The 57,671-nt window shown below is 35.8% G+C and carries 44 protein-coding genes and 1 pseudogene (2 of these 45 cut by a window edge); 30 read left to right on the top strand and 15 right to left on the bottom strand.

Annotated features, from left to right (window positions below; genetic code table 11):
- Nucleotides 1-414: the 5' portion of a ThiF family adenylyltransferase gene (locus AC3B7A_RS04040; protein ID WP_489756442.1), read on the bottom strand. Its footprint begins 39 nt before the window's first position; the window shows 414 of its 453 coding nt (coding positions 1-414); the start codon lies at nucleotides 412-414; its stop codon lies beyond the left edge, outside the window.
- Between the two features lie 258 nt (nucleotides 415-672).
- On the opposite strand from AC3B7A_RS04040, the gene AC3B7A_RS04035 reads away from it, so the two are divergent.
- The 3 genes from AC3B7A_RS04035 (at nucleotide 673) to AC3B7A_RS04025 (ending at nucleotide 2,172) form a co-directional block, all read left to right on the top strand.
- A complete protein-coding gene (locus tag AC3B7A_RS04035; RefSeq protein ID WP_489756441.1) occupies nucleotides 673-1,068 on the top strand; it encodes a hypothetical protein in 396 nt (131 codons plus the stop codon).
- A 590-nt stretch (nucleotides 1,069-1,658) separates the two neighbouring features.
- Nucleotides 1,659-1,922 (top strand): type II toxin-antitoxin system Phd/YefM family antitoxin, encoded by a 264-nt coding sequence (locus AC3B7A_RS04030; protein ID WP_489756440.1) that lies wholly within the window; start codon nucleotides 1,659-1,661, stop codon nucleotides 1,920-1,922.
- Nucleotides 1,915-2,172 carry a Txe/YoeB family addiction module toxin gene (locus tag AC3B7A_RS04025; protein ID WP_489756439.1) on the top strand — a complete coding sequence of 86 codons (258 nt, stop codon included), beginning with the start codon at nucleotides 1,915-1,917 and terminating at the stop codon, nucleotides 2,170-2,172. Before AC3B7A_RS04030 ends, AC3B7A_RS04025 begins: the two co-directional genes overlap by 8 nt.
- A 185-nt stretch (nucleotides 2,173-2,357) precedes the next feature.
- Here AC3B7A_RS04025 and AC3B7A_RS04020 read toward each other — a convergent pair whose 3' ends face one another.
- Both AC3B7A_RS04020 and AC3B7A_RS04015 read right to left on the bottom strand, forming a co-directional pair.
- Complete coding sequence (locus tag AC3B7A_RS04020) at nucleotides 2,358-3,197, bottom strand: IS3 family transposase (RefSeq protein ID WP_489756542.1); 840 nt, start codon at nucleotides 3,195-3,197, stop codon at nucleotides 2,358-2,360.
- 99 nt (nucleotides 3,198-3,296) lie between these two features.
- Nucleotides 3,297-3,434: a helix-turn-helix domain-containing protein gene (locus AC3B7A_RS04015; protein ID WP_489756541.1), complete on the bottom strand. Its 138-nt coding sequence runs from the start codon at nucleotides 3,432-3,434 to the stop codon at nucleotides 3,297-3,299.
- A gap of 392 nt (nucleotides 3,435-3,826) precedes the next feature.
- On the opposite strand from AC3B7A_RS04015, the gene AC3B7A_RS04010 reads away from it, so the two are divergent.
- Nucleotides 3,827-4,807, top strand: a complete 981-nt coding sequence (locus tag AC3B7A_RS04010; protein WP_489756438.1) for an Abi family protein — start codon at nucleotides 3,827-3,829, stop codon at nucleotides 4,805-4,807.
- Between the two features lie 24 nt (nucleotides 4,808-4,831).
- On the opposite strand, the gene lplA is transcribed toward AC3B7A_RS04010, so the two are convergent.
- Nucleotides 4,832-5,863 carry a lipoate--protein ligase gene (gene lplA / locus AC3B7A_RS04005; protein ID WP_489756437.1) on the bottom strand — a complete coding sequence of 344 codons (1,032 nt, stop codon included), beginning with the start codon at nucleotides 5,861-5,863 and terminating at the stop codon, nucleotides 4,832-4,834.
- 369 nt (nucleotides 5,864-6,232) lie between these two features.
- On the opposite strand from lplA, the gene AC3B7A_RS04000 reads away from it, so the two are divergent.
- Entirely contained in the window at nucleotides 6,233-7,018 is a 786-nt protein-coding gene (locus AC3B7A_RS04000) for a 2-keto-4-pentenoate hydratase (protein WP_489756436.1), read from the top strand.
- 327 nt (nucleotides 7,019-7,345) lie between these two features.
- On the opposite strand, the gene AC3B7A_RS03995 is transcribed toward AC3B7A_RS04000, so the two are convergent.
- From AC3B7A_RS03995 to AC3B7A_RS03975, 5 genes are all read right to left on the bottom strand, one after another.
- Nucleotides 7,346-7,474 carry a hypothetical protein gene (locus AC3B7A_RS03995; protein ID WP_489756435.1) on the bottom strand — a complete coding sequence of 43 codons (129 nt, stop codon included), beginning with the start codon at nucleotides 7,472-7,474 and terminating at the stop codon, nucleotides 7,346-7,348.
- Between the two features lie 55 nt (nucleotides 7,475-7,529).
- Nucleotides 7,530-8,882, bottom strand: a complete 1,353-nt coding sequence (locus AC3B7A_RS03990; protein ID WP_489756434.1) for a hemolysin family protein — start codon at nucleotides 8,880-8,882, stop codon at nucleotides 7,530-7,532.
- Nucleotides 8,883-9,102: 220 nt separating this feature from the next.
- On the bottom strand, nucleotides 9,103-10,257 hold the full coding sequence (locus tag AC3B7A_RS03985) for a cation:proton antiporter (protein WP_489756433.1): 1,155 nt from the start codon (nucleotides 10,255-10,257) through the stop codon (nucleotides 9,103-9,105).
- A gap of 166 nt (nucleotides 10,258-10,423) precedes the next feature.
- Nucleotides 10,424-11,947 carry a ClC family H(+)/Cl(-) exchange transporter gene (locus AC3B7A_RS03980; RefSeq protein ID WP_489756540.1) on the bottom strand — a complete coding sequence of 508 codons (1,524 nt, stop codon included), beginning with the start codon at nucleotides 11,945-11,947 and terminating at the stop codon, nucleotides 10,424-10,426.
- A 200-nt stretch (nucleotides 11,948-12,147) separates the two neighbouring features.
- Complete coding sequence (locus AC3B7A_RS03975; protein ID WP_489756432.1) at nucleotides 12,148-12,321, bottom strand: hypothetical protein; 174 nt, start codon at nucleotides 12,319-12,321, stop codon at nucleotides 12,148-12,150.
- Between the two features lie 280 nt (nucleotides 12,322-12,601).
- Between AC3B7A_RS03975 and AC3B7A_RS03970 the strand changes: the two genes are divergently transcribed.
- Together AC3B7A_RS03970 and AC3B7A_RS03965 are read left to right on the top strand one after the other, a co-directional pair.
- Nucleotides 12,602-13,735 carry an NADH-dependent flavin oxidoreductase gene (locus tag AC3B7A_RS03970; RefSeq protein ID WP_489756431.1) on the top strand — a complete coding sequence of 378 codons (1,134 nt, stop codon included), beginning with the start codon at nucleotides 12,602-12,604 and terminating at the stop codon, nucleotides 13,733-13,735.
- A 38-nt stretch (nucleotides 13,736-13,773) separates the two neighbouring features.
- The gene (locus tag AC3B7A_RS03965) at nucleotides 13,774-14,676 is read left to right on the top strand and encodes a TIM barrel protein (protein ID WP_489756430.1); all 903 of its coding nucleotides are present in this window, start codon (nucleotides 13,774-13,776) and stop codon (nucleotides 14,674-14,676) included.
- Here the strand turns inward: AC3B7A_RS03965 and AC3B7A_RS03960 are convergent.
- A complete protein-coding gene (locus AC3B7A_RS03960) occupies nucleotides 14,673-15,011 on the bottom strand; it encodes a winged helix-turn-helix transcriptional regulator (protein ID WP_489756429.1) in 339 nt (112 codons plus the stop codon). The genes AC3B7A_RS03965 and AC3B7A_RS03960 overlap by 4 nt on opposite strands.
- Nucleotides 15,012-15,073: 62 nt before the next feature.
- Between AC3B7A_RS03960 and budC the strand changes: the two genes are divergently transcribed.
- Complete coding sequence (gene budC, locus AC3B7A_RS03955; RefSeq protein WP_489756428.1) at nucleotides 15,074-15,847, top strand: meso-2,3-butanediol dehydrogenase; 774 nt, start codon at nucleotides 15,074-15,076, stop codon at nucleotides 15,845-15,847.
- 63 nt (nucleotides 15,848-15,910) lie between these two features.
- On the opposite strand, the gene AC3B7A_RS03950 is transcribed toward budC, so the two are convergent.
- The gene (locus AC3B7A_RS03950) at nucleotides 15,911-16,444 is read right to left on the bottom strand and encodes an endonuclease III domain-containing protein (protein WP_489756539.1); all 534 of its coding nucleotides are present in this window, start codon (nucleotides 16,442-16,444) and stop codon (nucleotides 15,911-15,913) included.
- Between the two features lie 165 nt (nucleotides 16,445-16,609).
- Complete coding sequence (locus AC3B7A_RS03945; RefSeq protein ID WP_489756427.1) at nucleotides 16,610-16,945, bottom strand: winged helix-turn-helix transcriptional regulator; 336 nt, start codon at nucleotides 16,943-16,945, stop codon at nucleotides 16,610-16,612.
- 172 nt (nucleotides 16,946-17,117) lie between these two features.
- Here AC3B7A_RS03945 and AC3B7A_RS03940 point away from each other — a divergent pair, with 172 nt between their 5' ends.
- Both AC3B7A_RS03940 and AC3B7A_RS03935 read left to right on the top strand, forming a co-directional pair.
- Entirely contained in the window at nucleotides 17,118-18,134 is a 1,017-nt protein-coding gene (locus tag AC3B7A_RS03940) for a zinc-binding alcohol dehydrogenase family protein (protein WP_489756538.1), read from the top strand.
- Between the two features lie 188 nt (nucleotides 18,135-18,322).
- Nucleotides 18,323-19,963 carry a mannitol dehydrogenase family protein gene (locus tag AC3B7A_RS03935; RefSeq protein ID WP_489756426.1) on the top strand — a complete coding sequence of 547 codons (1,641 nt, stop codon included), beginning with the start codon at nucleotides 18,323-18,325 and terminating at the stop codon, nucleotides 19,961-19,963.
- A 178-nt stretch (nucleotides 19,964-20,141) separates the two neighbouring features.
- On the opposite strand, the gene AC3B7A_RS03930 is transcribed toward AC3B7A_RS03935, so the two are convergent.
- The gene (locus AC3B7A_RS03930; protein ID WP_489756425.1) at nucleotides 20,142-21,134 is read right to left on the bottom strand and encodes an Abi family protein; all 993 of its coding nucleotides are present in this window, start codon (nucleotides 21,132-21,134) and stop codon (nucleotides 20,142-20,144) included.
- A gap of 509 nt (nucleotides 21,135-21,643) precedes the next feature.
- On the opposite strand from AC3B7A_RS03930, the gene AC3B7A_RS03925 reads away from it, so the two are divergent.
- From AC3B7A_RS03925 to AC3B7A_RS03910, 4 genes are all read left to right on the top strand, one after another.
- On the top strand, nucleotides 21,644-22,369 hold the full coding sequence (locus AC3B7A_RS03925) for a GntR family transcriptional regulator (RefSeq protein WP_489756424.1): 726 nt from the start codon (nucleotides 21,644-21,646) through the stop codon (nucleotides 22,367-22,369).
- Between the two features lie 119 nt (nucleotides 22,370-22,488).
- Nucleotides 22,489-24,855 carry a phosphoketolase family protein gene (locus AC3B7A_RS03920; protein WP_489756423.1) on the top strand — a complete coding sequence of 789 codons (2,367 nt, stop codon included), beginning with the start codon at nucleotides 22,489-22,491 and terminating at the stop codon, nucleotides 24,853-24,855.
- Nucleotides 24,856-25,374: 519 nt separating this feature from the next.
- Complete coding sequence (locus AC3B7A_RS03915; protein WP_489756422.1) at nucleotides 25,375-35,457, top strand: SLAP domain-containing protein; 10,083 nt, start codon at nucleotides 25,375-25,377, stop codon at nucleotides 35,455-35,457.
- 1,026 nt (nucleotides 35,458-36,483) lie between these two features.
- Nucleotides 36,484-36,657, top strand: coding sequence for a hypothetical protein (locus AC3B7A_RS03910; protein ID WP_489756421.1), 174 nt, complete (start codon nucleotides 36,484-36,486; stop codon nucleotides 36,655-36,657).
- A 787-nt stretch (nucleotides 36,658-37,444) separates the two neighbouring features.
- On the opposite strand, the gene AC3B7A_RS03905 is transcribed toward AC3B7A_RS03910, so the two are convergent.
- A complete protein-coding gene (locus AC3B7A_RS03905; protein ID WP_489756420.1) occupies nucleotides 37,445-38,254 on the bottom strand; it encodes a tyrosine-protein phosphatase in 810 nt (269 codons plus the stop codon).
- 329 nt (nucleotides 38,255-38,583) lie between these two features.
- On the opposite strand from AC3B7A_RS03905, the gene AC3B7A_RS03900 reads away from it, so the two are divergent.
- The 7 genes from AC3B7A_RS03900 (at nucleotide 38,584) to AC3B7A_RS03870 (ending at nucleotide 44,175) form a co-directional block, all read left to right on the top strand.
- The gene (locus AC3B7A_RS03900) at nucleotides 38,584-40,209 is read left to right on the top strand and encodes a DUF3114 domain-containing protein (protein WP_489756419.1); all 1,626 of its coding nucleotides are present in this window, start codon (nucleotides 38,584-38,586) and stop codon (nucleotides 40,207-40,209) included.
- Between the two features lie 5 nt (nucleotides 40,210-40,214).
- On the top strand, nucleotides 40,215-41,090 hold the full coding sequence (locus AC3B7A_RS03895) for a hypothetical protein (protein WP_489756418.1): 876 nt from the start codon (nucleotides 40,215-40,217) through the stop codon (nucleotides 41,088-41,090).
- A 17-nt stretch (nucleotides 41,091-41,107) separates the two neighbouring features.
- On the top strand, nucleotides 41,108-41,947 hold the full coding sequence (locus AC3B7A_RS03890) for a hypothetical protein (protein ID WP_489756417.1): 840 nt from the start codon (nucleotides 41,108-41,110) through the stop codon (nucleotides 41,945-41,947).
- Between the two features lie 17 nt (nucleotides 41,948-41,964).
- The gene (locus tag AC3B7A_RS03885; RefSeq protein WP_489756416.1) at nucleotides 41,965-42,822 is read left to right on the top strand and encodes a hypothetical protein; all 858 of its coding nucleotides are present in this window, start codon (nucleotides 41,965-41,967) and stop codon (nucleotides 42,820-42,822) included.
- Nucleotides 42,823-42,859: 37 nt separating this feature from the next.
- A complete protein-coding gene (locus AC3B7A_RS03880) occupies nucleotides 42,860-43,195 on the top strand; it encodes a hypothetical protein (protein ID WP_489756415.1) in 336 nt (111 codons plus the stop codon).
- Nucleotides 43,195-43,467: a DUF5344 family protein gene (locus AC3B7A_RS03875; RefSeq protein WP_489756414.1), complete on the top strand. Its 273-nt coding sequence runs from the start codon at nucleotides 43,195-43,197 to the stop codon at nucleotides 43,465-43,467. Before AC3B7A_RS03880 ends, AC3B7A_RS03875 begins: the two co-directional genes overlap by 1 nt.
- A gap of 225 nt (nucleotides 43,468-43,692) precedes the next feature.
- On the top strand, nucleotides 43,693-44,175 hold the full coding sequence (locus tag AC3B7A_RS03870; RefSeq protein ID WP_489756413.1) for a universal stress protein: 483 nt from the start codon (nucleotides 43,693-43,695) through the stop codon (nucleotides 44,173-44,175).
- A 71-nt stretch (nucleotides 44,176-44,246) separates the two neighbouring features.
- Here AC3B7A_RS03870 and AC3B7A_RS03865 read toward each other — a convergent pair whose 3' ends face one another.
- Nucleotides 44,247-46,127 (bottom strand): beta-glucoside-specific PTS transporter subunit IIABC, encoded by a 1,881-nt coding sequence (locus AC3B7A_RS03865; RefSeq protein ID WP_489756412.1) that lies wholly within the window; start codon nucleotides 46,125-46,127, stop codon nucleotides 44,247-44,249.
- Between the two features lie 520 nt (nucleotides 46,128-46,647).
- Here AC3B7A_RS03865 and AC3B7A_RS03860 point away from each other — a divergent pair.
- The 9 genes and pseudogenes from AC3B7A_RS03860 to AC3B7A_RS03820 form a co-directional block, all read left to right on the top strand.
- Nucleotides 46,648-47,139 carry a hypothetical protein gene (locus tag AC3B7A_RS03860; RefSeq protein ID WP_489756411.1) on the top strand — a complete coding sequence of 164 codons (492 nt, stop codon included), beginning with the start codon at nucleotides 46,648-46,650 and terminating at the stop codon, nucleotides 47,137-47,139.
- A gap of 212 nt (nucleotides 47,140-47,351) precedes the next feature.
- Complete coding sequence (locus AC3B7A_RS03855; protein ID WP_489756410.1) at nucleotides 47,352-47,870, top strand: GNAT family N-acetyltransferase; 519 nt, start codon at nucleotides 47,352-47,354, stop codon at nucleotides 47,868-47,870.
- A 199-nt stretch (nucleotides 47,871-48,069) separates the two neighbouring features.
- Nucleotides 48,070-49,233 carry an RNA-guided endonuclease TnpB family protein gene (locus AC3B7A_RS03850; protein ID WP_489756409.1) on the top strand — a complete coding sequence of 388 codons (1,164 nt, stop codon included), beginning with the start codon at nucleotides 48,070-48,072 and terminating at the stop codon, nucleotides 49,231-49,233.
- 145 nt (nucleotides 49,234-49,378) lie between these two features.
- A complete protein-coding gene (locus tag AC3B7A_RS03845) occupies nucleotides 49,379-50,623 on the top strand; it encodes a metallophosphoesterase family protein (protein ID WP_489756408.1) in 1,245 nt (414 codons plus the stop codon).
- A gap of 140 nt (nucleotides 50,624-50,763) precedes the next feature.
- The gene (locus AC3B7A_RS03840) at nucleotides 50,764-52,035 is read left to right on the top strand and encodes a carboxylate--amine ligase (protein ID WP_489756537.1); all 1,272 of its coding nucleotides are present in this window, start codon (nucleotides 50,764-50,766) and stop codon (nucleotides 52,033-52,035) included.
- Nucleotides 52,036-52,055: 20 nt separating this feature from the next.
- On the top strand, nucleotides 52,056-52,526 hold the full coding sequence (locus AC3B7A_RS03835; protein WP_489756407.1) for a universal stress protein: 471 nt from the start codon (nucleotides 52,056-52,058) through the stop codon (nucleotides 52,524-52,526).
- A gap of 183 nt (nucleotides 52,527-52,709) precedes the next feature.
- Nucleotides 52,710-52,871 carry a hypothetical protein gene (locus tag AC3B7A_RS03830; protein WP_489756406.1) on the top strand — a complete coding sequence of 54 codons (162 nt, stop codon included), beginning with the start codon at nucleotides 52,710-52,712 and terminating at the stop codon, nucleotides 52,869-52,871.
- A 44-nt stretch (nucleotides 52,872-52,915) separates the two neighbouring features.
- A pseudogene (locus tag AC3B7A_RS03825) lies at nucleotides 52,916-53,100 on the top strand (IS3 family transposase); the annotation flags it as partial.
- Between the two features lie 443 nt (nucleotides 53,101-53,543).
- Nucleotides 53,544-57,671: the 5' portion of an SLAP domain-containing protein gene (locus AC3B7A_RS03820; protein WP_489756405.1), read on the top strand. 6,216 nt of this gene lie beyond the right edge of the window; the window shows 4,128 of its 10,344 coding nt (coding positions 1-4,128); it begins with the start codon at nucleotides 53,544-53,546; its stop codon lies beyond the right edge, outside the window.

Genomic DNA, 57,671 nt, shown 5'->3' with positions numbered 1-57,671 from the left:
GAAATCCTTGATTCCTAATCTAGTCAAAATATCTAATAAGTAGCTGCCACCGGTGCCTAAACCAAGAATTAAAATGGAAACCTGATTTATTTTCTCAATATAATCACTGTAAGTTAATTGAGGGTAGCAATCTACAAAATTTTTGAGACGTTGATCTAATGGATCAAAATGGGGCGTGATTGGACAAATCCATTTTTGGGATTCAAAATAATTCCAAATATCGTAAAAATCCTGATCAGTTAAAATTTGTAATTTTTGACGCAAATCCGTTTGAGTCATGTCACGATTAAAAGCCCTGATGAATTGGAAAATTTTTTGATTACTTTGGGAATTAATTTCTTGCTCTAAGTAAGGATTTCCTTTATAAACAAATAGTCGTTTTTGGGAATCTAAATACCAACCAATTTTTTTCAAAGTATATATAATCTGTTTTTCCTTTTCTGATTAACCTTTGGGGTAAACTTTATTATTTATTTAAAATAATTCCAAAAAATATATTTAATAATTTGACAATAGTCTTTCTATTAATTACCTACTAATGATAATCGTATTTGAAACTAATGAAATAGTATGAATTTGACCGATAAAGTTTGAAATTAACCGTTTAGGAATTTTTTTCTATTGATTAAAAAAATCAATTATTATTGGTTTATGCCAAGGGAGGTGCAATGAATGAATTCCAAGACTAAAAAAACTATTTGGGGAACTGTGATTTTATTCATGATAATTTTAATTATTTTAGCAATGAATTTGATCTTACAGCGACCGTATCAAAGTTTTCAACAGAAAGTGACTTTAAAACAGCCAGTGAAAACTTTAGTAGTTAAAACTGGAGGCGCTGATTTACAAATTAATGTTCAGTCACGACCATTAAAAACGATTGGATTATCAGGCTATTTGCCAAAAAACACAATCCGTAATCAGAATTATTTATTGAATCAAGATGATAAGAATTTAACCTTTAATTTTGACAAAAACGCTCATAGTGTAGGCTTGATTGCAAATAAAAAATCCGGAAATCAAATTGACTTTATCAACGGAGCAATTAAATCAATTATCTTCTTTTAAAGTTAAAAGTGATGGTGGCAAAATCAAACTTCATAATCATTCGCAACAGCAGTTGCAATATCAAGCTAGTCTAAATGTTGGCCAGTGACATCAGCGTAATATCAAGTCTTATCAATTAGGATAACACCTGTTACTTTAAAGTAACGGCGGAGATTTATGTATTGATTAATGACTAATTAGTAATTTATTGATAAAAGTGGGGAAAAAGATGGATATTCAAATAAATAATACAAAGATTGAACCGGAATTAACACCATTATGGTGGTGTCTAATTAACCATTAATATTTCAATATTAATAAAAAATTATTTTGACGTGAAATGACCTTCGAAGTTAGGAAAAATTCGGAGGCCATTTTTTTGAGCTGGGCTTTACTAATTGGATGTTGGGATAATTAAGATTAATGCTATATTTTGTAATGAACAAAAAGATTAAGAAGCGTATTCAATCAAGAATTACACTAACATTAATTCCTTATTACGCCAAAGATAGTCGGTCACAATAATACTTGATTAAAAATAAGAAACTGACTTCTTGCTTAATTGTACATTAAATTGTACAATTAAATCATAAAAGAGAGGGGCTGAGTCTATGGAAGCTGTATCTTATTCTGGACTGCGTAAAAACTTAAAACATTATTTACAACAGGTCAATGATGACGCAACGACTTTATTAGTCACCAATCGTGATAATGATAATACGGCCGTTATAATGTCCAAAAGGGATTATGATAGTATGACGGAAACACTAAGAATTATGAGCAATCCAGAATTAATGGATAAAATTCGGCGTGGAAAAATGCAAATTGCCACGGGAAAGACTAAACAGCATGAGTTGATAGAGCCAAATGATTAAAGCATGGACCGATGATGCTTGGTCTGATTATATGTCTTGGTATAAACAAAATGATAAAAGAACCATTAAGCGCATCAACAAAATAATTGACGACATTGACCGCCATCCTTTTGAAGGATTAGGTAAGCCGGAACCATTAAAATATGAACTCGCTAACACTTGGTCTAGAAGAATTACAAGAGAACACAGGTTAGTCTACCAAATAGAAAGCGATACAATGTATATTTTATCTGCACGTGATCACTATTAATAAAAATAGATCCTGGCATGTTATTTAAACACTCTTGTACACTTAATAAAAAATGGATCTAGGTCAAACATTTGGACACATTTTTGTAGAATTTTTTAGTGCTTTGAGACCTTTTGCTTGCCTCAGTTTGAATTGAAAACTAAAACTTTCTAATTCAAACTTAGGCAAGTAAATTGAAAGCCTGATTACATTGATTCAACTTGATTAGGTGTTAAATAATTGAGACTACTATGAATTCTCTGGTTATTATAAAATCCTTCAATGTATTTAAATAAAGCAATTTTGGCTTCCTCAAAAGTTTGATAATTATGCAGATACACCTCTTCTTTTTTTAATGAAGCATGAAATGATTCAATCGTAGCGTTGTCATAGGGATATCTCTTTTGACTATATGAATGTTTAATACCTAGTCTGCTTAATTCTTGATTGTAAAAATTGCTGGTATATTGTGAACCCATATCTGAATGTAAAATCAACCCAGACTTGGGAATCTTTTGAGTTTCACAAGCATTATTTAAAGTCTTTACGCATAAATCAACAGTCATTCTTTTGGAAAAAACCTCGGCAATAATCTTTTTTGAATATAGGTCTTGAATCGTTGATAAATAGCACCAACCATCTTGTTTGGTGTAAATATAAGTAATGTCTGTTACCCATTTTTCATTACAATGTTGGACTGTAAAATCTTGCTTTAATATATTTGGTAATTGAACTATTTTACGTTTTTTACCAACGCTGTGACGCCATTTCTTAACTGTTTTAGAATGAACTCCTAATTCTTGCATGATTCTTTGCACCAACTTCAAACTAATTTTTAGACCTTCTTTTAGCAGGATCTGGTAAATTTTTGGTGCACCATAGATGCCCTTAAACTGATCATAAATTTCTTTAATACGTTTTTTCAAATCTAAATGACGTTGTTTTCGTTGAGAAACCTTATATTGCAAAACACTATAATACGTTGATCTTGGACTATCTAATACCTGACAGATTTCAATAATGGAATGCTGCTTTTGATTGACCAGCAGCGCATCTTGCCAATCATTAACACTTAATTTTTGGCGAATATGGTTAAGACTTTTTTAAATATCATTTTCACTTTCTAGTTTGGTTACTTGTTTTTTTTAGGCTAAAAAATTAGCCTGAGAAATACCTGTTTCTGAATATTTTTGATAAATCTGAATCCATTGATAAATTGTTGCCACTGCCAAACCATATTCACGTTGTAAGTCAGTTACCGAAGAATTATTTTCATATAAAATAAACCGACAATTGTCTTCTTAAAGTCTATAGAATATTTTTTTCTATTCTTGTTTGGTACATTCCTTTCCTTAATGGAATTCTACCAAATTCTGTCCATGAATTTATACTAGCACCATTTATATTATTACCAAAGATTATACGAATTAAAAAAATAAGTAGAAATTAATGCTATGCCAGATCATATTCACATGTTGGTATATTGCCTAAGATTAGTGTGGCTAGTTTTTATGGCTCATATCAATTACTACGAGCAGTGACTTTTAATTGAAAAGGAATATAATTATTGACATAGTTCATTCACTGAGTATAAAATGAAGTTCAGAAAGAGCGATGGTATCTCTACGGGGACCTTCGCGGAATCTCCTTCATTTTTATAGATGGGGGAGATTTTTTGTTGCAAAATAAGCCATTTCAAACTATTGAAAAACAAATTGAAATTTTACAACAGCGGGGATTATTGATTAATGATATTGATAAAGCTAAGCAGTATCTATTAACTAATAATTACTACAATATCATTAATGGATATAGCAAATATTTTCAGTTTGTTTCTTCAGATAGCTATATTGACAAGGCATCTTTTGATGAAGTTTGTCATTTATACTTTTTTGATAAAGAAATTAAGCAAATATTGTTTAATGCTATCTTGAGTGTTGAACATCATTTGAAGTCAATTTTTGCATATAATTTTGCTAATGAATATCCTAATAAAAGGTACGCTTACTTGGATGTTAACTGTTATTCAAATGATAGAATTTTGGATGTTGGCTATATCATTTCAAGGTTGTCAAAAATTATTAATAAAAACAAGTCCAAGACTAATAACTCCATTCATCACTATGTTAATGAATACGATGATGTTCCTATTTGGGTTTTGGTTGATTTCTTAGATTTCGGTCTACTTAAGACAATGATTCAAAGTGTCCCTACAACATTACAAAATAAATTTGCGTTAGATTTGATTAGTTTTGTTGAAAACAATATTACTAATTTTAATAATCAGTATCCATTTCCACCTGAAGTTATGATTTCATTTATTAAAAATATTCATGAAACCAGAAATGTTTGTGCTCATAATAATAGGTTATTAGATTTTAGTTGTAATTCGAATTCCATGTATTGGCGACCTCTTCATTCAGTTAATAGAATTCCTATCAATGTTGAACATGGTGAACGTAGAACGGTATTTTCTACATTTATTAGTTTACAGTGTTTTTTAAGTAAAACTGAATATGCAATTTTGAATAATACTTTACGTAAAAAATTTCGCAACTTAACTAATAAAATTGAATCCATTGATGTGAATACTATTTTTTGTTCATTGGGATTTCCTAATGAGTGGGAAAAAAGAGATAAGATTAGTCAGTGTTAATCTTATCTCCATCAATTATTTATCTTAATTTACTGGTTTCATCAGCATTTTAACCAAATCTTCCACATTAATACCTGGTAAAATAGTTTCATAATTTCCCTTTTCAAAGGCTTGAACTAAGCTATCATGCTCAAACTTGGTCTTTATCAGGGCAGCATCTAATTGTTCCACGTTAGGATAATTGAAATCGCCGTAAGTTTTGAATTCAGAAATGTTTTGATCTTGAAGACTAAAATTAAATGCCACGGTTCCCACATTCGTAAAATACTTGGAGACATAGTATTCAAAACCAGGATTATGACCATAATTCCAGTTTGTTTGGCCATATTTATCGGCAATACGCTGATCAATGATTTGCCAGTCTTGGTCAGTCAAAGTATATTTTTCAATTTGGTCAAAGCGTTGAACGTGAAAGATTTTTAGTAAAAGTTGCTCTTTAAATTCTTCGGTTGATAAATTTTGGTATTGCTGGGGCAACAAGTCTTTGATATTTAAAATTCGTTTTTCTACGGATTTGACACCTTTGACGCGTAATTTGTCAGCATTAGGCGTCAAAACTTGATTAGCTTGCTGGTGATCTAAGTTATAGAGTAAAGTACCGCCAGCGGCAATCGAATTTTTGGCGGCAACCATCGACATGCCCGAAATTTTGTGACCAGCGATAGAAATATCATTTTTACCTTGCATGGTTACATCAGCTAATCCCATTTCCTGCAGAGCTTGAATGATGGGCTGGGCATAATAATTAAAATCACCAAAGCGTGTTGGTTCGTCGACTACAATATTTTCAAAAATAATATTGCCGTAGTCATGATAAACAGCGCCACCGCCACCAGTACGGCGCACTAGCTTAATGTTATTTTGTTCTAAGTAATTTAAATCAACTTCGGCGTAAGCATTTTGATTAATGCCAATAATCACGCAAGGACTGTTAATATACATCATCAAGCCATGTCCTTTTAAACGTAAGTCATTAATCAAATAATTATCTAATGATTGATTAACGATGGGATCATAAACCGGTTTGTTGTTTCGAGAAGTATCAATAAGAAACATTATCTTAGCCTACCTTTTATTTTTTTGGTAAAATCGTTTCCATTAATGATTATAACCGATTTTTAAAGAAATATTTTGAAAAAATAAATTTTTTATTTTTTCAAAAGTAAACGTTGACATCGTTAAATTAAAATAATATAATCAAATTATAAAATAATTAAAGAGGGATAAAAATGACATCACTAGTTCAAAAATCAACACGAATTATTATCAGCATTATCATTATTTCCTGAAATGATAGGTGCTGATATTTGGTGTCGTGCCTATCAAAGTAGAATTTGATAGGCAGCTGATGATGACATTGAAAGGTATGCTGCTTATAAAATTAAGCAGTGTACCTTTTTTATTTCTCAAAAAGGAGAGCAAATTATGACATTAACTACACAACAAGAGCAATTAGCCAAAGATTTATACCAAGCTTTTAAGGACAATGTGCCTTTAAATCGGGAAGATTACAGTAATGTGGTACAGGATTTTGCAACAGCTTATGAAGTTCAACAAAAAGTGATGGCTTTAAAAGGCAAGCCAACAGCCGGTTATAAGGTATCTTTAACCTCAGAACAAACACAAAAGATGTTTGATTCTGATTCGCCATTATACGGGTCACAAGTAGCGGATAAGTTTTTAGATTCAGGAACTTCATTAAGCTTGCAGGAATACAATGAACCCTTGGTGGAAGTGGAGTTAGAATTTACTGCTAAAGTAGCATTAACACCGGCAATGTCAGAGGAAGAATTACTCGCCAATTGTTATGTGGCACCAGATATGGAAGTGCCAGATGCCCGCTTTAAAGATTGGTTTCCTGATTTGAATAAGTATTTAGTTTTGAGTGATACTGCGGTGGGTGGTGCAGTCGTTGCTGGTAAACAAAAAGATGGTGCGACCTTAAAACTAGCTGATTTAGCAGAAGTTTCCACGGTTTTGACTCATGATGGTCAAGATCAAGCTCATGGTAAAGGTAGCGAAGTTTTGGGTAATCCAGTGACATCACTCAAATGGTTAGTCGCTAAATTAGCTGAACAAGGTTTTGATTTTTTGAGCGGTACCCACGCTTCAACGGGAACTTTTGTTTTACCGCCACATTTGACAAAAGGGACCTGGAAAGCAGATTTTTCACATGATTTTGGCACCGTAACACTCAACGTAGTGGATTAAGGTACTAAAATAATTGAATGCATAATAAAAGGTTGAAACCAATCATGAAGTTAAGACTCGTTGCGTAGACGAGCGTTAATCTGATTGCTTCAACCTTTTATTGGCATCAGAGATAAACGACTAAATTTTACTTTAAGACTGATTAGAAATAGCACTTTAGTCATCAACAAGTAAGTGTTCTAAAAAAATTGGGGTATTACTTTGGGGCTCATGATGGTCGATTTTGATATTAGATAAATTGTATTGCAATATGGAACCACCAAAATTCATTAAAATTAAGTTTAAAACTTCACCCGCAATATCAATGTGCTGCTTAATCAGTCCTTGCTATTGTAATTTTTGAAAAAATTCAACCAGTAATTGGTAGCGGCTATCAAAAAAATGTTGACTAGCAGCTATTAATTCGGGAAATTCTTTGCCTTCGCGCACGGCAAATAAAAAAGCTAGGGTCATCATCAAAGGTTAGTTATGAAAACTAACAACCCCAGATGCTGATCCTAGTTTTTGGGTTTTAATCTAATTGCTTGAGTGGTTCTTTTTCCGTAGCTTTATCAAAAGTTACTAAGAATTTATTAACGTAAGAATGCTCAAAGTCGATAACTTTAAAAGTAAACTTGTCTAACTTAACGACACTGTTTAAATGCAAATTAGGATTTTGATCAAGCATGTATCCCGATAAGGTGACGGAATCAACGTCTTCAAATTCGGCTAAATCAACTTTAAAATAACGTTCAAAATCATATAAAGTTGTCTGCCCACTAATGGTATAAGAACCATCATGATTATTGATAATGTATTCTTCAGAAACATTATCCACTTCATCTTTAACGGTACCAAATAATTCTTCATAAATGTCTTTATCAGTAACAATCCCACTGGTGCCACCATACTCATCAACGACCACAACAATTGGCGTTTGCTTAGCAATCATTTGGGTCAAAATATTATGAATTGGCATATTTTCCGGAACAGTGACAATGGAACGGAGCATTCGACTAATGGGAATTTGACCGTTAACCTGTTTTTGGCGAACTAAATCATAAATATAAACATAACCTAAAATTTTATCTTTGTTATTATCAGCAACTACTGGAAAGCGTGAGAAACCTTGTTGCAAATAATCTTTGATAACTTCATTGACCGTATCAGTAACGTCAACAACATATAGGCGCGTGCGATCAATCATGATATCTTTGGCAACTTTGTCATTGAGATCAAAGGCTCGCTGCATATAAATTAAATCATTTTTGTCTAATTGGCCGCTGCTGACCGATTCGCGTGATAAGCGTAAAATTTCAGACTGCGTAAAGACTTCACTTTCAGCGTCAGCAGGTTTCATCCCGATCATTTTGACAATACCGGTTGCTGAAATATTTAGGAGCCAAACGAAAGGATAGGCCAACGTGTGAAAAGCTTGTAACGGTGTGACCGTTAATAATAACATTTTCATTGGTAAATCAATACTAATATTTTTCGGAACAATTTCAGTAATCACAACTTGTAAGTAAGTTAGTAACAATAAAGCAATCACAGAACCTACGGCATGAATAGTTGCTGATGATTTTAAAGAAATGCCCAAAAATAAATCAAAGAAAGATTGCAGGGTATCTTCACCAATCCAACCTAAAATTAAACTGGTAACCGTCGTGCCCACTTGTGTGGTTGATAAGTACTCGTTTAAGTTATTAACCATATGAAGCGCACGCTTTAATTTTTTTTGATTTCCTTGCTTGTTTTCAATTGCATCTTCAATTTGACTGACGCGAGTAGTTACTAAAGCAAACTCTGCCAAAATAAAAAAGAAAGCAATTGCAAAGATGACAATAATCCAGATAAGGTTGATAAATATCTGAGCATCTGACAAAACAAATATTCCCCATTTCAAAGTGAATTTTGAGATTAATTATACCAGTGATAGGCGGATTATTCTATGCGCGAGGTATAGGAATTAGTTTCGACTAACGATCTCATGATTATTATATAATATTGCCGGGCACTTGAGGTAATGTTGTCGAGTGTTCAACAACTTAAATTTGATTGATGATTTGGTGCGCTGATTATACCTGATTTGTCGGCTAAAATAATTAAAATTGGGGGCGCGAAAGAGTTGATTTTAAAAGCAGTGGTGCGACTAATGTTGTAACGATAATGGCACCAATGACTGCTGCGTAACGACTGCTGGAGAATAAATGGTTTTGTAAAGCTAACTGAGCAATAATTAGCGCCATTTCTCCCCGAGAAATCATCCCAGCACCAATAATCAAAGAACTATGTCTAGAAAAATGAGTCAGACGTGCACCAAAACCAGCACCCAACATTTTTGCCCCGATACCACCAATAGCTAACATTAAAAATAAGCCGAAATCTTGTGTAATTTCGGATAAGGAAATATTTAAACCAATGCTGACAAAAAAGACTGGAATAAAGATGGTATAGCCGATTGGTTGAAGTTCTTGGTTGATGCTAGTTTGATAATTAGTTTGACTGATAGCTAATCCAGCAAAAAAAGCCCCGATAACATCACTTAAACCAACTGTATCTGCGAAACTAGCTAAGCTGAAACAAATAACTAAAGCCATAATGAGTTCAGAGTTTGGAAGCAGTAGTTTGGAACTGAGTTTCATCAAATACGGGATAAAATAGCGACTTATAACTAATAAAATAATGAAGTAGCCAACTTGAAAAGTTAACTTCAGCAGTAAATTTTGATGATGGCTAGTGTGAATTTGATTGTCACCAAAACTAAGCAGAATGCTAAAAACAATGACTGCTAAAATATCATCTACTACAGCCGCACCAAGAATAGTAGCACCTTCAGAACTATTTAATTGTTTCATTTCTTGTAAAACGACGATGGAGATAGAAACAGAAGTGGCAGCAAATGTCACACCTAAAAAAAGACTATCTAACTGTGAAAAATGAAAATAGCGCCCCGTTAAGTAAGCCGTCAAAATTGGCAAAACCATCCCCAGTACTGCGACTGAAATGCTTGGGCGCCAAAAGCGGCGTAGTGTTGATAAGTCACTTTCTAATCCGGCCATAAATATTAACAATACGACGCCAATCTCCGAAAAAGTTTGGAGTAAATTGTTTGGCTGGACCCAATGCAAAAATGCCGGACCTAAAATTACACCACTCAGCAATTCACCGATAACAGTCGGGAGATGCAATCGACTACTAAGATGACCTAAAATAGTGGTAGCGACTAAGATTAAACATAATGAACTCATAAATTTCATTAGCGAACAAACTCCTTCAAATCATAAAAAAAGACTTTCAAAAAAGTCTTTGGCAACCCAAATCAAAGCAAATTCTTGAAAGTCGAAACTCCAACCAATACTTATTAAAAAATTGATACTCATTGATATCTTAACAGAAATAGTAAAATGTGCAAAAATACTCAGATTATTCCAATTGATGCAAGAGGTTTTTAACTGTGGCAGCTTGACTAGCATCGGTCAGAATAATTAAGGTCTCACCCGCCATGATGAGTGTGTCACCATGAGCGATCAGGGTTTTGGCGCCTTGGCGAATACTGATTAACAAACAATCATGCGGCCACTGAATGTCGCGCACTTGTTGGCCATTGAATGAACTATCCGTCGAGACGGGTAACTCAAATTGTATTGGGTGACCACTGATATGATGCAGTGTTTGAGGGATCGTCATTTTGGCTAACAATGATTCGTAAATGGGGGCACCACCGAGTAAATCATCAACTATATAAGTCACAAGCGCTAACATGGCTAGTGGTACTAAATGCTGCAAGGAACCAACCATTTCGGTGATTAATAAGATGGCAGTAAAGGGTGCTTTACCGATGCCAGCAAAGTAAGCCGCCATGGCAAATACTAAGAGATTGACGACATATTTGGGAGCCATTAAACCTAGGTGGACAACAATAGTGCCGTATAAAGCTCCAGCAATTGCGCCTAAGGTCAAAATCGGTAAAAAGATACCACCAGCTAATCCCGAACCGTAAGAAATCATCGAAAAAATAAATCTTAATAAGAATAATAATAGTAAAGCTTTCAGTCCTAAATTTAATTTACTTAAGTCCAGAATAATACTGTTACCACCACCCAATGTTTGTGGTAACCAGTAACCAATCGGAATTACTAATAACAAAGGAATTAAACCGTGAAAAATGCGGGGTAACCAGCCAAAATATTTGGCATAAAGGTGGGGCATAATCAGTAAGATTCTTTGATAAAGCAGGCTTAGCCCGCCTAGAATAACACCTAAAATTAATAAATGATAATAAAAATGCAATGGAAAGACAGGTAACTTTGCCATATATAATACGGGCTTTAGACCGAAAATGTTCATGGAAACAACATCAGCACTAATGGCGGCAGCTAGTGAAGTCATCCAAATCAGTGGGGAAAAATCGTGATAAATTTCTTCCAAAACAAATAAGGTGCCAGCGATCGGTGCATTAAAAGCAGCTGATAAACCCGCTGCCGCACCACTAGCCAACAAAATTCGTTGATTTGGAGCAGATTGTTCAAAATATTGACCCACACCTTGTCCGACAGCGGCACCTAATTGAATGGACGGTCCTTCACGCCCTAAATATAGTCCGGAACCAATTGCCAGTACACCGGCAATGAATTTACGCCAAAGAATGGGCCACCATGGTAAACTCAAGCGTTTGGTCAATTGTCCTTTGACTTCAGGAATGCCTGAACCCATGATGTGCGGCTGTGGTTTGGCTAAGAAACCAATGATGATGGCAATTACGACATTAATAAGTAAAATAACTAATAAGAATAAATGCTGAATGTGAGCTAAGTGGTAAATTTTTAGCCAAGTAGTTAAAGATTTAACAATTAATAAGCGAAAATTGCCAACGACGAGTCCTGTTAAAATGCCAATTAGGATGCCTTTGAGAATAAATTTAAAATGGGTTGTATCCAATCGTTTGATATTGATTGCAAATCATCTTCCTTACTTATATTTTGTAGTCCTGCTTCGAACGGTTTAGTTTGGTTTGTGATTTAAATAGTCAAATAAATGATCATCAATTAAAGCGTGAAACTCTTGAAAATCTTTGACAGTCATCTGTGGCAGTAGTGGTGGTTCCAAGTAATTTTTAATTTGTTGATGCCTGTAATCTTTAAAAGTTGCTAACGCAATTTAGGTTGAGAAAATTCATCGGCTACGGTTTGAAAATTGAACTGATATGGTTGTAAGAAATGAAACGCAGCTTGAATGATGTGGGCTTTAGCATTGTAAAAATCACTCACTGTAATTAAAATTTTCAGCTGTTCTAATAATAAATTACATAGCAATTTTTCCAATTAATATTATGCACCAAAATAGCACCGATTAAGGTTTCGCAATCGGATTTTGATGGTCACTAAAATTGGGTTCCAAATAATTGATACACATCTAAGTATACTTGGTAATAGTCGATGGTACTCACCTCTAACTCTTAGCTTAGCTTAATCATAAAATAAGGGTCAATTTCTGACAAGTTGAAGTGAATAGTATCAAAAAAGTCAGTACTGTTATTGACTAATTTTATGAATTATACTACTGGCACAGCTCAAACTGAAGCTAGGGAGGCCGATTATAAATATGACTGAATACAAGTTTTTACAACCATATTATTTTAAAAATAAAGCTGTGCAGTTAAAAAATCGCATTGTGATTCCACCCATGACAGAACAGATGTCCTTTGAAGATGGAACGGTCACGAGTGATGAAATTGCTTATTATGCTCAGCATACAGGTGGCGCGGGTTTATTTATTACAGCCACAGCGAACGTCAATGCTTTAGGCAAAGGCTTTGAAGGTGAATTGAGTATTGCTGATGACAAGTTTATTCCTGGTTTAAGTCGTTTAGCAGCTGCGATGAAGCAAAATGGTACTAAAGCTGTCATTCAAATTTTTAGTGCGGGACGCATGTCCAATAATAAAATTTTGCGAGGTGAACAACCAGTCAGTGCCAGTGCTGTAGCGGCAGAACGTCCGGACGCGCAAGTGCCTCGTGAATTAACGCCTGCTGAGATTGAACAAACTATTAAAGACTTTGGCTTGGCTACGAAAAGAGCGATTCAAGCTGGCTTTGATGGCGTGGAAGTACACGGCGCTAACACCTTTTTATTACAACAATTTTTCTCTCCACATTCTAATCGGCGCACGGATGCTTGGGGCGGATCACTAGAAAAGCGAATGAAATTCCCATTAGCCGTTGTGCAAGAAGTTGCTCAGGTAATCGAACAATATGCGCCGAAGTCTTTTTTGCTGGGTTATCGGTTGTCGCCGGAAGAGTTAGAAAATCCGGGGATCACTTTAGATGATACGTTGCAATTAATTGATGAATTAAAGCAATATCCAATTGACTATCTACATGTTTCGCAAGGCGATGTTTGGAAAACACCCAGTCGTGATCCTGAATCGACGGTCATTGTTAATGAAGCTATACAAAAACGAGTTGCTGGGGCGATGCCTTTAATTGTAGTTGGTGGCATCAAAACGCCGCAACAAGCTCAAACAGCCAGTGCAAAATTTGACCTGGTAGCATTAGGGCACGAGTCAATTTGGGAGCCCAAATGGGTGCAAAAAGTGCAAAGCAATGAGGAACAAGCGATTAGATACCGGTTGGTGCAAGCTGACATGGAAGATTTAGGTATTAAGCCCAGCTTTTTAGAGCAAATTGCTGAAACTATGGGCGGTTACGACCAAGTGTTTGCGAAAGATAATAATTAAATTTTGTTTGCTTAGTTGGTTGAAAAGAAGTGAAGCTGATGAATTCTGAAAGTAAGTATCAAGTGCAATTGGGGATTTCACCAATTAGCTGGCGGAATGAAGATGACCCTAAAATTGGGCAAAAGACAGATTACCGGCAAATTCTGGATGAAGTTGCTTTAGCGGGTTATCAGGGAACCGAAGGAGCGGGCTATTTTCCCAGTGCACAACAAGTGAAAGCACAAGCAGATCTTAGAACTATCAAAATTGCTGGTCAGTGGTTTAGTAGTTTTATTTTACGGGACGGCATCACACAGGCTTGTCTTGATTTTGAACGGCATTGTCAAGAATTAGCCATTATGCAAGCTCATTTTACAGTCTTATCAGAACAAACTAATTCCATTCAACGCCGAACAGACCAGAATATTTTTACTGATAAACCGATTTTTACTGATGATCAGTGGCAACAATTGTGTGCAGGATTAAATGAATTTGGCAAAATAGCGCAAAAATACGATGTTCAAATTGCCTATCATCATCACTTAGGAACTGGTGTCCAAACCATAGCGGAAGTGTCTCGCTTGATGGACCATACTGATCCTCATTTGGTTGGATTATTGCTAGATACGGGGCATGCTTTTGTTTCGGATGGTTCCTATCAACCGTTTTTAGAGCAATACGCTGCCCGGATCGTGTACCTGCATTTAAAGGATGTTCATTTAAGTCAGCTAAAGAAGTTTCAAAAAACTGGTTCGGCTTTTGGGAAGACGATTTTAAATGATACTTTTACGGTTCCCGGACAAGGAGATTTGGACTTTCAACCAGTGTTTGATTTTATTCGGCAGGGTTACCACGGTTGGGTCATGGTAGATGTGGAACTGAACCCAGATCACGTTGATTCACTAGCTTTAGCAATTAAAGCGCACGATTTCTTGAAAGCAAAGTTAATCGAACTAGATTAATTCAGACTTAAAGCAGGATACTCTTCACCAAACTTAGTAATTTCACTTAAAAGGGGTTTGAGTTCTTGCCCTGTTTTGGAAAGGGAATATTGAGTTTTGGGCGGATTAGTTTGAAAATCGGTGCGCACGATGAGTTGGTCTGCCACTAATTCTTTTAAAGTTTGGGTCAGTGTATGCGCGGTAATGCCGTATAGAGAACGCTGCAATTCGTTAAAACCGTAGCTTCTTTCGGCTAAGTGATTCAGGATTAAAACTTTCCACTTACCACCAATTAAAGATAAGGTTTGTGCTGTGGCACAATTGCATTTGAGTAACTGTTCGTAGGTTTTTTTCATGAGTGAAACACCCTTTCTTGTAGTACGAAATAATAATTCATTATAACAATTGGAGATTGAAAATGACTAATAAATACGCTTTAAATGATCAAGTAGTTTTAATAACTGGTGGTGGTAGCGGCATTGGCCGCGCCATTGCGCAAGGATTTTTAGATAATGGTGCTAAAGTGGCTGTGTTAGGTCGGCGCCAAAAGGTACTGGAAGAAACTGTTCAAGGCTATGATGCTGCCAAAACTTTAGTAATTGTCGGCGATATTTCCCAGCCGGATACAGCACAAATGGCGGTAACCAAAACAATTTCCCAGTTTGGTCAGTTAGATGTTGTGGTTAGTGATGCGGCCGCCTTTGCTGCCGATGAAATTGCTAATTTAACACAAGCTGACTGGGAAAAAGTTCGAGCAACTAATATTGATGGATTTTTCTATTTGGCGAAAGCCTCCTATTCAGCTTTAAAAGCAACCAAAGGAACATTAATTGCGGTATCATCAGTGTCTGGCAGCAATGGTGATTGGCAACAATCCATTTACAATGCCAGCAAACATGCCGTGAATGGCTTTGTCAAATCATTAGCGTTAGATTGGGGTAAAGATGGCATTCGAGTGAATGCGGTGGCGCCGGCCTTTACACTGACGGATATGACGAAGGGGATGGCACAATCTGATGAACAATTAAAACCGTTCATTAATCGGATTGCTTTGCAACGTCCGGGACATCCAGCAGATATTGCTCCCGCCGTTTTATTTTTAGCATCCAGTGATGCTGCTTACATTACGGGCACAATTTTAACTGTTGACGGTGGCACAACAGCTTCCACGGGACAACCCCATCTTGAATAAAAATTTTTAGATGTTGAGTACTAACGGCGTTCAACGTAAACTTTTGATTTTTGTCTCAACTTTTTATTTTTCTGAATTCTCCAGTTCTTTCTTTGTTTTTACGTATTGTAGCAAATGATCATCAATTAAAGCGTGAAATTCTTGAAAATCTTTGACAGTCATCTGTGGCAGTAGTGGTGGTTCTAAGTAATTTTTAATTTGTTGATAACTTTGAGTCTGAACATTTTTATTCTCTAGGTAGAAAATCATCTTTTTAGAATAAGCATCGGCAATCAATACCGGATAGTTGAAAATATATAACAAGAGTACATCGGCAGTTTCATTGCCAATACCTTTGATTTTCAATAATTCCGTTCGCAATTCGGATTGCGAAAATTTTTCAGCGACTGCTTTTAAATCAAATTGAAATTTTTCAAAATAGGCAAATGCGGCTTTAATGGTCTGAGCTTTAGCGTTATAGAAGCCACTGGGTTGAATTAATTGTTTTAATTCTGTTAAATCCAATTGACTAATTAATTGGGGAGCAAAGTTGGTTTTCGTGCGTAAGTTGGCGAGTGATTTTTCAACATTTTTCCAATTAGTATTTTGTACTAAAATAGCTCCGACTAAAGTTTCATAATCGGATTTGGAAGGTCACCAATGTTGAGGCCCAAAAGCGCGGTACATTTCTAAGTAAACTTGATAGTAGTCGATACAATCATCTTCTTTGTGTTAATCGCTAACATGGATAATTATAGCAGTGAATTAGGCTATTTAATCTGATTAATTAGGCAATTTTTTCTGATAGGTTTCGCCCCAAGTTGCCATGGCATTGATAATCGGCACAAAAGTTTGACCGAAAGCAGTCACTGAATATTCGGTCTTGACTGGAATAACCGGATAGATTTTTTTCTGGATCAAACCGTCTTGTTCTAGTTCCAATAATTGCTTCGCTAACATCCTTTTAGTAACATAAGGTAACTTTTTTTGTAATTCAGAAAAGCGCAATGGCTCACTAGTAAATAAATGATACAAAATTACCGTTTTCCATTTGCCAGCAATGAACTGTAGTGTAGTTTGCACGGGACATCCAGGAGCACAATTATAAATTTTGACCAATTTTTTCTTCCTTTAATGGTTTTATTTCTTTTAGTTTAGCATTTCTGAAATATTAGTCAGGAAGTGAATTTTTTGGCACCTAGTGCGTTTAAATTCACGTCTTCACAAGAATTGTTTCTTTTTGTATGATGATTAAAAATTATGAAGGAACAGAGATATGACAATAAATCAAATTAAAGCAGTGGGTTTTATCCGACATTTGCCCATTACAGATCACAATAGTTTACAAGATGTGTATCTTAAAAAGCCAATTTTAAAGGAACATGACTTATTAGTTAAAGTGGTCGGTGTTTCGGTGAATCCGGTGTATACATTAGTTCGCAGAAATGGATCTCAAAAACAACTAAAGCAACCGCGTATTTTGGGCTGGGATGCTGTTGGTGAAGTCGTGGCAACCGGTGCTAAAGTTTCGACATTTAAAAAGCAAGATCGTGTTTGGTATGCGGGAGATTTTCGCCGTCCAGGTTCTAATATGCAGTTGCAGGCAGTGGATGAGCGAATTGTGGGTTTTGCACCCCGAAATTTAACTGCTGAGTCCGCTGCAGCAGTGCCCTTGGTCGGTTTAACAGCGTTTGAATCATTATTTGAGAAAATGCCCTTAAATATTAACCAAACTAATCACCACCAAACGCTTTTAATTATTAATGGTGCTGGCGGTGTAGGTTCCATGGCCATTCAACTAGCCAAACTGGCGGGCTTAAAAGTGATTGCCACTGCCGCTAAGGAAACTTCTGTTGCTTGGGTCAAACAATTAGGTGCTGACTATATCGTTAATCATCACCAAGATTTAGTGGAGCAAATTAGACAACTAGGTTTACAAGAGGTGGATCTAATTTTAAATTTAAGTCATTTAGATGAACATTGGAATGAAATTGCTGCGATTATTCGTCCTGATGGCTACGTGGTAGCAACAACGGAAAACCGCCATTTGATTGATTTGCAAAAGTTGATACAAAAAAGAGTGACTTTTAGTTGGGAATGGATGTACAGTAAGTCCTATTTTCAAACGGCACAAATGATTACCCAACAACAAATTTTAAATCAATTAGCTAACTTATATGAACACAAAAAGTTATTACCGATTAATAAAAAATCTTATTCTCCAATTAATGCTACTAACTTGCGGCAAGCGCATGCTGATGTGGAGACGAATCAGATGGTAGGCAAGGTTACTTTGACGCAGTGGTAACAGTCTATAGGGCTTGGCAAAATTTTAATAAAAATTTTTTTGACAAAATCGACAATTTAAGATGATTATTCCTTAACAATGAATAAATTTAGTTAAATTAAAAATAAATGATACAATTAATGTTGTCTTGTGAAGACGATTACTTGATTTTCATTTGGTAACTAATACTAAGTTTGAGGAGTAGTGACATGGTTAAATTAACAGCTGATTATCAACAACAAAAGCAGGATTTTATTAAAGCGGGCATCGTGGTGCCAGAATATGATCAGGAAGAAATGCGCCAACAGACCCTTGAAAATCCAATGTGGATTCACTTTGGTGGCGGCAATTTATTTCGGTGTTTTCATGCTAAAATTGCGCAAGATTTATTGAATCAAGGTGAAATGTCCCGTGGAATTATTGTGGCAGAGACTTTTGATGAAGACGTTATTGATCAGATTTATCATCCGGCTAATGACCGCATGTTAAGCGTAGTTTTAAAAGAAGATGGCACTTTAGACAAAGAATTATTAGCAAGTGTGGCAGCTTCACTTTATGTTAATCATCAAAATTCAGAACAATGGGAACAATTAACACGTTACTTTGTAGCTCCTACATTACAATTGGTTACGCTTTCGATTACTGAAAAGGGTTACGCTTTAGTTGATGTTAATGGTCAGTTGACTGCTGCGGCTCAGGCAGATATTACTGGTGGTCCGACAGCGCCCATTACCAATATGGGGATTATTGCTCACTTATTGTACGAACGTTTTCAAGCTGGTCAATTGCCCTTGGCACTCGTTAGTACGGATAATTTTTCCCAAAATGGTTTGAAATTACACAATGAAGTTTTGCGGATTGCCCAAGGTTGGTTGCAAAATGGTTTTGTTCCCGCAGACTTTATTGACTATCTCAACAATCCGCAGCAAATATCATTCCCATGTAGCATGATTGATCGGATTACGCCCAGCCCCAGTGCTGATGTTGCTCAACAATTACAGGCTAGTGGTTTTGAAGATACGCAGATTCAAACGACCGCTAAAACGACCGTCATTGCGCCCTTTGCCAATACTGAGGAAATTCATTACTTAGTGATTGAAGATAGTTTTCCGAATGGTCGTCCTGATTTGTCCAAAGCTGGGGTTATTTTGACAGATCGTGCCACGGTTAATGATGCCGATCAAATGAAAGTTACGGCTTGTTTGAATCCGTTGCATACTGCCTTGGCAATCTTTGGCTCACTACTTAATTTTACCTCTATTGCTACGGAAGTTAGCGATCCCGATTTATTAGGTTTGATCAAAAATTTGGGTTATGGTGAAGCTTTACCAGTTGTCAAAGATCCCAAAATTATTAATCCCAAGCAATTTATTGATGAATTAATTGAAAAACGGTTACCAAATAAAAGTATTCCAGATACTCCTTATCGCATTGCAACGGATACTTCGCAATTATTGGCCATTCGTTACGGTGTGACGTTAAAACATTATGTCGATGATCCTAATCGAGATCCACAAACGTTAGAATTTATTCCGTTAGTGTTGGCTGGCTGGTGTCGTTACCTAATGGGCATTGATGATCAAGGTCGAGATTTTGCCCAAAGTCCTGATCCACAATTGGCAACCTTAAAGTCTTATGTAGCAGATGTTAAACTAGGTGATTCGACTCAAGATATACACCAAATTTTACAACCGATTTTAAGTAACCAAAGTAGTTTTTGCAATGATTTATATGCCATTGGTGTTGGGACAAAGGTTGAAAATTACTTTAGTCGTTTGATTGCTGGTAAGGGTGCTGTGCGGCAAACTTTGCATGAGACGGTAACTAATAAAGGTTATAATTTAAATTAAAATTGATATAAGTTTTAAACAAAAGTGGCTATTTTAGGGAGCGCAATTATAAAAAATTTTGCTTCTATAAATATTGAGTGTTGATGAATTGTTTCATCGGCGCTTTTTTTATGTAGACCAATTTATTTTTGTACACAAAAATAGGCCACATCCTTTGACAGAGATAAGCCTACTTTAGTTAATTTTCACTGGATAAATCTTTATCCGTTAGTTCCATTTCTCTTAATAGCATTGCTTTATCTTTGGGGTACTTTGTTAGATAGTTGTTTAAACACGCGGTCATCCCTTTTTTAATAGAAATATGGGAATCCTTATTTTCAAATAAATCCAACACTTTTAACAGTGCTCCAATGCTACTACGAAGTTTTCCACTCAGAAATTTTCTGTGACTAATATCAATGTTATGTTCATTATAGATATATTTAGACCACTTTAAAGCATGTTTACTTGAGCTATGATTATACATTCTACCACCATGGGCTGAAAAATTTCTATAATCTAGACACAATGATAAAATATCTCCAAAAGCCTGCTTTATTTTAAGATTTTGATCTACAGTTTCTATAACAACTACTTCTATGCCAAACATTTTGGCAATGACTTTTTCTCGGATATTCTTTTTAGAAAGTTTGTACCAGTAAATAGTTTCTCCAAAAGTTAATTGCTTTACCAAAATCCAAGGAGGTACATTATGGTGCTTTTCTCTATAATGTTTAATTGGTTGATTAGGTGACTTCAATAAAAATGAAAATTTCCTTAAAAGTCTATCACGATCTGTAGACTTACTTTTTTTATGTAATTCTCCCTTATTATAATGACTTTTAGCCGTATAAAATTTTTGCTCTTCTGATATACTTTCTGCAATTGTATAAGCCAATATTTGTTTAAAATATTGCTCAAACTGTTCTACACCTTCTAAAATAGAAATTCTTATTTTTTGATCTAATTGATAGAATGCGTAAATATGTTCAAAAGTAGCATCCTTTTTGTAACCTTTATCATCATTACCAGGTTCTACCAAAAAAGGTGTTTTATAACCATTAATTATTTCATAATAACCATATCTCCGTAGTGCGTTTTCAGCACCTTCTTCATTTAAAATGACCAAATTCCTATCATGGTTAAGTAAATAAATTTGTTCTTTTATAGATTTAAACGGCTTATCAGACAAAATAATTCCTCCGATTAAGTAAAAAGGTGAGTATACAAAAAATATACTCACCTAGTTGACCATAAGTGGTCATTCATTTGATTAATAAAATTGTACAACAGACTATTGCATCGGTCAAGCATGATAAAATCTGATTTTCACAAAAAAATACATCATAATGTTGTGTAAAAAAATTAACAGAAAATGAAAAATCATGTATAGCTCTCACATCGGGAGCTTTTTTTTATTGCTTCTATAATATTGAGTGTTGATGAATTGTTTCATCGGCGCTTTTTTTAATTTGCAAAAGGATTTACCTGTAACTAAGACGTTAACTTGTTTCACCAGTTTGACGATGTTATTCTGATTTTGAAAAACTAAGGAGAAGAGGCTGGGACAAAAGTAGTTTAACAGTTTTGAAAAAAATGTAGCTCCTTGTACTTGCCTGTTCTATGGGATAATTGAGATTAATTTTGATCCACCAAGTGGCATAATAGACTTGATAAGTTCAAAAGTAAGGATGAAAAATTATGGGACAACCAATTTATGTGCAACTGGCGCAAACAATTAAGCATAATATTATGCACCATCATTATTCAAATTTAAAATTACCAGATGAACGGAGCTTAAGTGATAGTTTTCAGGTGAGCCGTAGTTCCATTAAGCGGGCGATTCAATTGTTAGCCGATCAAGGAATTATTTTTAAAAAACAAGGTTCGGGAAACTTCATTAATCCATTATTTCTGAGAAAGCAAACCGCACTTGATTATACTGGTGACAATGTGGGGTTGACCACAGCCATTGTCACTAACGGGCAAACGCAACAAATTAAAGTGTTAAGTTTGGATGTGGAAAAACCCACGCCGGAGGTTCAACAAAATTTATTTTTAAATGACGATGAGTTTGTTTATGTGTTTGAACGGTTGCGGCAATTAGATGAAATGCCAATTTTAGTCGAAACTAGTTATTTACCGGTTAAATTATTGCCCAATTTATCACAAAAAATGTTGGAAGCTTCATTATTTAATTATTTAGAAGAACAAAAAGGCGAAGTCATTAATCGCGCCTATTTAGATATGACGACAGAGCCTTCAACATCAGATGATCAAGCATTACTTCAGTTGCAGCCCAATGAACCGGTCGGGATTATGACTGGAATTTTCTTTCGTGATGATGGCATGCCCTTTGAATATTCGAGTATGCGTTTGCACTATAAATATTGGAATTTTGCGACATTTGTCAATTTAAACAAATAATTGGAACGTACCATTTTTTTAAATGGTTGACAAAGAACGCGCTTTAGTTTATAAATGACTTGTAGAGCGCCAAAAACTGTTGCTGTTAAGCACAGGCGATTTTTCGAGGAGGAAGCGCAATGACAAACTATAGTAGTCCGGAATATTTTGATTTAATGACAAAGTATTTTGATGCCGCTAATTATATTTCCATTGGTCAATTATATTTAAAAGATAATCCGTTGTTAAAACGTGATTTGCAAGCAACGGATGTTAAAGTGCATCCAATTGGCCACTGGGGAACAATTGCTGGCCAAAACTTTATTTATACTCATTTAAACCGTGTCATTAATAAATATGGTTTGAATATGTTTTATATTGAAGGCCCTGGTCATGGTGGTCAGGTCATGGTTTCCAACTCCTATTTAGATGGTAGTTATAGTGAAATTTACCCAGAAATTACTGCCGATGAAACCGGAATGCAAAAATTATTTAAGCAATTTTCTTTTCCTGGTGGAATTGCATCTCATGCTGCTCCAGAAACGCCCGGTTCAATTCATGAAGGTGGCGAATTAGGCTATTCATTATCCCACGGTGTTGGTGCGATTTTAGATAATCCAGATGTTATTGCTGCAGCAGTGATTGGTGATGGTGAAGCCGAAACTGGTCCGTTGGCGACTTCGTGGTTTTCTAACGTCTTTATTAATCCAGTGACGGATGGTGCAGTGTTACCAATTTTAAACTTAAATGGTTTTAAGATTTCGAACCCGACGATTTTGTCCCGGAAAACTGATGAAGAATTAAAGCAATACTTTACCGGTATGGGTTGGGAGCCGATTTTTGTTGAAGGTGACGATCCACAGAAGATGAATCCGCAAATGGCAGCTGCCATGGATCAAGCAATAGAAAAAATCCATGCCATTCAACAAGCAGCCCGCCAACAGTCTGCCGCAGATGCCAAAATGCCACAGTGGCCAGTAATTATTTTCCGGGCACCAAAAGGGTGGACGGGTCCCAAGTCTTGGGATAATGAACCGATTGAAGGATCATTTAGAGCCCACCAAATTCCAATTCCAGTTGATGCTAAGCATATGGAACATAGCGATGAATTGGTTGCTTGGTTAAAATCTTATCATCCGGAAGAATTATTTGATGAAAATGGTAGTCTCAAGTCAGAAATCAAAGCTTTGACGCCAAAAGGTAACCAACGTATGGCAATGAATCCAATTACCAATGGTGGTTTGGATCCTAAACCGTTGAAATTGCCTAATCCTGATGATTACGAATTTGCGATTAATCAACCAGGCAGTGTGATTGGTCAAGATATGGTGGAATTGGGCAAATATTTGCGGGATATCATTAAGTTAAATCCGACAACTTTTCGAATGTTTGGTCCTGATGAAACGATGTCTAATCGCTTAATGCACATTTTTGAAGTTAGTGAACGGCAATGGTTGGAACCTATTAAGAAGCCTAATGATCAATTTGAAGCGCCAGCTGGGCGGATTTTAGATGCGCAATTATCGGAGCATCAAGCTGAAGGCTGGTTAGAAGGCTATACTTTAACGGGACGTCACGGAATTTTCTCCAGTTATGAGGCTTTCTTGCGCGTGGTTGATTCAATGTTGACCCAACACTTCAAGTGGTTGCGCAAAGCTAATGAGTTACCATGGCGCAAAAAATATCCAGCTTTGAATATCATTTCTACTTCTACCTCTTTTCAACAAGATCATAATGGTTACACACATCAAGATCCCGGTATTTTAACACATTTGGCAGAAAAGAAGCCGGAGTATATTCGCGAGTATTTGCCAGCAGATGCCAACACTTTGCTGGCGGTGGCTGCTCATTCATTGAATGAACAAGAAGTTATTAACTTAATCATTGCTTCTAAGCAACCACGTCCCCAATTTTATTCAATGGCAGAAGCCAAAGAAATTGTTGATCAAGGCGTCAAAGTGATTGATTGGGCAACTAACGATCACGGTCAACAACCGGATATTGTCTTTGCGGCCGCAGGTACGGAACCAAATATGGAATCTTTAGCAGCCATTGATTTGTTACATGCAGCTTTTCCAGAAATGAAAATTCGTTTTGTCAATGTAGTTGATTTACTCAGATTACAAGTGCCAGAGAAAAATTCACGTGGTTTAAGCCCTGAACAGTTCAATACCATTTTTACCACGGATGCGCCAATTATTTTTGCTTTCCATGGATTTGAAGATTTATTGCGGGATATTTTTTATGAACGAAATAATCATCATATGTATGCTCATGGTTACCGTGAAAATGGCGATATCACGACGCCGTTTGATATGCGCGTTGTTAATGAGTTGGATCGTTTCCATTTAGCACAACATGCGGCTAACTTGGTTTATGGCGCTCAAGTGCAAGACTTTAGTCAACAAATGGATGCTAAATTACAACAACATCATGATTATATTCACGAAAATGGTGCTGATTTGCCAGAAGTTGAAAACTGGCAATTTAAGGGTTTTAAAGATTAAATAAAAAAGTGCTGCGATGCAGGTTATTATTTTTGCGCACACTGATATAAAAGTTCTTAATAAGATTTTATAACTTTAGGAAAAGACTGATTTCTGATTTTTAATTGGAAACAGTCTTTTTTGTTGGACTCAAAAAATGATCATTAAAGCCAACACTAGTGTTGGAACTTAATAAAAACTTAAGAATCTTAAGAAAAACTTAACATTTAGATTTTGGCTATTTTTGAAAAAATCGTTCACAAGAATAAATGCGGTTAAATCAAGCTTCGTTGTGAACATGTGAAAAAGCAAAACAGCCATTTTGTGTGATATATAAATCACAATGGGCTTTTTCGGGAGTTTTTTGCCAAATAGTGTTTGATTTATCACTAATTAACCAATTATAATATGAAATATATAAGATGCTAAGATTATTAATTGCTTATTATTTGATAAAATTAGGTATCGAATTCGAGCAAACATAATCAAAATCATTTTTAAAAGTGTAAATAGTTTAGACGATTAAAGGAGCAGATAAAAATGCATCGAAGTAAAAGATTATTAGCAACCATGGGTGTGACTCTATTTTCATCAACATTGTGGTTAACCGCTAATAAAACCACGACCAAAGCGGATGAAGTTCATGATCAAGGCAAGTTTGACCAAGCAGCACCGGGAGAAGAAATTCAGACGACCGATCCCAGTGAAATAAATGGTAGTAACAATCGACAATCGACAATCGACAATACCGGAGATAGCAGCGTAAACAGTACAAGTAATAATAATCAACAGCAAATAGATGGTGGTACTAATGAAAGTAGTACGACTAATTCAGTGAGTGATTCTGATGTAAACGATAACAATGGAAGCTCCAACTCTGCGAATAATACTACAATTGATAATAGTGTTAATAATTCTAGTACGGATAGTAATGTTAGTCAGCCAAATAACTCAATGGTAGCTGATAACACTAATAATTCCAGTCAATCATCAGAGGAAAATACTGGCAAAAATGATAGTGATCAAAGTGCAGTACATAATAATAATAATGATCAACCAGAAGTTGCAAATTTAGTTACGATCAATGTTGTTAATGGTGTGGCTACGGTTTCTAATAAAAATGAACTGAGTACTGCTTTTAACGATACAAGAGTTTCTAAGATTGTATTAAATAATGACATTTTTTTTCAAATGTTTGATGTTCAGATACGTCGATCTATGACTCTTGATGGTAATGGACATAACCTTTATATGGGGGTGTCAGCAAATAAGCCTGAATTTGTTTTTAATACTGCAGGTGTATCTTTAACTTTACAGAATATTAATATTTTTAGTGATACAACTCTAATTGCCGAAGAAGGTGATTTGTCTAATAAGGGAATTTTAACAGATCTTTATTTGAATAACGTTAATTTTCAAGGTGGAATCTTTAGTCAAGATAAATATCTTTCAATTCATGTAACGGGTGATACTTCAATTAAAAGTGTGAAAAGTTTTGTTTGGCCGCCAACAGGCGGAACCTATACCGTTTCACAGTCTAACAAGATTATGTGCAATAATCTAACGGTTGAAACAGGTGCCACACTTTCTTTAGATAACATTGGGATTAACTGCAATACTTCGCAAGTTGATAGTAATCTTACCAAGGAAAGCACGGTTAGTGTTCAAGAAGGTGGCTCGCTATTAGCTAATTTTGATGGGTCTACGTTATCTATGCTTCCAAATAATAATGATACTCAATTTTTTAGTATTTATAATATTACCGATAATGGCAATATTGTAATTGATATTAAGGGTATAACTGGCTGGAAGGATGTTGTGGGAAATAATTATCTAACAGTTAATAAAGACGCTTCTTTTAAGGTCATTAATCATGGAAGTGCCACTGCAGCTATTGCATTATTGCACAACGTCGGTGTAATGCTTAATTCTCCCAAAGATTTTATTTTAGATAGTGATAATAATAATAATGTGCAGTTAATTTCCAGTGTTCACCAGCCTGATTTTGATTTGACAGATGTTAGTTATGTAATTGATTCAAATCAAAGTTATGCCTTGAAAAAGCTGAAGTTTCAAACGGTTAATAGTATCATTCAGACGATTAATAAAACTAATGACGTAAATACTAGTGATATTATTGGTCCAACTTCTGCTGATGAAGATAGTGTCTTGTCTTTGTTAGATAATAAAACTTTAATTGGCGGCAAATTCGAATTTACAGGTTTAAATGCTGAACCAATTAGCTTTGTTGATAATTCTATTCAACTATCAGTTAGTGATAATAAAGTTACTGGTAAAACTAACTTACCTAATGCCAATATTCGGGTTCAAATTAAACGTGGTGATCAGTTACTTGACTTCCCTAATAATGCTAACTTAGTTGAGAATGGTGATAATTGGCGTGAGACTTTGTACATGACGCATTCGGATGCTGATGGTAACTTTAGTTTTACTATTCCTGATGGTGCTTTGCAAAAGGGTGATCATTTAGTTTTAACGGCGGAAAAAGACTTTCAAGATAGTCCAGTTTATGATTTAGATACAGCTACTCTAGCTGTATATCAAGAAGTTCAAAGCGCACTCTCAGTTTTAGAAACTCAATTTAATCAAGATAAATCAGATTTAACAGGTATGGCCGCTAATTTGGGCGATACGGGTGATTTAATTACTTCTTTAAAGAATGCTTATGATACTGCTGTTGCTAATGTTAAGTCAGCCACTTCAGTTGCTGATATTGACGCTGCTAAGCAAAATGGTTTAAATGACATGGCTGACGTCATGACTTTACCACAAGCGAAAAATGATGCCATTAATCAACTCAAAGACCAATTAAATGGTAATGGTTCTGATATTAATGGAGCCATCAATGATATTAACAATTTAGGCGCCGATTCTAACGGTCATTTAACTAGTGACCAAGTTGCTGACTTTAATAATAATGCGACTGATGATAAAGGTTTAGTTCAAGTTGCTTACCAGGACGCTGTTAGTCAAATTAAAGCAGCAACAACCACTGCTACTGTTACGACCGCTGAAACTACAGGTACCAATGATTTAACAACGTTAGTTAGTTTAGCGCAGAAGTTAAGTGACAATAATCAAGCGGTTAATGATTTAGAAGATAAAAATGGAACTGGTCATTTAAGTTCAGATGAAGTTCAAGCAGCCTTAGATCAACTTGACCAAACAGCTAAGAATTTAGTAACTGCTTATCAAGGTACTAGTGATGACTCAAGTCGCCAAACCGCTTTAACTAAAGGGCAAGCCGCTTTGGATGCTGGTGCGGATTTATTAACTAAACTTCTTGATAATTTAACGACGATTGCTGGTTTACAAGGTGCTGACGGGTTAGATGCTGATCAGGTTTCAACATTACAAGGCCAAGTCATTAGTGATGCGCAAGCTGGTTTAGTAGCGATTAATGCTGCCCAAAGTGCAGCCGATCAAGTTGCTAATGATGTTACGCAATCTACCAGTGATGCAATTTCTAAGATGAGTAATGTGGTTACTTTGGCTCAAAGTCGCCATGATGCTATTAATGATTTATACAACACTTATCAACCGGCATATAATACAACAATTCCTAATTTAAATTTAGCTGAACAGCAAGAATCCTATAAAGGTCAAGTCAAACAAGATTTTGATGATGCCGTAATAGCTATTAATCAGGCTGAACAAACAGCAATTGATACAGCCAAAGCTGCTGGTTTAACAGCGATTGCTAAGACAGTTGCCAATGCTCAATTACAAGCTTGTGTTAATAAGGCCAAGGAAGACTTGAATGCCTTAAGTGCGGACCAAGGTGGTGCTTTAAGTCAAGACCAAGTTAATTATTATATAGACGAAATTATTAATACAGATACTGGTGCACAAGCTAATGGTCAAGCCGCAATTAATGCCGCTACTGATACGCAAGGAGCAGCTGCTGCTTTTGATGGAACTGATGGAGCCAAAGGCAAGATTGAAGCTATCGTGGCGGCTGCTACAGGAGTATCAGATGCTAACAATGGTTTCTTAACTGATGCTGACAATGGTTTAGCTAGTTGGATTAGTGCTGCTCAACAACACATCCAAAGCTTAAGCAACTTAACAGGCCAAAGTGATACTAGTGATCAGACGCAACAAGTCGGAAAACTATTTAATTTATTAGATCAAGTTAAAAAAGACATTACTAATGATTTAGGTAATATTGATGCTGCTGGTTTAACAGATGGTTGGAAGACTAACGAAAAAGCAAAAGTTACAAAGATCACGGACTTGGCAGATAAGATTAATGCCGCTATGGAAGAGTTGAAGAGTCAACATGATAGCGCCAATACGACAATCAATGGCTTACCAAATTTAGCGACGGCTCAGGATAAGAAGAAGTACATTGACCAAGTGGATCTTGTTTATGAGACGGCAACGAATAATTTAAATACCATTACTGACCAAACAACACAAGCTCAGGTAACAAATGTTGAAAACACTGGTTTATTAGGAATTGCGCAAGGCTTAGCCAGTGGCCAGCTTCAAGATCATGCAACAGATGTGTTTAATCAAATTAATAATTTGAATCATTTAAGTGCTAAGGAAAAACAGAAGTATCAAACTCAGATTACTGATCCACAAACCGGTGAACAAGCTAATGGTCAAGCTAACATTACGGCAGCTACTAGTGTGGACGAGGTAACAACTGCTTATCAAGGAACAGATGGTCATGGTGGTGCTAAAGCTAAGCTGGATCAAATTTTAACTAATGCAAAAACCGCTGATAGTAGTAAGTCAAGCTTTTTAACTGATTTACAAGATCTGTTAACTGCGGCGCAGAACCAAATTAATGGTCAAGGAACTGATGGTTTACACAATTTATTGGGAGATAATCCGCAAGATTCGAATCAACCTAATCAAATTAAAAAATTGCTGGATCAATTACCGACGTTAGAACAATTAACTGCTGATATTAATAATAGTGAAAATGCGCTGGATTCTGATTTTCAAGCTAAGGAAAAGCAAAAGATTGCAGATGTAGTGGACTTAGCGCAAGCAATTGATGCTGACATGCAAGCTTTAACGGCGAAGAATAATGATGTGCAACAGACCATTAATGGTTTGACTAATATTACTAATCAACAAGATTATTTAACTTCATTACAAACAGCTTATTATCAAGCGGCGCAAAACGTTTCGAAGCGCCAAGATAATGCTGAGACTGATGGTGAGTTAGCTTTACAAAAAGTTGTTGATCAAGCGCAATTAGCTGATTATGCGCAAGTTGCTTTAACAACTTTAGAACAGCAGACTTCACTTTCTCAAGACCAGATTACTGATTATAAGGGACAAATCACTAATCCAACTAATGGTGTCCAAACGACAGCAAATCAGAATATTGAGAATGCTGGTAGTATTGAAACTGCTGATGGTGCTTTAACAGCTGGAGAAAAAGCAATTGCTGCGATTGTTACTGCCGCACAAGGTTTATCCGGTAATTTAAGTACGGTAGCTGGTTGGTATAATACTGCTAAGGATGATATTAATCAGTTAGCTGCAAGTAGTAATCAAGGTGGTTATTTAACTGGTGCTGTTGATTCAAGTGATACTAGTACGCAAGTTGGTAAATTATTAGCTGATTTAGAGACAGCTTACAATGAAGTCTTAAGTGATTTAGAAGATCCTGAGGCGGGCTTCAACGAAGAAACAGAGGAGCAAAAGCTCACGGCAGTAACTGGTAAAGCAAGAACCATGAATACAGACATGGGTAAGTTACAAACTGCTTACCAAACAGCTCAAGCAGCGACAACTGCTGATAAACTAAGTCATTTAAGTACAGAGCAACAGGGTTCATATCAAGGCCAAGTTAAGACAGCTTATAACAATGCAGTGACAGCTATTACCAATGGTACTGATGGTGCGGAAACCACCGGTGAAACGGCGTTACAACAAGTGGTTGATCAAGCGCAATTGGCGGAACATAAAGCTGATAATCAAAGCCAATTAGATGATTATGTGCAAGCTGCGAGTGACATAATTGGTCAGTTGACGGCCACTCTGCAACCAACAGATATTCAAAAATATCAAGATCAAATTACCAATACCACTAATGGTGCCCAGACGACAGCAAATCAGAATATTGAGAATGCTGATAGTGTTACTGCGGCTAATATAGCTTTAAGTGATGGTAAAGATGCAATTGATGCGATTGTTACAGCGGCGCAAAACTTATCCGGTAATTTAAGTAAAGTAGCTGGTTGGTATAATACTGCTAAGGATAATATTAATAAGTTAGCTGCAAGTAATAATCAAGGTGGTTATTTAACTGGTGCTGTTGATTCAAGTGATCCTAGTACGCAAGTTGGTAAGTTATTAGCTGATTTAGCTAGTGCTTATGAACAAGTTAAAACAGACGCTACTAAACCAGGCTTTGATGATACTCAAGAACCAAGTTCCTTAACTGATGTTGTGACTAAAGCTCAGGCTATGAATACGGCTATGCAAACATTAGAAGCCGCTTATCAAACCGCCAAGGATGCTTTGAGTAATTTACACCATCATGATGATTTGGATCCTAATAATAAGCTTGCAGGTGAATTAGAATCAGCTTATCAAACCGCTCAAACTGATTTAAGAGATGCAACTACTGCCAGCATGTCGGCGCAAACTAACGTTGAAGTGACAAATATTCAAGCTGTGATTGCGTTAGTACAAGACCAAGCAACGGCTTGGGACGCTCTGGACACCATTTATAACAATGGTGTGACTGATTTAAATGGTGCTGCGGGCAATCACTTTGGTGATAACTTAACTGCGGCTTTGAAGAAGTTAAAAGACCAGTACGATATTGAAGTTGGTAAGATTAAAGCTGCAGACAAAGGCACGATAGAATCTGTTAGTTCCTTAGCGCAATCTAATGTCCGCGACTTGTTGGCCGCTTTAAAAGAACAAAATATGCAATTAGGGGCGTTAGCTACTGCTAAACAGGAAGTGGAAACAGCTTTAAGTAATGCGACCGATTTAAGCCATGATCAACAGACTAATTTCACTGATGAAATTACAAACACTTATAATCAGGATGTCAATGATGTCTTGGGTACTACAGATTCAACTACTGCTCAAACAACGGGTCAAGCAGGAGTTGCCGCATTACAGAAGATTAAAGAAACAATCACCCAAAAAGCCACAATTATGCAACAGTTACAAACTAACTACAATACTGCAGTGGATCATATTAAAGAGTTAGGTGACGGTACAACTGATCATAACTTAACTGGTGGTACGACGCCAACTGATGAAGCTCAACAAGTTGGCAGGTTATTAGCTCAATTAGCTGCAGCGAAGACAACAATTGAAACTAACTTACAAAACGCCACTGATTTGCCAGAAGGTTGGTTAACTATTCAAGAAACAACAAACTTTAAGCCAGTAACTGATTTAGCCGATAATATGAATACGGCCATGGGTGTGGTTAACGCAGCTGTTACTGCCGCTAATACTGCTATTGGTAAGTTAGAGCAATTAACTGACCAACAAGCTGGCTTGAAGCAACAAGTTAGTGAGCAACAAGCTAAGATTGTCAACCAAATTACTAAAGCTGATGCAACGACTAATCTTAATAAAGTAGCGAGTGACGGTGCCACAGCTATTAATAAATTATTGAAGTTACCGCAGGCTCAAAATGAGGCTTTAACAGCCTTGCAGACGCAAATTACCACGGCTACGAATCAGCTTGAGACCACAGCTGGTTTAACGGCTGCGCAAAAGACACAATTTAAGGATCAAATTACCCAAGCGCAAAGTTCATTAACTACTCAAATCAAAGCAGCAACGAGTGTCGAGGCGACTCAAGTCAAGACGCAAGTTATCACGGACTTAACTAATTTAGCGACAACTTTAGGGCAAGCCAACAATGATTTAACTGGTTTAACGAATATCAGTGCTGAGCAACAAACTGATTTCTTAAATCAAGTCAACACGGTAGCTACTACGGCTTTAATCGGTATGCAAGATAGTAACACAGAAACTACGGCCTTTAACAAAGGAACCGCCGCCATTAATGCAATTGTGGCTTTAGCGCAACAATTAGCTGCTAATAAGCAAAAGATTAATGATTTAGGTCAAGGCGACAACAAGTTAGACCCAGATCAAATTGATCAATTACAACACCAAGCTGATCAAGCAGCAACTAATGGGGTGGCTGCCATTGAAACGGCACAACAAGATTCCAGTAAGACGGCGCAAGATGTCACCAATGCTGCGGGTCAAGAAAATACTGATTTGAATCAATTAGTAGCGACTGCTAAACAGAAGCAGAAGTTACAAGCAAGTATTAACCAAGCAGTCAATGACGCCAAGCAACAAATTCAAGATTTAGGTAAACCGGATAAAGGTGGACACTTAACCGCAGAACAGGTTAATAACTTATTGGAACAAGTCACAACGGAACAGACAGCGATGTTAAATGATTTAAATGAAACTAACGATGTTACTGAAAACTGGCTCAATCAAGAAAAGCAGAAGTTACGGCCAACGTTAGACTTAGCCGAGACGATCAATGCAGCCATGCAAAAAGTTGATCAAGCCGAAGCGGCCGCTAATGAGGTAATTGCGGGCTTGAATCATTATGAGTCTGATCAGGATAGTTTGAAACAAGATGTCCAAAGCCAAAAAGCGCAGGCGATTGCCACTATCAATCAAGCTACTTCGACCAATGCTATTACTCAAGCGGCTAAAGATGGTGTGGACAGCATTAAGCAAGTAACGGACTTGAAGCAACAACAAAATGCTGCTTGGAATGCCTTGGATGATGAGTTAAATCAGGAGCAACAAGAACTTAATGGTTTGACCAATGGTGGTAACTTAAGTAGTGACCAAGTTAACCAATTACAACAACAAGTTACAACTGCTTATGAAACTGGTTTAAGCCAAATTAAACAAGAAACGACCGCTGCCAACGTTGCTGGTGAACAACAACAAACCATTGAGCAAATGAAACAACAAGTCACTTTAGCCCAACAAAAAGCCCAGGCAGTGCAACAGATTAAGCAAACGCAAAAACAGGCTCAACAAGCTTATGATCAAGCGTCCGCTTTGAATGAAGAGCAACAAACGGCTTTGCAGAGTCAGATTAGTCAACAAGCAACAGCAGCCATTGATCAAATCTTAGCGGCGACAGATCAAAGTGGTGTGGATCAGGTTCAACAAACTGGAACTATGCAATTAAATGACACTAAGACTTTGATTAACCACAAGAATCAAGCGATGCAAGCCTTAAAGCAAACCTATCAAGAAGAACAAGCTAAGATTAATGGTTTAACGCATTATAAGGATCAAATTGACAGTTTGAATGGTTTGTTGGAGACCGCTTATCAAGCAGCACAAGACAGTATTACTAATGCCGGATTAACAGAAGTTGATCCGCACAAACAAACCGGAATTGAAAATATGCAACAAGTGGTTCAAGTGACGAAAGCTAAAGATGATAGCCTGACCACTCTAGAGCATCATTATCAAGATACCACGGATCATTTGAACGATTTAACTGACTTAACACCTGAACAAAAAGACGACACTCAACAAAAGGTTGATGCGGCTTATCAAGCGGCCAAAGACCAAATTGATCAAAGTCAAGGTGTTGATGCTGCTCACGCTGCGGAAGCCGACGGGGAAAATCAAATTAGTAATGAAGTGGTTAAAGCTCAAGTAGCGCAAGCTAGTGCGGTTGCCATTAATGCCATTCATCAAGCAGCTGATCAAGCCGTCAAGAACTTAGAGAACAATACCAGTTTAGACGCTGATAAACGTCAAGATCGGATCTTTGCGGTGCGGCATGCTGAAAGTGCAGGCATTGACCAAGTTCAACAAGCAACAAGTGTCGCAGCTGTCAACCAAGCCCAAAATGATTGTATTCAACGCATCAATAGCTTGGCGGGCACGGGTAGTGTCAACTTGACTGATAATTTAGGTAGTGGCTTGAGTCAAAGTCATACGGTGCGCAATCCGGGCATTGCGATTGTTAAACCCGATGTCACGGGTGGTTTCATTCATTTGTATGACCAGCAAGGTCACCAGTTAGAACAAGTCTTAGCCGCCAATACCGATTGGAAAGTGGATTATATTTATACGCAAAATGACGGCACCATGTATTACCGCGTAGGTGCCAATGAATATGTTAAAGCTGACGATGTCAACTACACTAAGATTGGTAAACGGCAAATCATTGATGGAGTAATTACCGTGCAACCAACTGCGGGTCAAGACTTCATCACCGTGTATAGTGATCAAGGTGCCGCACTGAAGCAACAATTGCCAACAGGCACACGGTGGTTAGTCAATGCGCAAGAAACATTAGCTGACGGACAAGTTTATTATCAAGTAGCACCACATCAATATGTGCGAGCCCTTGATGTTACGGTCATGACAACCGCAATTATCACGAAACCACAAACCGGAACCTTAAGTTTGAAAGAACAAGCGGCACCGATTTATCATTATCAACCACAAATTGGTTTCTTAAGTCGCTCCACGGATAAACATTTAACGCGCCAAGCCACTTGGAACTTTGATCAAGTCCTAACGGTTAATGGTCATCGTTATTATCAAGTTGGTAATAATGATTGGGTCAGAGATGTGGATGTTAAATTGAATTAAATTAAAGATGTTAAAGTATTTAAAACAAAATAAAAGAAAGTTTTCCGTAAAAAGAAGACTTTCTTTTTTTATAATTAAAATTATCTTAAAAAGTGTATCTCAAAAATGTTATACTAACTATGTACATAAGGTGAAAGCTAAGCTAGTGTCTTCTTTATGAAGGAGCGTGAGGCTTATGGTGTAAAAACTGTAACAAATCACATTCTGAAGAAAGGAGTAAAGCTTTGTTCTGGATCATTCTCGGACATCTTTGTTTGACTTTTAAAACAATTTATTTTGTTGCACAAGCAGCAAGAGTAATTGTCAAAATCATCAAAGATCTTCGAAAATAAGATCTTAAGCACAAAGTCCCTACTTAGCTTCAAAGCTTAGTAGGGACTATAATATAAAATATTTAATAGCCGCTCTTAGCAGCCTTATGAGAAGTTGGTGTTTGCAGCGCCAACTTCGATTTACATAAATTGTAACACGTTTAGCTGAAAAATTAAAATGTTACAGTTAGTTTTTTACATAAGGCAAAGGCTAAGCTAGTGTCTTCTTTATGAAGGAGCGTGAGGCTTATGGTGTAAAAACTATAACAAATCACATTCTGAAGAAAGGAGTAAAGCTTTGTTCTGGGTCGTTCTCGAACATTTTGTTGGATTTTTTTAAGGCTGTGATCCAAGTTGGTTAGGCACAAACTGCTGACTTGGAGAACGCAATAGTTAATTACCTGAGTAAAGTTCCAATCTAGTTCTTGATCAAGTTGCCATCCAGCAAGTAATTCATGTGGCATGAACACAATAAAATTCTTTTTAAGATTTAATTGATTTATGATTTTATTATAAATTCTGGTAACTTGTGAATTAGCCTAAGGTTTTAATTAAGTTTGTTTAGATAAATTATTTAATGATAATCTCCTTTAAATTATTCTCAAACATTGTGTAACGTCTAAATAATTAAATTTTGCAGTAGTTAGGCAGATATTTTGTGTACTGTGAGATACAGCAGTTATAATGTAAAAAATTGAGAATAGAGGTGGATAGGATGGAATTAAAAAAATCAACGGCGATCAGAGTTGAAGTATTGACAGATAAAGATTTAATAAAAGTTAATGGTGGTAAAAATGATTGCTTAGGTGGCGGTGGCAATATTGGCATGGGAACGGTGTTTAAATTGCCTGGCTATGGAGCACGGAAGAAAAAATATAAAAAACATTAATTTTGAAACTGAATAATTAGTCATGAGAAGAGGGTTCAACAATGCTATTTTTTATTTTAGAAGTTTGTGTAACGTTGTTAATTTGGCTCACGATTAGTTTAACTATTTCGTTGATCAGGTATTGGTATTTGAAATTACGGGGTTTTAAGACTGAGAGTTTTTGGAACAATTTTCTAAGAATCTTATTTATTTATCCTTAAAAAATAAAAAATCTGGGATAAACTTCTGATTTTTAGGGCACTATAATAAGAAATGTTCATCTAAATATACAAATAATTCTTTTCGTTCCGGCACTTAATCTTTGTTATTGTGAAAATAACCAAGTAAAAGAGCATTGAAACCAAGAATACTTTCCTGATTTCAATGCTCTTTTTCTACAATTATTAATGATGCTGACGTTCGTGAAGCCAGATTACTAGTGAAGCAACGACCACTATGAGTAACAATAGCACGACGACAATTAACAAATTAGTTTTCCAAGAAAAGTTAGTTTGAAAAACGATAGTTACGATACTAAAAATTAATAAGATTGCTGCGATAATATTCCAAATAGGATTACTAATGTGATGAAGTAATACATAACTAAAAATGAAGACCACAGCTAACATTATTACAAAATTGCTGATAATCAACTTTTACTTCCAGACGCTTTCACTTTTCAGGCCAAATAAATCGGTGATAGCAAGAATGAAAGAGATTAGAGATATTCCCAAATTAAACCGATTTAATTTTTTAGTATTCATAATTGCTCCTTTTCTAACTGAATAAAATTTAATCAATTATCTGATTATTCTAAATAGATTTTTCGTAATTCTTCCATATCTTGATCACTGACATGTAATTGGGTTTTGATATAATTCAACCAGCTACCCGAAGTTTGCTTGATTTCCGCATCTGCGATCCGCAGATAATCAGGACTAACTGTTAGTAATGCTTTGGCTGAAGAGAGTTGTTTAGGATTTAAACCTTGGTCTTTAAGATTGGCTAGTTGTTGATCAACATAATTTTTCGAAGCGACATTAGTAAATAAATAATCTTTGGTAATGTCATCAAAGCTCAGGCCTAAAACGGTTAAAATCAAAGCGGCGCCGATACCAGTGCGGTCTTTACCAGCAGTACAGTGGAATAGTAAAGCTTCGTTATCTTGATCATTAGCTAATAATTGCTCAAAAAAGATTCGGTAAGCTTTTTTGGCACTGTCTAAATTAACAATATCGCGATAGGTATCTAACATTTCAGCGTGACCATTTTCAGGTATTTCAGACAGAGCTTCTTTTTCCATGGCGCTTTGTTCTTCTTCATCACTAAATTTGGAAGCTTGCGTTAAATCAACTTTAAAAACCGGATCAAATAAATACTTAGCTTGTGCAGGAACATGGTCGGGAACTTTAGCTTGTTCGTCGGCAGACCGAAAGTCAATATCATAACGGACACCGTAATCAGTCAGGTATTCTAAGTCCTTTTGATTCAAGCTACCTAAACTTCCGGAACGAATTAATTTATGATGCTTTAATTTGCGCCCATCTTTGGTTTGATAGCCACCTAATTCACGAAAATTGTTACCCGATGAAATATCTAAAAGTTGTTTCTTATCCATGTTTTGCCTCCGAACGTTTTCTTTAATTTTAACAAAAAATTTGCTGATGGGAGAATTATTTTTAAAATATCACATTGAATATGGAAACTTTAGTTGTGTTCAACTTGCTCAAAAATTGTTGGACACTACTTTGATTATCAATCAAAACTATTATAAAAAAACACTTTACTTATATTTTATTCATATGTTAATTTGTTTACATCTTAAAAAATTATTATAAAAATTAAAAGTTTGGGATAATAATCACATTCTGTTTAGAATAATAAAATCAATTTATTATTATGTTCGTAACTTTTTAATTTTTAAATAACAATTAAATGGGGAAAATGATGGTTAAAATAGATGTGAATCAACTGGAAGCCAATAATTATCACTTACAAAAGCAAACGCAAGCTTTGAAGGATCTGTTGGCAAATACTGATCGCAAAATGCAAGCTGTTCCACAAACAGAAGGCTTTAGTGGACACACGCAAGAACAAATGTCCGAATACGTTGAAGAAGCGCATCACCAAACTAGCCAAAGCTTGATTTCTGAGTTAGACCAATTAGCTCAAGGAATGCAGCGCTTGATTGACGACTTTAAAGAAAATGTTGACAGTAGTAGCAATGCCCGAATTGATACGGATAATTTAGACGATATTGAACAACAATTAAAAAAAGCGCGGGAATTAAATCGCCAAACGGTTGCGGAGCTGAATGATGCTTATCGACTGGCGATTGAAGCGGGTGCTAATTGTCAACTAATTGATAATCAAGCTGACGAGGCACTAGGTGAAACAATTCACTTTGTCCAAGAAACTAAGCGTTTATTGCTGAATTATAATAACCGGACGTTACCATTAAAACTGAGAAATTTAAGTAATAATGTCGTTAATATTAAAAAAGATTTAGCGGTCACGGCAGGCATTAAAGGTCAAGGCAAAGAGCATTTTCAAATTGCGGCTTTTCTAACTGCTTTAGAACATGACGGTTGGAATGCGGCGGCTTTAACTAGCTTTGAGCATTTTTTAGATGACCAAATTGATAAAGTAACAGGCAAAAAGGCAGCAGAGCAATTAAAGCAGCTGTTTAAACAAGCACGGCAAGTTGGCTCAACTGCGTTTAACGCGCTGTTTCGTCCTTATGCGGAAATAGGCGTTAGTCAAAAAGCTGCTAGTTCAGCTTTGACAATCATGATGAAGTATCTAGGAGCGACTGTAGAAAATGGTTATCTAAAATTAGAACATGGTTTTCCAAATTTAAATCCTTTTACCAACGAATTGCTTCAAGATTTGTTGCCCAAAGTCGTTCGCAAAGCGTTTCCGTTTACCAAAGGCAAGAAAGGTGGTTTAGCCACTGCTAGTGGAACTTTAGCGACGGAGATCCATCAACTGCGCTATTATATTTCTTATTCTAATGCAAAATATGTTGAACAAGTAGCAAAAAAGTTACACGTGACCCCAGGTGAATATTTGGATGATCTGAGTCAAACTGGCCAGTTCAAAGTAGCTAGTGAAAGTGCGCGGGCACATAATAAATTTAGAACAAATAGAAACTATTCTGATGTCGGAGCTTCCCATAACTATAAATTACTTTCTAATTTTCATGTGGAATTTATTATTAACAATCAAAGTGGTCAATTAGTCAAATTTGATCCGGCAGTAACTATTGGTAAAAGTGGGAAAAATTTAGCTGAATGGAATTTAAATGATTTAGCTGGTTTTGTGAATGGTCCTTCATACAATTATGCTGATAAAAATGATATGAATTTACCGCATTTAGAAAGTTCCCATTATAATTATGACTATAATTATACGGAATCCTTGGACATGCCTAATCGTAATGAAATGTTGATAGTAAAAGATAAAAATGAAAAAAATCGTGCTCCTTATATAACCCCACAGAAAAAAGGTGAAAATAAATATCATGATGTAGTTAGTTATTATGAATATCATAGTAGAGGCAAAGGTAAATAATTGTTATGAAAAAATTATTAAAAATTAGTCTATTATTTATGATATTAATAATAAGTGTTTTCAATTTAGGTCTCAGTAGTACTCCTAATCCACCCAGTCGCTCAGAAATGACTTCTAAATATCAAAAAATGAGCACCAAAAAATTACAAGCGCGTAAAGATGAAGGTGCTGTATTAACACCTAAGATCAAAGCTAAAACAGCTCAAGATTTGATTGGCAAATCGTTTTCTTTTAATCCAATTGAATATGAATATTTTCCAGGGGAGGGAAATGGCGAGTACTTTTTAAAACTAAACCCAGATCAAACTTTTATGTTGGTATGGAACAATGCCTTTAAAGTACGTACTGATCAAGAAGGTGGTATAAATGGACTCAGCGTTGAAACAGATGCTGGAGATTATAAGGTTTCTAAAACGCAAATCAGATTATTTATCCAAGATCATTGGATAGCTAATGAATTAGAAGATGATTTTCATCCTTTGAAACGGGTTAATAATTGGCCAATAACTCCAGATACTATGGGGCTAAATCTTACTTTGTATAACCATTTATCGGCTGATTTAAAGCGTGTAATACCAACTAGTCGTATTGATTATAGCTATGATAATGCGGATGGATTTGCTAAAAAGAATTATCCTAAAAAATATCTTAAATATTTAGAAGATTCAGGTGACTATATGATTACTAAGCGTGGTAGTCATTGGCAAGTACAAATGCCGGGAGTTGACATGATAGATGACCCAAGCAAAAAAGGTAAGTATAAGTTTTCTAAGAGTGTTGATAATTATGGTTACCTTCACAAATACGACCATGTTTATCCAATTCCTGATTCTATTCAAGCAGACTTAGTCAACAAATTTAAAGCTAGTGGTAGTTACTAATGCGAAAATGGAAAAGAATGATTTTTTTGTTAGTGACAATAGTGGCTGGATTTTTCACTTTAGGTCTCAGTAGTACTCCTAATTCACCCAGTCGCTCAGAAATGACTTCTAAGTATCAAAAGATGAGTGAAAAAAAATTGCAGGCACGAAAGGATGAAGGAGCAGTTTTAACGCCTAAGATTAAGGCTAAAACAGCCCAAGATTTGGTTGGTAAATCTTTTTCCTTTAACTCTAGTGAATTTGAATATTTTCCTCATGAAGGCGATGGCGAATACTTTTTAAAGTTAAAGTCTGATCAAACCTTTGTATTAATATATAACGATGCTTTTAAAGTACGAACTGATCAAGAAGGTAATCCAGATGGTATTAGTATTGAAACTTATGCGGGAAATTATACAATGTTCAAAACGCAAATAAAATTATTTATTCAAAACTACTGGATAACTACGGAAAATGAGGATGATTTTCATCCTTTAAAAAGAGTTAATAGTTGGTCGATAACACCAGATTCTATTGGAATAAATCTAACGTTATATAATCAATTGCCAGCAGATTTACAACAAAAGTTTACTTCTGATCAAATTAATTATAATTATCCAACTAAAAATAGAAATAACAAATGGTTTGAAAAGAAGTATGCTGATTTTTTGAACCATGCTGGTGATTTTATTCTGCAAAAGAAAAAGCAAAACTGGCGCTTGAAAGCACCACAAGTATTTGTTGGGGATCAGAATCAAAAATCATATAAGGATTTTAGTTACTTTGGTTATCTTCACAAATATGATCATGTTTATCCAATTCCCGATTCCATTCAGGAAGACTTAATCAACAAATTTAAAGCTAGTGGTAGTTACTAATGCGAAAATGGAAAAGAATGATTTTTTTGTTAGTGACAATAGTGGCTGGATTTTTCACTTTAGGTCTCAGTAGTACTCCTAATTCACCCAGTCGCTCAGAAATGACTTCTAAGTATCAAAAGATGAGTGAAAAAAAATTGCAGGCACGAAAGGATGAAGGAGCAGTTTTAACGCCTAAGATTAAGGCTAAAACAGCTCAAGATTTGATTGGCAAATCTTTTTCCTTTAACTCTAGTGAATTTGAATATTTTCCTCATGAAGGCGATGGCGAATACTTTTTAAAGTTAAAGTCTGATCAAACTTTTGTTTTGGTGTGGAATGACGCCTTTAAGGTAAGGACTGCTCAAGAAGGCGGAGGAAATGATTTGATGATTAGATTTTATGAAGGAAATTATCAAATATTAAAAAAGAGAATCAAATTGTTTACTCAATACTATTACGTTATTGGTGAAGATGAAGATGAAATTACTCCACTTAAACGGCTCAATAGTTGGCCTGTAACTCCAAGTTCTATCAATTTAAATCTTACTTTGTATAACCATTTGTCGGCTGATTTAAAGCGCGTAATACCAGCTAGTAGTATTAATTATAGCTATGATAATGCGGATGGATTTGCTAAAAAGAATTATCCTAAAAAATATCTTAAATATTTAGAAGATTCAGGCGACTATATGATTACTAAGCGTGGTAGTCATTGGCAAGTACAAATGCCGGGAGTTGACATGACAGATGACCCAAGCCAAAAAGGTAAGTACAAGTTTTCTAAAAGTGTTGATAATTATGGTTACCTTCACAAATATGATCATGTTTATCCAATTCCCGATTCCATTCAAGAAGACTTAATCAACAAATTTAAAGCCAGCGGTAGTTATTAGCGCTGAAAAAATTAAAGAACTAGGAGAATATAATTTAATGGATCGCGTTATTATTTCCCAAGATATTGAAGCCAAACAAGCGCAGTTACAAAAGCTGCAACGTTCAAAACATAAAATCAAATCTAAAATTGATAACCTACAAACAGCTATTCATCAGGTGAATAAGGTTCAGTCCACGGCTGAAGTTTGGCGTGGTCAACGAAAAAATAAATTGACACAATTACGAACAACGAGTTCAATTACTATACAGACTAATGAACAAAAAAATGATACTAATTTAAATTTAATTCATCAAAGAATTCAGCAGTTAGAAAATGAAATTAATAATTTGAAACAGGATTTGGCAATTGTTCAAGAAGCGGAGAAAAAATAATGACAACAATTAAGCTAGTTAAGGCGAATTACGATCAAAATGTTGCGCAAGCTAAAAGTGCAGTTCAGCAATTACAATCTCAGTCGTTAACGGCCACTCAAATAGCAGGCACAAACCTCAAGCCTTTTGTTAAAGCCGTTAAATTAGAAGAAGAATTGGAAAAATTGCTGAAACATTATACGAAAATCGCTGAACACGATACGGTTGAGTATGCTAAAGTGGCGACTGAATTTGAGAAAACAGATGTAGCGGTAGCTACTGCGTTTGAATAGTTGTTATTTTTAGGTTTTTAATTTAAAAATAGTTCACGAGTAATATTTACAGACAATTTTGATTATAAACAATATGTAATTGCTTGAAAAAAGCGGAGGTAAATTTTTCGAGTGTTGAACTGATTATGTTATAATTAAATTAATAAAATTGTTTTTTAATTTTAGAATTAAAAATTCGCCAAGATTATTTGTTAGACGTCTTTGACGAGGAGGGTGGCAAGCCTTATGCAAGAATATCAAAGAATTTTGGTTCCCGTAGACGGTTCCAAAGAATCAGAAACGGCACTCAAAAAAGCAACGCAAGTCGCAATTAGAAATCATGCCACAGTTGATGTACTAAATGTCTTGGACACTCGTCAATTTGTGGGCGCTTATGGTGGAATGTTAACGAGTGATATTATTTATCAAATTACCGAAGATTCTGAAAATTATTTAGCTCAACTCAAGGAGCAAATGATTAAAGATGGTTTAGCAGCTGATGATATTAAGATCCACATTCGTTTTGGTGATCCAAAGATAATTATTGCAGTTGATTTCTTTAAGGATTATGATGATGACTTGATTATTTTGGGGTCTACTGGTTTGAATGCGGTGGAACGCTTACTAGTCGGTTCAGTGTCTTCATATGTGATTCGTAATGCATCAACTGATGTGATTGTAGTACGCACGGAATTAGATAATAAGACGGTTCCAACGAAGAATAAATAATTTTCACTAAAAATTAGCCACAAAAAAATCCTTCACTTAAGAAGGATTTTTTTGTGTAATTAACAATTAGTTTAAGCTTTTGGTGTTACTGTAATTAGTGGATTATCATCAGCTTCAGTATCATCAGTAAACTTAAAATCATAATCATTAGTATTGGTGACAATCATCATCACAGTATTATCATAACCGGCTTTTTTAATTGCTTCGTAGTCAAATTCGATTAATGGTGTCCCAACTTCAACAGTTTGCTCTTTTTTGACTAATAATTTGAAGTGTTCACCATTTAAATTGACAGTATCAATTCCTAAATGTAATAAGACTTCAACGCCATTATTACCGGTGATCCCAACAGCATGACCAGTTGGATAAGCCACACTAATTGTTCCAGCGATTGGTGACCGAACAATTTTATCGGTTGGCACAATCGCAATTCCTTTGCCCATAGCTTCAGAGGCAAAGACTTGATCACTAACATTTTTAATTGGGATAATAGTTCCTTCAACTGGAGCCATTAATTCTGTTTCTGAAGACTTTGAATTGTTGGTTGAATCAGCAACGACAGTATCGTTTTTGACTGTAGCGGTAGCAGCTTTTTGGTTATCATTAACGCCACCCCAAAGGTAGGTCATAATGGCAGCAAGTGCAAAAGCAACCACATCGCCCACACAAGATAAGGCAAAGCCTTTACTAATAAAGGTTGGCAAACTCAAGATACTAGCTAAACCAACTGTATTAGCATGAACACCAGCAAAAGCAACAATGGCGCCACCAATACCACCAGCGGCCATTGCGCAATAAAATGGCTTCTTTAATTTTAAGGTAATACCATAAACTGTTGGTTCAGTAATACCGAAAATGGCAGTGATGGTGTTAGAACCAGCTAAACCTTTCATCTTGTCATCTTTAGTTTTTAAGAAGACGCCTAAAGCCGCACCAGCTTGAGACAAAACTGCTGGTAGTAAAATTGGCATCAGTGGATCATAACCCCATTTAGATAAGTCATTCATCATAACGGGAACAAAAGCCCAATGAACACCAAAGATAACAAAGACTTGCCAGAAAGCACCAAGAACAAGACCGGATAGAATGCGAACATGTTGATACAGTGCTAGAACGATTCCGGCTAAGAAACCACTAATAGCATTACTAATTGGTCCCACAATCAAGAAGGTCAGTGGAACTAAAATCATTAACATACATAGAGGCGTCAAAATGTTACGCACAGATTCGTGCCAGAATTTGTTAAACAGCGGCTCTAACCATTTTTGAACAACAACTACTAATAAAATTGGAATAACGGTACTAGTATAAGTAGCTTTTGAAATTGGAATGGAGAAAAAGTCTAAGCTTTTCATGTTAACCATGGTTGGATAGACTAAAGCCATGCCGATAGCAACTGTTACATATTGATTAACCTTCATTTGCTTAGCAGCAGTAAAAGCTAAAATAACTGGTAAGAAGTAAAAGATTCCATCAGCCGCCGCATACCAAATTTGATAGGCACCAGTTTTGGGTGTCATCCAATTTAAAACAACAAATAAAGACAATAAGCCTTTTAAGATACCGGCACCAGCCATGGCACCTAGAAATGGTGTGAAAGAGCCGGAAATGAAGGTAACAAAGGCATCAAACATTCCTTTAAGTGTTAACTTCTTTTTTTCATCGCTCACAGTGGCACTAGTTTCTTGATCGTTGCCTTCACCAAGTCGTGGGTCAATGGCTACTAAGGCGTTATAAACATTACCGACATTATTACCAATCACAACTTGGTATTGCCCACCAGCTTGAACGACAGTGATAACCCCGTCTAAATTTTCAATTTGATCGGTTTGGGCTTTGGCTGCGTCTTTTAAAGTAAAACGCAAACGTGTAGCACAATGCCAAGCGGCATTGATGTTTTCATCACCACCAACGAGCTTGAGGATTTGAGCTGCTAAATCTTGTTCGTTCAATTTAATTCCCCCCATTAATTAGAGTGCTATCATAATCTAATATAAAGAAAAAAATTTTTAGAAATGAATTTAAGTTTTAAATTATTTTTAAAAATTAATTTTGAACTATAATTACCAAAGCTGTAATATAAGTTTTATTTCTATTTAGATGATAGCGTTTTTAACCTAAGTCATTATTTTATACCAAAGCAAAGTAATTAACAATATCATAATTATTAAATTTATCTTGTATTTTTAGTCGTTTTAATTAAGTGGGATACAAAAAAAGTTGTTTGGCAGTTATGTGTTAAAGGGATTTCATTTCTTGAGGCACAAACTATGGTTTTCTAGAATGCGATAATAAATTAGTATCTGCATCATTCTAAAAGTAATAGATCATTATTTCAGTTTTCTGCTGCTTTTGGTTGGAAATATTGATTTTAATGAGGTTAATTTTAAGTAATTACTAGCGGGACAGTTGCTGGTATCTCACAACGTAAACAGTTATAATTTAATTGATAGAATCTGTTGGAGGAAAAAGATGGAAGCACAAACGATTAGTCACTTCGCCGATTGGTTAGAAGATCATAGTTCACAAATTAGCAATCAAACAGCCACTTTGGATGTTCAAAAGGTCTATGAATTATTAAATGATCTAGCAATTTTACGGCAACCAGTTCAAGATTATTTGACAATGACAGAAGAGCAGTACTATCAAAATGAGTCTGATCATCGTTTGACTTTACAACATGAACAGCAAACTTTAGATCAATTGCAAGATCGAGTTTTGGTGAATCACGTTGATGGTAGTCTTGTTGATAGTAAAATTAATTTTGAATATAATCATGAAAATCCTTATCAAACAGGGACTTATGATGTGCAAATTGATTTACATTTGATTGAATATGCTTTTGAAGTTATTGGTGCTGTGGTGGCTAATGCGCTGATGAGCGATGTGCGCAATAATTTATCGCCAGATGCAGTCTTATCAATTGCTTTAGCAGCTCACCAAATTGATAATTGGCAAAAATAAGGTCATAAACACACTACTAAATTAGTAATCATTTAATCTATAGCGGCTGCCGGCCTCAATCTTGAACACTTTCAAGTTGGTGGCTTACTATCCAACTAAAAGCGATTTGTTAACAATTATTTAATAAAGATAAAAAAATTGTTTTAATGGTTGCAATTTGTTATTGACCTCGGTACCATGTTCTGGTGTTTCAATTTTGGGAGGGATAGATAATGCCAGTCACATATTTACGGAAAGTTAACGCTGATGAAATTGAATTAGTGGTCGAAATTATTGAAGAAGCCAAAGGTGTCCTTCGTGGTCGGGGTGTCGATTTGTGGCAAGATGGTTACCCTGATCAAGCAATTTTGCAAGATGATATTGCTCGTGGGATTGCTTATTTTTTAATGCGAGATGATCAAATTGCTGGCGTAGCCGCTTTAGAAGATCAAGGTGAGCAAATGTATGATGAAATTTATGATGGTCAATGGAGTCCTGATTCTCAAGATAAGTATGCAATAATTCATCGCGTGGCCATTTGTCAGGGGCATCAAGGTGAAGGTTTAGCGTCTATCTTTATTCAACATTTAATGAGTGTGGCTGCGGCTTTAGGCTTTAGTGATGTGCGGATTGATACGCATTTTGATAATTTAGCCATGCGCCACGTGATTGAAAAAAATGGTTTTCAGCAAAGTGGAACGATTGATAATATTATGCACAAACCTTGTGTTGCTTACCAACGTTTTATTTAAAGCTAAAAGAGGTTGTTCACCAGGTATTAAGAAATAATTTTTCTTGATAGCCAAGAACACCTCTTTTTAATTTTTTAAAACGAGCAAGGAAACACGTTCTTTTAAGGAAGTGATGAATTGCTCCATGTTTAAATTTTAGCTGTTTTGTAAATATCGATGGCTTATAATTAATTTATTAAACCAAGGGTGGTGCAAGATTGTGGTGTTCAAAGCTGTTAAACTAAAAATCTATCCTAATCAAAAACAACAGCAACAAATCATTGAAAACTTTGGTGCAGTGCGCTTTGTTTGGAATCAAATGTTAGCGATGCAGCAAGAACGCCATGATAACGGTGGCAAGTTTGTTAAGACGTTTGGCATGAATTATTTGGTTAAACAATTGAAACGAGAATATACATTCTTAAAGAGCGCTGAAGCCACTAGTTTGTTGAATGCCAATAAACATTTAGGAACTGCTTATGAACGCTTCTTTCACAAGCAAGCTCGTTTCCCCAAGTTCAAATCTAAGCATTATGCCAAGCAAAGTTATACTTGCAATAATGTTAAGCAAAACATTAGAGTCCTGAAGCAACATTATTTAAAATTGCCTAAATTAGGGATCGTCAAATATCGTGGCCGAGACATCGCTGCCAAGATTAAATCGGCAACGATTAAGCTGAGTCCAGCTGGTAAGTTTTATTGCGTTTTATTGATTGAGTGCGAAAACCAAGTACCATTTGAGAAAACGGGTCAAACAGTGGGGTTAGATATGGGAGTTGCCGATTTAATGATTAGTTCTGCTGGTCAAAAGTTTCAAACGGTTCGGTTTGATAATCAGTTATCGCAGAAAAAACGTCAATGGCAACGTCAACTAGCTCGCCGGCGAACTTTGGCTAAGACGCGTGTTGCCATGCATAATCAATTGCATCCTGATAACAAGATTGATCTAAATGATTGTTACAATTATGTGCAAGCCAAGCAAAAGGTGGCTCAAATTTCAGAACAAATTGCCAATCAGCGCCATGATTATCTGAACAAGTTAACGACCCAATTAGTTAAAGACTATGATGTAATTGTGATTGAAGATTTGAAAACCAAAAATCTGTTGCAAAATCACCATCTAGCTAAAGCGATCGCTAATCAAGCATGGCGAGAAATTCGGCGGCAATTGGAGTATAAATGTGCGTGGCATGGTAAACAATTAATTACTGTCAATCCCAGAAAAACGAGTCAAATCTGCTCAAATTGTGGCTATGATGACGGAAAACATGAGTTAGATGTCAGACAGTGGCAATGTCCACAATGTAAAAAGCAACATGACCGCGATGTCAATGCTGCATTAAATATCAAACAATTAGGCTTGGAACAAGCCCTGGTCAAGTAGGATAAACCGCTACTAAGTTGTCAGACAAAGCTTAGCAAGTTAAGTCTGTTCCCAGAAGCACGGTACTTTAGTACCGATGTAGTTCACGAAAGTAATTATTTCGTTTCTAAGCCGTGATTGTAGCCATTAGTGATGGAGTATTTAGATGTTTAACAAAGCGCAAATAACTAATTTAAAGTCTCCCGTGCATTTTTTAAATCAACCTTACATTGGACAAGTAATTCAAGTTCAAGAAATTTTATGGCCTCAAACAGCAGGACAGCAAGTTTATTATCGATCACGTCCGTTTGAAAAATTTCGTCCAGTGCCACTCAAACCAAGGAACTTTGTGAAAGCTTATCTGAGGCTTTTTGCACACTCCATTGCGCCATATCTGGCTTCTGATCTAACATTTGGTGTAATTACAGATACACATATTAAATTTATTGCTAGTCAAAGTTATTATGGTTTTAATGGTTGGCAGCATATTCAGGAATTTTTAGAATTGGCGCAATTGTTACCATTGAATTTAGTGGTACACTTAGGAGATATAATTGATGGTAGTGAAGAAACGAATCTTGATTGTCAATTACTCAAACAAGTTAGTGCTAGTTTTGCCCAACAAACGTTGCCTTATTTAATTGTGAAGGGTAATCATGATGATCATGATAAATATGATGAGCATACTAAAAATCGGCGAGCAACTTTTTCTAAGCTGACGTTTCATGATCTGATAGAATTGCCCCAACAAAAACAGACTAATTCGGCTGTAGTTTTTAAAAACCAGGGGATTCGTTATTTTGATCAGGGCTCAATGCGGGTCTTAGTCTTAGATACGAGTGATATCTCCTATCAATTAAATGAGCAAGGGCAGAGAAAATATGATCATAAATTGGTTTTAGGCTTACGCCAAGCGCAAATTCAGGAATTGGTACAAGTTCTGCAGGCTTCAGCTGATAAACAGATTGTAATTTTAAGTCATGCCAATTTGATAACTACTAAGGGACAAAGTGCTGTGCATAATGGTAAGGCAGTTCATGATTTACTAAAAGCTTTTAATCACGGTTTACGAGGTCAACTCAATCATCAAGACTTAGATCCAGAATTTTCCGTGCAGGTCAAATTTGACTTTCACCAAAATAAAACGGGCAAAGTTTTGGCTTGTTTGGCGGGACATCGTCATATAGAAGCGCAATATCGAGTTGATCAAATTCTTTATGTTTTACTAAATGTTTCTGCTTTGATGGGGAAAAATCATGGTTTGACCACTAAATATAATCGAGCTTGGAACCGCAAGCTAGGTCAACTTTCCGAATTTGCAGGGTATATCGTTAATTTAGATTTAAAACAACAAAGATTAAATATTTTTGGTTATGGGGCTGCCAGCTTTTGGCGGAGGTTTAAAATTTAAGAGTAATTTAAAATTTTTTTTCGTATTGGGCGGTTGATTTGGTACAATGTGGTTGTACTTGATTCCATAAATACGTAAAAGCCAGTTTTATTGGATAATAATTAATTGAATCAAACTCTAGTTATAAAGGAATGTGAGAGATTATCGATACTCAGAGTAAACCAAACTTTACACCAGTTCTTTTAGGTAGTGATATTAATGCTTACGGTTTTGCCCGTTCATTTTATGAATTAACGCAACAACCGGTACAGGCTTATGCGCAAGTGGCGTTAGCCCCAACCAAGTATTCAAAAATTATCAATGTTAATTTATATGATGGTTTCACGGAGGATCCAGCTTTTATTGACAATATGCGCAAAATTGCGCAGCAATATGCTGATCATCAAGAACCTGTTATTTTATTAGCCATGGGTGATGGTTATGCCGAGCTAATTGCTAAGCACAAAGAAGAACTATCTAAAACTTTTGTTTGTCCTTATGTGGATTATGATTTGTTGCGCAAATTAAATAATAAAGAATCATTTTATCAAATTTGTGAAAAATATCATTTGCCGCATCCGAAAACAAAAATTATTACCAAACAGATGTACCAACAACAAGATTTGACGGTGCCGTTTGACTATCCGGTGGCTTTAAAACCAGCCAATAGTGTAGAATGGTTAGATATTCATTTTGAAGGTCGTAAAAAAGCTTTTACAATTCAAGATCAAGCCGAATTTCTCGACATTGTTGCTAAAATTTATGATAATGGATATCAATCAGATCTGATTTTGCAAGAATTTATCCCGGGTGATGATTCGCATATGCGGGTTTTAAACGCTTATGTTGACCAAAACCATCACGTTAAATTAATGTGTTTAGGGCATCCATTGTTGGAAGATCCAACGCCGGCAGCTATTGGTAATTATGTGGCAATTTTACCTGAGTATAATCAAAAATTGTATGATGTGATTCAACGTTTCTTAGAAGAAATTGAATTCACAGGCTTTGCCAATTTTGATATGAAGTTTGATGATCGTGATCAGGAATTTAAACTGTTTGAAATTAATTTGCGCCAAGGACGTAGTAGCTTTTATGTTACTTTAAACGGTTATAATTTAGCGCAATTCTTAGTGGATGATTATGTTAATCAAACCTTAGATTCACGGCCAACTGTTTATGGCAATAAGAATAAGGCGCAGTATCAATTATGGCTGGGAGTACCCGCTGGGGTCTTTAAAAAGTATGCCTTAGAAAATCAGTACAAAGAAATTGCTCTCGAATTACTGCGACAAGACCGTTATGGCACAACTGTTTTCTATAAGGGTGATCTTGGACTTAAGCGTTTAGTTTTATTGACTTATATGTTTCATCGCTATCGTGGACGTTTCAAACGCTATTTTGCAGAAAATAAGGGCCAAAACTTAAAATAATTTTAGTGGAGGTTAGGGATTTGAATTCAGAATTAAAGAACTATCAAGTAACAGAGAAACGGTTTACTAAAATTTTGGTAGGTATTGATGTGGATGACTTTACTTCATCTGATCATGCTTTTAATGCTGCTTGTACAATGGCTAGAGATCTTGATGCTCAGTTAGGTGTAGTAGCAGTTCTAGAATCACAAGATGTTAATGTTTTTGATAGTATGTCACCTAATAAAATGGATGATAAGCGCTTGGATTTATCCCATGATTTGTTGGAATATGTAGAAAAAGCTAAAGGGTTTGGTGTTGAACAAGTTAAACCTATTTTAGCCGAAGGTGATCCGGATAAGGTAATCTTAGATGAAGTAGTAGCTGACTTTCAACCAGATTTAATTGTGATTGGCTCGGAAGCTAAAACAATTTTAGGTAAAACAGTTGGTAACGAGGCTAAAGGTATCGTTGAAAAATCACCTATTAGCGTATTAATAGTACGTGATTAATTTTTAAAATATTAATTAGGTACTTCTTCAGTGAGGTTGGAACGAAATAATTAATTAATGTTAGTAATCTAGACACTGATATTATTGTCCCGACACTACTTAAGAAGTACTTTTTATTTTCAAAAATAAATTGGTAGACATAAAAATGCCCCCAAAGTTAGGACAACTTTGGAGGTTATTTTTATGTCTAAATTGTCTAAGCAAGATAAAATCAATATTTATTATTTATGGAAGAATGAAAACTTAGGTCCTAAAGAGTTGAGCAATAAGTATAATATTAATCGTGGTCAAATTTCATATTTGGTAGCTTTAATTGAGTGCCATTCTGTCACAATCTTGGATTAACCATATACTCATTACTCTGTGGAATATAAGGAGCAAGCTATCAAATGGAAGGTTTCTTTGGTATTCTCAAACGAGAAATGTTTTATGGCTTTGAGAAAAATTTTCAGAATTTAACAGAATTTAGAAGTAGCAATCAAATCTTATATTAGTTACTATTAATAATCAAAGAATCAAAATCAAATTAAAAGGACTAACTCCGATGGAGTATCGGAAATTAGTCCTAAGTTAAAGTTTAAAAATCTGTCCTAATTTTGGGGGGCAGATCATTTTTTTTAATTACATAAGAAATCTAGCCAAAAATCCAACACTAGTGTTGGAACTTAATAAAAACTTAAGAATCTTAAGAAAAACTTAACATTTAGATTTTGGCTATTTTTGAAAAAATCGTTCACAAGAATAAACGCGGTTAAATCAAGCTTCGTTGTGAACATGTGAAAAAGCAAAACAGCCATTTTGTGTGATATATAAATCACAATGGGCTTTTTCGGGAGTTTTTTGCCAAATAGTGTTTGATTTATCACTAATTAACCAATTATAATATGAAATATATAAGAGACTAAGATTATTAATTGCTTATTATTTAATAAAATTAGGTATCAAATCCGAGCGAACATAATCAAAATCATTTCCAAAAAATGTAAATATTTTAGACGATTAAAGGAGCGTATAAAAATGCATCGAAGTAAAAGACTATTAGCAACCATGGGTGTAACCTTATTCTCATCAACATTGTGGTTAACTGCCAATAAAACGACCACTAAAGCAGATGAAGTTAATGATCAAGGTAAAGTCGATCAAGCCGCACCAGGAGAAGAAATTCAGACGACCGATCCCAGTGAAATAAATGGCAGTAACAATCGACAATCGACAATCGACAATCGACAATCGACAATCGACAATCGACAATCGACAATCGACAATCGACAATCGACAATCGACAATCGACAATCGACAATCGACAATCGACAATCGACAATCGACAATCGACAATCGACAATCGACAATCGACAATCGACAATCGACAATACTGCAGATAGCAGCGTAAATAGCACAAATAATAATAATCAACAGCAAGTAGAGGGTGGTACTACTGAAAATAGTACGATTAGTTCAGTAAGCAGTTCTAATGTAAGCGATAACAATAACAATACCGTAAACTCTGGTAATAATGTCAATAACAATAACGCCAACGAAACCAATACTAATGTCGCTGCTGGCGCCGACAACAATAACAATTCTAATCAACCAACTAATAGTAATTCTGGTAATAATAACAACCAAACTGTAGTACATAACAATAATGATGAAACTACAAAGCCAGAAATTGCTAACTTATCTGAAGATGGCGTTGTAGAAGTAGATAATGCAGCCGATTTTATTACCGCCTTTCAGGCAACTGATACGATAAAAATTATTCTCAAGAATGATTTATTAGTTTCCACAAGCACACTAGTTGCCGGTAGTCAGGATTTAACCATTGAAAGTCAGACTAATCAAAAATATGTTTTAGAATTTAGATTGAGTGGTGGTACTGATACCTTTAGAATTAATGGTTCATTGACATTTAATAATTTAAAGTTATATAACAATAATGACTTTTTTTCACTAAAGAGTACTAGTAGCAAATTATATTTTAAGAACGTAGATATTGTTAGCGGAAGAATAATATATCATAACATCGAATCAAATAGTAATGAAATTCATTTTGTGGGACAAGTTAATGTTGATAATGTTGCGTCATATACTTCCTTAGTTGATAATAAAGTAATTACTACTAGGTATGGTTTATCTATGGATCTAAATAAGGACAAATTAATTTTTGAGTCTGATTCAAATATTAATTGGATTCTAGATGGTTGCGGTGTGATGATTATGGCTAATAATGGTAGTACAGTTGAAGTTGAGAATAATGTTATATTAAACGTTACTTTTCAAAATAATGTTAATGTTTCTTTAAAAGGAGTAATTAGTTTAAGTAACAGCAGTGTTATGACTTTAAATCAGGATGCTCAAGTTAACCTAATGCTAGCAGCCAGTTCGAGTTCTGATAGTAACCAAGCTTTAAGGATAGAGAAAAATGCTAAACTAATAATTAATCAAAATGCCAGTTTCATAATTAATACAAATTCTTTCATATACAATCCCTTAGTTGATGACGCTGGGCAATTGAATGTTAATAAAGATGGCACTTTTAAAGTTATTGGTACCGACATGGGATCCTACACTAATGTGTTCTTTCAAGTTGATTCTTCTGGTTCATTAAACGTTAATGAAGGAACTTTTGAGCTTACCGTCAATGATGGTGATGGTAATTTAGCACTCTTATATAACGACAGTGGACAGGTACTTATTAATAATCCAAAAAGTTTTGTTTTGGATGATACTAACAATCCTACTGGTGGATTATTCGTGGGAAAGATTACTTTTAACAATATCACGTATAAAGATTATTTTTTGAGTAAATTAATTTTGAACAACTCAAATGGTCATACGATTAATGCCATTCAGCAAAATGTTGAGGATGAAAATAAAAGTGATATTGTTGGACGAACTAAGGAAGATGAAGACAACGTTATTTCGTTGTTAAGCGGAAAAAGTGCGGTTGCTACTAAGGTAGAATTTAAAGGATTAGGCGATGGTGACTTAGCAGATTTCATTCCTGATTCAATTAAGTTATCATTTGATAAAACTAAGATATCTGGCAAGACTAATCTGGCTAATGCCCATATTAAAGTTCAAATTAAACATGCTAACGGAACTTTAGTAGATTTTCCTGACAATTCTAATTTAGTTGAAACAAATGATAGCTGGCGTAATCCCCAGAAACTTTATATTGTTAATTCTGATGCTGATGGCAACTTTAGTTTTTCCTTACCCGCAAATATGTTACAAAAGGGTGATCATCTAGTTTTAACTGCTAATAAAGATTTTGTAGACAGTCCGGTTTTTGACTTCGACCCTGAAGTTACTTCTAACATGGAAGGCTTAGCTGATGCAAAACAAGATGCCTTGACTACTTTACAGAACTACCATGATAGTAGTGAGACTACTGCGGATAATTTAGCTAATATTACGGGACAAACAGACTTAATTAATGCCATTAATGGGGCGTTTGATACGGCTTTACAACAAGCAAAAGCGTTAGTTAGTCAAGTCGGCGATGATGACGTTGATCCTGCTAATCCTGATGGTGGCCCTAATCCTGCTGCCGCTTTAATAGCCGCTATTAATAATGGTAAAGCCTTGATTGATGCGGTCACAACTTTAGCTAACACTTTCAATACTGATCAACAAACAATTAAAGCTTTCCAAGACCCTACCGGGCAATTAAACGAAACGCAAGTTAATAACTTTTTGACGCAAGTTAACCAAGCTTTGACTACGGCAACAAGTGCTTATAATACTGCTAGTGATGATACTGGTCGCCAAACAGCCTTAGATAAAGGCAAAGCTGCCATGGATGCCATTGCCGCCTTAGCTACGCGGTTAAATACGGATGAAACAACGATTAATGATTTAGGTGGTGCGGATGGTTTAACTTCCGATCAAGTTTCGAATTTAAAAGATCAGGCTAATACAGCTGCTAACAATGGTTTAGCCGCTATTGATACGGCGCAAAAAGATCCAGAGAAAGATAAAGATGATGTTACTAATGCGGCCGCTACCGCTGCTACTAGTGATCCGGATGCCGATATTGCGGCAATTGTCAGTTTAGCGCAAGCTAAGCATGATGCCATGCAAGCTATTACTGAGAAGTATAATACGGCTTTCAATACGTTGCATAATAACTTGGCAACCTTAGATACCACCGCTAAACAAGAACCCTTCCAAACCTTAATTGATGCGGCTTATAATCAAGCTAAAAGTGACATTAATAGTGCTACTGACCAAACAGCGATTGACAAAGCCAAAGATCAAGCCGTCTTAGGTATTACTCAAGGCTTGGCTCAAGCCCAATTGCAAGATTACGTTAATCAAGAACTAACCGTCATTGGTGACTTGAATAATTTAACGCCTGATCAAATTACTGCTTATCAAGAACAAATTACTAGTTCTGATCCAACCAAGAATACGGCGCAATCAGCAGCCGTGATGGCAATTAACCAAGCTACGAGTGAGACAGATGTGAATGCTGCTGAAGCTGCGGGTCAACAGGCTATTGAGAAGATTGTGACACAAGCTCAAACGGCTAGTCAAATTGGAGATTGGTACAATACCGAAAAGGAAAAAATTACTAATTTAGGTGACGATAAACAAGGGCATTTAACAACTCAAGCGCCAGATGAAGATCATCAGTCCCAAGTTGAGACATTATTGACACAATTAGAGAATGCTTATCAAACTGTTTTGCAGGATCTTGCTAATAATGGGGCTGCTTTTGACACGACAACAGCACACCAAAAACTAACGGCGGTGACGGACTTTGCACAAAGCATGAGTGATGCAGTGCAATCCTTAAATACAGCAAAAGCGGATGCGCACACAGATTTGGATAATTTGAGCCATGCTGATTTGCTGGATCCCAAGAACAAGTTGAGTGGTCAAATTGATGAAGCTTATACAACAGCAGTTAATAATTTGACGACCGCAACGACGGATACTCTGGCTGATTTGAAAGATGCGGGGACTACGTCCATTAAGCAAGTTTTGGAATTAGTTAAAGCTCAAGATGATGAGTTAAATAAACTTGATGGTACACAGACTAATGATTTAGCAGCGTTAAATGCTTTAAATCAAACTAATGGTGGCCAATTAACGACGGAACAATTGAACCCGATTATTACTGAACTGAATCAGGAC

It is taken from the genome of Bombilactobacillus sp. ESL1202 (assembly GCF_058107125.1).
Note: the sequence above shows the minus strand (reverse complement) of the source record. Positions and strands in the feature narration are given on the sequence as shown.

Excerpts from the sequence above, each read along its gene's own strand:
- AC3B7A_RS03890 (WP_489756417.1), top strand. The coding sequence starts at position 41,108 with ATGATTTTTTTGTTAGTGACAATAGTGGCTGGATTTTTCACTTTAGGT.
- budC (WP_489756428.1), top strand. The coding sequence starts at position 15,074 with ATGACTAATAAATACGCTTTAAATGATCAAGTAGTTTTAATAACTGGT.
- AC3B7A_RS03995 (WP_489756435.1), bottom strand. The coding sequence starts at position 7,474 with ATGATGACCCTAGCTTTTTTATTTGCCGTGCGCGAAGGCAAAGAATTT.
- AC3B7A_RS03875 (WP_489756414.1), top strand. The coding sequence starts at position 43,195 with ATGACAACAATTAAGCTAGTTAAGGCGAATTACGATCAAAATGTTGCG.
- AC3B7A_RS04025 (WP_489756439.1), top strand. The coding sequence starts at position 1,915 with ATGATTAAAGCATGGACCGATGATGCTTGGTCTGATTATATGTCTTGG.
- AC3B7A_RS03970 (WP_489756431.1), top strand. The coding sequence starts at position 12,602 with ATGACTGAATACAAGTTTTTACAACCATATTATTTTAAAAATAAAGCT.
- AC3B7A_RS03925 (WP_489756424.1), top strand. The coding sequence starts at position 21,644 with ATGGGACAACCAATTTATGTGCAACTGGCGCAAACAATTAAGCATAAT.
- AC3B7A_RS03895 (WP_489756418.1), top strand. The coding sequence starts at position 40,215 with ATGAAAAAATTATTAAAAATTAGTCTATTATTTATGATATTAATAATA.
- AC3B7A_RS04000 (WP_489756436.1), top strand. The coding sequence starts at position 6,233 with ATGACATTAACTACACAACAAGAGCAATTAGCCAAAGATTTATACCAA.
- AC3B7A_RS03960 (WP_489756429.1), bottom strand. The coding sequence starts at position 15,011 with ATGAAAAAAACCTACGAACAGTTACTCAAATGCAATTGTGCCACAGCA.
- AC3B7A_RS03985 (WP_489756433.1), bottom strand. The coding sequence starts at position 10,257 with ATGAAATTTATGAGTTCATTATGTTTAATCTTAGTCGCTACCACTATT.
- AC3B7A_RS03870 (WP_489756413.1), top strand. The coding sequence starts at position 43,693 with ATGCAAGAATATCAAAGAATTTTGGTTCCCGTAGACGGTTCCAAAGAA.
- lplA (WP_489756437.1), bottom strand. The coding sequence starts at position 5,863 with ATGTTTCTTATTGATACTTCTCGAAACAACAAACCGGTTTATGATCCC.
- AC3B7A_RS03880 (WP_489756415.1), top strand. The coding sequence starts at position 42,860 with ATGGATCGCGTTATTATTTCCCAAGATATTGAAGCCAAACAAGCGCAG.
- AC3B7A_RS04030 (WP_489756440.1), top strand. The coding sequence starts at position 1,659 with ATGGAAGCTGTATCTTATTCTGGACTGCGTAAAAACTTAAAACATTAT.
- AC3B7A_RS03935 (WP_489756426.1), top strand. The coding sequence starts at position 18,323 with ATGGTTAAATTAACAGCTGATTATCAACAACAAAAGCAGGATTTTATT.
- AC3B7A_RS03915 (WP_489756422.1), top strand. The coding sequence starts at position 25,375 with ATGCATCGAAGTAAAAGATTATTAGCAACCATGGGTGTGACTCTATTT.
- AC3B7A_RS03965 (WP_489756430.1), top strand. The coding sequence starts at position 13,774 with ATGAATTCTGAAAGTAAGTATCAAGTGCAATTGGGGATTTCACCAATT.
- AC3B7A_RS03900 (WP_489756419.1), top strand. The coding sequence starts at position 38,584 with ATGGTTAAAATAGATGTGAATCAACTGGAAGCCAATAATTATCACTTA.
- AC3B7A_RS03855 (WP_489756410.1), top strand. The coding sequence starts at position 47,352 with ATGCCAGTCACATATTTACGGAAAGTTAACGCTGATGAAATTGAATTA.
- AC3B7A_RS03905 (WP_489756420.1), bottom strand. The coding sequence starts at position 38,254 with ATGGATAAGAAACAACTTTTAGATATTTCATCGGGTAACAATTTTCGT.
- AC3B7A_RS03910 (WP_489756421.1), top strand. The coding sequence starts at position 36,484 with ATGGAATTAAAAAAATCAACGGCGATCAGAGTTGAAGTATTGACAGAT.
- AC3B7A_RS03885 (WP_489756416.1), top strand. The coding sequence starts at position 41,965 with ATGATTTTTTTGTTAGTGACAATAGTGGCTGGATTTTTCACTTTAGGT.
- AC3B7A_RS04035 (WP_489756441.1), top strand. The coding sequence starts at position 673 with ATGAATTCCAAGACTAAAAAAACTATTTGGGGAACTGTGATTTTATTC.
- AC3B7A_RS03845 (WP_489756408.1), top strand. The coding sequence starts at position 49,379 with ATGTTTAACAAAGCGCAAATAACTAATTTAAAGTCTCCCGTGCATTTT.
- AC3B7A_RS03860 (WP_489756411.1), top strand. The coding sequence starts at position 46,648 with ATGGAAGCACAAACGATTAGTCACTTCGCCGATTGGTTAGAAGATCAT.
- AC3B7A_RS03830 (WP_489756406.1), top strand. The coding sequence starts at position 52,710 with ATGTCTAAATTGTCTAAGCAAGATAAAATCAATATTTATTATTTATGG.
- AC3B7A_RS03920 (WP_489756423.1), top strand. The coding sequence starts at position 22,489 with ATGACAAACTATAGTAGTCCGGAATATTTTGATTTAATGACAAAGTAT.